The following is a 57,671-nucleotide window of genomic DNA, read 5'->3' on the forward strand; positions in this document are numbered from 1 at the left end:
GCATGAAGAAAGGAATAATTAGCATGAAAATTTACTAGCAAGTTTATATGTAAGTTTAATAAGAGTTATTATACAGTTTAGCACTTCTAATGCAAGTGGCAAAAAAAATAGAGAGAAAACAAGAAGGGAGAGTTATTAATTCCGTAGCTAAACGAAAAGGAATGGTTGCTTACAAGGATTAAGCAAAAAATTGAGGCGATATTTATAACCGATTATCGGTATCTAATATATAAGGAATGCTTTTAGTATTTGTAGCAATTCCTGAAAGGATTAAATGGAGGATTTATGAAAGGACAAAAAGGCAAGAAGCAGAAGACATATATATCTATTCGATTAAATATAATGTTCCTTTGCATATTTGTACTATTCTCAGCTATTATTATGCAGCTAGGAAAGGTACAAATCGTTGAGGGAGAGGCTTATAAGAACCAAGTGGAAAGTAGTCAAAATGCAATAACTAGTATTCCAGTTCCACGTGGACAAATTTTAGATCGAGAAGGGAAAACAGTTGTTAATAATAAATCTCTTCGCACAATTACGTATACAAGGGTGAAGGGAATTACGAGTGAAGATATTTTAAAAACAGCAAAAGACTTGGCGAAAGTACTTGAAATGCCTGAACAAGATATAAATAAATTAACAGATATCGATAAAAAAGATTTTTGGATGCAGTTGAATTTGAAACGTGCGGAGACAAAGATTACTAAGAAAGATATAGAAAAGTTTAAAGAAAAGGGTATAGAGGGAAAAGAGTTAGATAAAAAAATAGAAGACTTAAGACGAGGTCGTGTTACAGAGGTAGAATTAGCAGAATTAACAGCACAAGATTTAAAGGTGTTAGCTATTAAAAGTAAAATGAGTTCAGGTTATCAACTAACACCACAAATTATTAAAAAAGATGTAACAGATGAAGAGTATGCGCGGATAAGTGAAAACCTTGCGAATTTTCCAGGAGTAGATGCAACTGTTGATTGGGAACGTAATTATGTAAATGGTAATTTATTTCGTTCTGTATTAGGAAATATTACGAGTAGTGAAGAAGGATTACCGAAAGAAAATTTAGATTCTTATTTAGTACGTGGATATAACCGTAATGATCGTGTTGGAAAAAGTTATATTGAACAACGATATGAAGATGTATTACACGGCACAAAAGAAGAAGTGAAAAATATTACTGATAAATCAGGAAACATTGTTAGCACAGAAATAATCTCTAAAGGAAAAAGTGGTAATAGTTTAACATTAACGATTGATATGGAATTACAAAAGAAAGTGGAAGAAAGTATAGAGAAAAACTTGAGAGCTTTTAAGAGTTCAGAGCCACTGCTCGATCGAGCTTTTGTTGTCATGACGAATCCAAATAACGGACAAATTTTATCAATGGCAGGCAAAAAGATTGTAGAAAAAGAAGGAAGAATAGAGGTTGAGGATTTGGCATTAGGTAACATGACAACTTCGTATGAGCTAGGGTCAGCTGTAAAAGGTGCTACTTTATTAACTGGATATGAGACAGGGGCAATACATCCAGGAGATCAATTTTATGACGCGCCGATGAAATTTAAAGGTACACAAGCTAAGAAATCGTGGAATGTATCCGGATTTGGTAATATTAATGATTTACGGGCTTTACAAGTATCTTCGAATGTATACATGTTCCAAACAGCTTTAAAAATTGCGGGAGTCAATTACGTACCAAATGGCTCATTGGATATTAAACAAGGAGCATTTGATACGATGCGCTATTATTTCAAGCAATTTGGTTTAGGTGTCCCAACAGGTATTGATTTACCGAATGAAATAATTGGACAAACGAGAAAAGTAGATAGTCAACCTGGGTTTTTACTAGATTTTTCTATCGGTCAGTATGATACGTATACGCCGTTGCAATTAGCGCAATATATTTCAACGATTGCGAATGGTGGTTATAGAATGCAACCTCAAATTGTACAAGAAATACGAGAACAATCAATAAAAGAAGAGGTTGGCAAAGTTATACGTTCCATAGAGCCTGTCGTATTAAATCGAATTGATATGAAGAAAGAACATATTGATCGAATAAAAGAAGGGTTTAGATGGGTATTCCAAGAAGGTGATGGAACTGGCGTGAAATATTTCAAAAACGCGCCATATAAACCAGCAGGAAAGACAGGAACAGCCCAAACTGTATATGGTGGAGATGACCCGATTGGTAGAAATGCAAAAGGAGAACGTATGGAATGTTACAACTTAACGTTAGTTGGATATGCTCCATATGATAATCCAGAAGTAGCATTTTCCGTAGTAGTTCCATGGCTTCATGATGATAAAAATGGAATTAATTCTATAATTGGAAAGGAAGTATTAGATGTATACTTTGATTTGAAACAGCAACGTATACATGGTGAAGCTACTAGTACAGGTAGTTCTAAGCAAAATTAGAGTACTTTTCTCAGGGAAGAGACCCTGTTCATATAAAGCCATTTATAAGTAAAAAAATGAAATATGAAATAAGAGATAGAGGCGTCGTAGCTACTATCTCTTATTTTGTTAATAACTCTCATACTAGCTATAATTTTTTTAGTTTGTGGAACAAATTTGGTTCGGTGATTGTCTATTATGTGTACGTATAAAAAGGTGCTAAAAATTTGGAAGGAATGATGATTTTGAAAAATAAGAGGATGCTAAAAATAGGAATATGCGTTGGTATATTAGGTTTAAGTATTACAAGCCTAGAAGCTTTTACAGGAGGGGCACTGCAAGTTGAAGCGAAAGAAAAGACTGGACAAGTGAAACATAAAAATCAGGCGACGCATAAAGAGTTCTCACAACTTGAGAAAAAATTTGATGCTCGAGTAGGTGTATATGCGATTGATACTGGTACAAATCAAACAATCTCTTATCGATCTAACGAAAGATTTGCCTTCGCATCAACCTACAAGGCTTTAGCAGCAGGAGTATTACTACAGCAAAACTCAATTGATACATTAAATGAAGTAATCACATTTACGAAAGAAGACTTAGTGGATTATTCACCTGTTACAGAGAAACATGTAGATACTGGAATGAAACTAGGAGAAATTGCTGAGGCTGCTGTTCGTTCAAGCGATAATACTGCAGGGAACATTTTATTTAATAAAATAGGAGGACCGAAAGGATATGAAAAAGCGCTTAGGCATATGGGGGATCGGATTACTATGTCTGATCGCTTTGAAACAGAATTAAACGAAGCTATTCCAGGAGACATTCGTGACACTAGTACAGCGAAAGCTATTGCTACGAATCTTAAAGCTTTTACGGTCGGAAATGCACTTCCAGCTGAAAAACGTAAAATTCTTACAGAGTGGATGAAAGGAAATGCTACAGGGGACAAACTTATTCGTGCAGGCGTACCAACTGAATGGGTAGTTGGAGATAAATCAGGTGCTGGTAGTTACGGGACAAGAAATGATATTGCTATCGTTTGGCCTCCAAATAGAGCACCAATTATCATCGCAATTTTATCTAGTAAAGATGAGAAAGAGGCAACCTATGATAATCAACTCATTGCAGAGGCAACTAAAGTTATAGTTAAGGCTCTTAAATAGTATTTTAGTTTTCGCATTTTTAACATGAAAGTATTAAAAGTATAAAGTTAGAAAACGACTCTTTTCTTGTGATAAGAGTCGTTTTTGTATTCTTATTATTAAAAAGGTAAAAGTAAAAATATAACGAATATATATGACATATCTCATACGAAATTTCATGTACTGCATTATTTTATTAATTTAAATAAATTTCAAGAAAGTATAATATAATTCAGTTAGCATATAGAAGTGTTTGATGAGAATGTAAAGGAGAAAATATGAAAAAGAAAATTAATAGAATTGTAATGATTATTTGTATATTAGTAGGTTTTACAATCTTTTTATATTTACAGAACAATTTAATAAGTATAACTGAGGTTAAAATAACCTCTAGTAAAATACCATCCTCTTTTAAAGGGTATAAAATTCTACAAATTTCAGACTTACACAATAAAAAATTTGGCGATAATCAAGATGTGTTAATTCAAAAAATAAAAAGTATAGACCCAGATATTATTGCGATTACGGGTGATTTAATTGACAGTAAATCATACGATGCAGAAGTGAGTATGCAATTAATACAAAAAATGGTAAAGAAGTATCCTGTATATTTTGTGACAGGAAACCATGAACAATGGTCTGGAAAGTATAACAGTTTAGAAAAAGAGTTGAAGAAATATGGTGTCAATGTTTTAAGGAATGAACATGTAGGCATTCGAAAGGGTGAGCAAGAAATAAACTTGCTAGGTATTGATGATCCAGAGTTTGTTACTGGAAACCGTGATGAAGGAAATATTATAATAGATGAAATTAAAAAAGCAAAAATTGAAATGCAGCCAGATAGATATAATGTATTATTATCCCATAGGCCTGAATTTATAAAGGAATATACGAATGAGAGGTTGGATTTGGTTTTATCGGGACATGCTCATGGAGGGCAAGTTAGATTGCCATTTATCGGTGGATTAGTTGCTCCAAATCAAGGTGTTTTACCTAAATATACAGCAGGTTTATATGTAGAACAAAATACATCAATGGTAGTGAGTAGAGGATTAGGAAATAGTATCATTCCGCAAAGAATTTTGAATAGGCCAGAGATTGTAGTCGTGCAGTTAAATTAAGCTGTACGATTTTTTTATGCAAAAGTGAGTAAAGAGATTTTATGTATTTTGCAGGAGTTAACATTACAATTTTGTTAAAAATTTTCTACGTTACATAAAGTAACAAAATTTGACCCTGATTGTTTGTTATAGTGTAAATAATCAAAAAACTTAAAATTTGTCGAGTGAAAATTGTGATAAGTAATTCATGTAAAAAACTTAAAGGGGTGTACACATGCATAAAGAATATGAAATTGAAGAATACACGGCGATTGAGGAACAAATACATTATTATTGTAAATGTTTATTAGTAAGTCATCCTGATCAAATAATAAAGTATTTAGAAAAAAGGTTAGAAAAATATGCAGAAACATTACAATATGCACATTTATATCCTGACACAGTTATTTTACCGTTACAGCAATTAGTTATTGAATATTCTTTAGATGTTGCTAGAATTCGGAAGTATATGAATTTAAAAACGTAAAGTGAAATTTATAGTTTAAATGAAACAGAGTCGACTTTAGGAAATGAAATTCTAATGTCGACTCTGTTTCATTGTTTAATATCGTTGATTGAACATACATACTAATCAATGAAGTTTGACATATAATTAAGCAAGGGTAAAATAAAAGTGAGTACTCACTCATTTTATTGGAAAAGGAGGATGGAACGTGCAACAACCTTCAATTATTTTACGGACTGTATCAAAAAGTTTTGGAAAAAAAGAAGTGTTACACAATCTTTCATTGCAAGTTGAAAAAGCAGAAATTTTTGGTTTTGTTGGACCTTCTGGATCGGGGAAAACAACGCTCATTAAAATGATTGCAGGTATTAATGAGGCAACGAAAGGTGAAGTGCTTGTTAATAATACTAATATGCCTAATTTAAATGAAATGAAAAGAATTGGTTATATGGCTCAGGCGGATGCATTATACGAAGAATTGTCAGCATATGAAAATGCAGATTTTATAGCAACGATGTATGGACTAAAGGGAAAACGTAAAAAGACAAGAATTGCAGAGGTTTTTGAACTTGTACAATTGTCTCAGTATATGAAAAAGCAAGTACAACAATTTTCAGGTGGAATGAAAAAACGCTTATCATTAGCAATAGCGCTCCTTCACGAACCAGAAATATTAATTTTAGATGAGCCTACAGTGGGGATAGATCCGCTTCTTAGAAAAACGATTTGGGAAAAATTTTATGATCTTAAAAAGAAAGGCACAACGATTATTGTAACGACGCACATTATGGATGAAGCTGAATTTTGTGAGCGTCTAGGGTTAATTAGAGAAGGGAAACTAGTTGCGGTTGGAACAACTGAAGAATTGAAAAAACGCGTGTCATCTGGACGGATTGAAGATGTCTTTTTGCTAGAAGAGGTGGTGCCATCATGAGAGTTACTGGTGTAATTATACGTATTATTCGTCAATTTTTTCGAGATAAGCGTTCGTTAGCAATGATGTTTGGAGCACCGATGTTATTACTTTGGCTTTTGTCACTAGTGTTTACACAGAAAGACTATATACCGCAAATTGCTGTTGTTGATATGCCCGCTCAAATAGTAAAAATGATGAAAAATCAAGAAGCGTCAATTTATGAATACAGTAAGGAAAAGGCGATTTCTGAGTTGGAAAAACAAAAAGTAGATGCAGTATTTCGTATAGAGAATGGAAAAATGAAACTTCTGTTGGAAGGTAGTGATTCGTCAAAAAATCGTGCTGTACTTCAAGTATTGCAAAAAAGCACAGAGAAGAATGATGTATCGATTATGAAACCTGAAGTAAATTATTTACATGGCTCTAAAGACTTTACGATGTTTGATGGGCTTGGTCCTGTATTAATTGGTTTCTTTACATTTTTCTTTGTATTTATATTATCAGGTGTATCTTTCGTAAGAGAACGTTTAAGTGGTACGCTAGAAAGGTTATTATCCACCCCAGTAAGAAGATGGGAAATAGTCGCAGGTTATATTATTGGTTTTGGAATCTTTGCCTTTATACAATCCATTATTATCGTAAGCTTTTCCGTTTATATTTTAGATTTATACGTAGCTGGCTCCATATGGCTAACGCTACTTATTACATGTATGCTCTCTTTAACTGCACTAACATTAGGTACGTTTTTATCGGCATACGCAAATAATGAATTTCAAATGATTCAATTTATACCGCTTGTTATAGTGCCACAAATCTTCTTTTCTGGATTGTTTCCAATGGAATCTATGAATAAGTGGCTCCAAATGTTAGGGAAAGCATTTCCACTCACATACGGCGCTGACGCAATGAGACAAGTGATGATTCGGAATCAAGGGTTTACAGAGATTGCATTAGATCTTACTGTGTTATTACTTTTTTCACTATTATTTGCAGTAGGAAATGTATTTGCTTTAAAGAAACATCGCAAAATATAATAATGACAAAAAGGAGCTTTATAAATGCAGAAGGATTGGCTGGAGGAATTAATAGCTGCAACTAATACGGATAAACGAAATGAACGTCAAATGCGAATATTAGAGGCGGCTGTTGATATGTTTGGAGAAAAAGGATACGCTTCAACTTCAACAAGTGAAATTGCAAAGCGTGCTGGTGTAGCGGAAGGAACCATCTTCCGCTACTATAAGACGAAAAAAGATTTATTACTAGCGGTCGTAATGCCAACTTTAACTAAGTTCGCTGCACCATTTTTCGTACAAACCTTTGCAAAAGAAATATTTAAATCAGAGTATGAATCGTATGAAGGACTTTTAAGGGTTGTAATTCATAATAGATTTAAATTTGCTCAAAAACACTTTCCTATGATAAAAATATTAATTCAAGAAGTACCATTTCAACCAGAACTAAAAAATGAAATACAGCAATTAGTAGAAACAGAACTGTTTTCACATTTCAAAAAGTTGATTGTGAAATTTCAAGAAGAAGGAGAGATTATTGAGATACCACCATCTTCCGTACTACGTCTTACTTTATCAGCTGTATTAGGTTTATTATTAACACGATTTTTATTATTGCCTGAAGAAAAATGGAATGATGAAGCAGAAATTGAAAATACGATTCAATTTATATTGTATGGATTAACTCCACGAATTTAATCGTCGAAGTGTGAATTACATACATTACTTTTTAAGTAAAAATAAATCGCCTTTAAAAAGGCGATTTATTTTCGTTATATATTTTTGATAAATAAGTACTTGTTTATTAAAAACATTCTAAATCAGCGTGTTTCTTTGTCTCTTCTTCTAAGACCTAATAATCCTGCTAGTCCTAATAAACCAAGCCAAGCCCAATTATTATTTCTATCACGATTATCATTTAAATCATTTGTTGTATTTACATTTCGAGTTCTTACATCATTATTAACTCTGTCTAAATTATTGTCATTTACTCGAGTTGAAATATCAGTGTTATTCACTCTATTCATATTATTTCCATCGTATTCAGCTTGCGCAGATGTACCTAAAAACATAATAGAGAGTGCTAAAACACTTAAAATAGATGATAATTTCTTTTTCATAACAATTCCCTCCTTTCTTAATCATTAATTTCTCCGGAGCATCTGTGTATTATTCATTTCACAATATCTAAACCAGTATAATAGGGCGCACATTTATTGAAAATAGAGTTGAATGATTGTTAATATATTATTGGATATATATTTCTCATAAAAATAAATGAATCAAACTTTGCTTAAAATGTTAATCTTAGTACAATTTATAGTATACGGACTAGCACTAAGGAGGTAATGAGATGCGACAATTTGCAAAACCTACAATCGTCGTAAGTAAATGTTTAGAATTTGATGCTTGTCGATATAATGGAGAGATGATTCCAGATGTAACAATACGAAATTTGCAGCCATTTGTTACATTTATACCTGTTTGTCCAGAAGTGGAGATTGGATTGGGAACTCCTCGTGAAACGATACGAATTGTAGAAGAAAATGGTGAGAACAGACTTGTGCAACCGTCGACACGAGAAGATGTAACTGAAAAAATGGAGCGGTTTTCAAATGACTTTTTACAAACGATATCGGATGTGGATGGTTTTATTTTAAAGAATCGTTCGCCAAGTTGTGGTACGCGTGATGTGAAAATTTATTCTGGTTTTGAAAAAGCGCCAGCAAAGGGAAAAGGATCAGGCTTATTTGGCGGAGCAGTAGTAAAAAAATTTTCGCATCTTCCTATTGAAGAGGAAGGTAGATTGTCGAATTTTATTATTAGAGAGCATTTCTTTACAAGGTTATTTACAATCGCATATTACAAAATGATTAAACATAATAAAAATATGAAAGACCTTGTATCGTTTCAGTCGGACAATAAATATTTATTTATGGCATACAATCAAGTGAAACAAAAGGAATTAGGGCGTATAATTGCAAATCAAAAAAATGAAAAGATTGAAGTTGTATTTGAAAACTATGAGAAGACTTTATATGAATTATTTATGCGCACCCCCCGCTATACATCGAATGTAAATGTATGCGAGCACATTTTTGGATACTTTAAAACAAAGCTAAAAAAACAAGAAAAAGATCATTTTATAGAACTGTTACAAAAGTATGCAGAAAAGAAAATACCACTTAGTAGTTTACTTACAATTTTAAAATCATGGGCCATTCGATTTGATGAAAAGTATTTATTAAGACAAACGTATTTCGAACCATACCCTGAAGCATTAGTAGAAATTTCTGATTCGGGAAAAGGTAGAGATTATTAAACAATAAATTACATAATTCGACACAAAATCTCCTATGTTGTTGTAGAACAATGTAGGAATTTTTTTGTGCATTAGTACAGAATCTGTTTTAAAATTAAGTTATGACAGAATTATAGCAATTGTCTAACTAATATTCTTGTCTTTTAAGTTGTTATGTTTGTAGTAGAAACTCGCACGCTGTCGAAACTCAATATTCGATAAGGGGTGTGTAGCGGAATGGAATTTACTCTAACTCGCGAAAAACAAATGATTAAAGAAATGGTACGTGACTTTGCTGAAAAGGAAATCGCACCGAAAGCTGTATATTATGACAAAACTGCAGAGTTTCCATATGAAACATTTCAAAAAATGGGCGAACTAGGATTATTAGGCATCCCATTCCCAGAAGAGTATGGAGGTTCAGGTGGCGATACTGTATCGTATGCGTTAGCAGTTGAAGAAATTGGTCGCGCTTGTGGTGGCACTGGTTTAAGCTATGCTGCAACAATTTCATTAGGTGCTTCTCCAATTTATTATTTCGGTACAGAAGAACAAAAACAAAAGTATTTAGTTCCAATGGCGTCAGGTAAAACATTAGGTGCCTTCGGATTAACGGAGCCGAATGCTGGATCAGATGCAGGTGGTACTCAAACGAAAGCGGTACTAGATGGCGATGAGTATGTAATCAGTGGTGAGAAGTGTTGGATTACAAACGCAGAGTATGCAAATACCATTATTGTAACCGCTGTCAACGGTGTTGAAGAGAATGGTAGAAAACGCATTTCAGCATTTATCGTACCTACTACTAGTGAAGGATTAACGATTTCTAGTCCTTACGATAAAATGGGCGTTCGCGCTTCTAATACTTGTGAAATCGTACTTGATGGTGTTCGTGTACCGAAAGAAAATATTCTTGGTGATGTAAATAAAGGTTTTAAACAATTTTTATATACACTTGATGGAGGACGTATTTCAATCGCAGCATTGGCAGTTGGTATTGCGCAATCAGCCTTTGAACGTGCATTGCAATATGCGAAAGAACGTCAACAATTTGGAAAGTCAATCTCTAATTTCCAAGCGATTCAATTTAAATTAGCTGATATGGCGACTGAAGTAGAGCTAGCACGCAATTTAGTACATAAAGCAGCTTGGTTAAAAGATAACGATAAACCTTTCGGTAAAGAAGCGGCAATGGCAAAACTATTTGCATCGGAAGCGGCAAGCCGTATTGCGAATCAAGCAGTACAGATTCATGGTGGATATGGCTATATGCGTGAATATGAAGTTGAACGACATATTCGTGATGCGAAACTATTAGAAATTGGTGAAGGAACTTCTGAAATTCAACGTCTCGTAATTGCTAGACATTTAGGATGTAGATAAAAGGGAGGAATCACTATGTTTCAAAAAATATTAATTGCGAATCGCGGGGAAATCGCTGTTCGTATTATGAAAACTTGTCAAAAACTTGGCATTCGCACTGTTGCTATTTATTCTGAAGCAGATGAAAATGCCCTTCATGTGAAAATGGCAAATGAAGCTTACTTAGTAGGTGGACCGCGTGTCCAAGAAAGCTATTTAAACCTTGAAAAAATTATTGAAATAGCTAAGAAGACAAATGCAGAAGCAATTCATCCGGGTTATGGTTTATTATCAGAGAATCCGTCTTTTCCGGTTCGCTGCAAAGAAGAAGGAATCGTATTTATCGGTCCTTCAGAAGAAATCATTACGAAGATGGGAAGTAAAATCGAATCACGTATCGCAATGCAAGCAGCAGATGTCCCAGTAGTCCCAGGTATTACTACAAATATTGAAACTGCTGAAGAAGCAATTGAAATTGCAAAACAAATTGGTTATCCATTAATGCTTAAGGCATCCGCAGGCGGCGGAGGCATTGGTATGCAGTTGATGGAAACTGAGCAAACGCTCACCAAAGCGTTTGAAAGTAATAAAACGAGAGCGCAAAACTTCTTCGGTAACGGAGAAATGTATTTAGAGCGATATATAGCAGACGCGCATCATATTGAAATTCAGCTTTTAGCAGATACACATGGTAACACAGTGTATTTATGGGAGCGTGAATGTTCGGTACAGCGCCGAAATCAAAAAGTAATCGAAGAAGCACCTTCACCATTTTTAGATGAAGGTACACGAAAGGCGATGGGAGAAGTTGCTGTACAAGCTGCCAAAGCACTTGGTTATACAAATGCAGGTACAGTTGAGTTTCTTGTAGATGATCAGAAGAACTTCTATTTCTTAGAGATGAATACGAGATTACAAGTAGAGCATCCAGTGACAGAAGAAATTACGGGATTAGACCTTGTAGAACAACAACTTCTGATTGCAAGTGGAGAGAAACTATCATTTACTCAGGATGATGTAAAACGTAGTGGTCATGCCATTGAAGCTCGTATTTATGCAGAGGATCCGAAAACATTCTTCCCGTCACCTGGGAAAATTACAGATTTAACATTACCGTCAAATGTACGGATTGATCACTTCTTAGAAAATCATGTAACGATTACACCTTTCTATGATCCAATGATTGCGAAAGTCATTGCACATGGCGAGACTCGTGAAGAAGCAATTTCAAAATTACATGATGCTCTAGAGGAATTAAAAGTAGAAGGTATTAAAACGAACACACCAATGCTACTGCAAGTTTTGGAAGACGAAGTGTTCAAAGAGGGTATTTATACAACAGGCTTTGTAACGAAACAACTCGTTAAAAAATAAGATTTAACAATATTAAGGGGGAAAAAATGATGACGAAAGTATACGCATCGATGGCAGGAAACGTTTGGAAGATTGTTGTAGGAGTAGGAGATACAGTAGAGGAAGAGCAGGATGTCGTCATTTTGGAATCTATGAAAATGGAAATTCCAATCATTTCAGAAGAAGCTGGCACAGTTATGAAAATTAATGTGCAAGAAGGCGATTTTGTAAATGAAGGAGATGTATTATTAGAAATTGAATAGGGAGATATAGGGGGAATCGAATTGAAACTACCTAATTTTGCTGTCATTAAAGAAGTCGGGCCACGTGATGGCTTACAAAATGAAAAAAAGATTGTTGGCACAAAAGATAAAGTAAAATGGATTCAACTACTTACAGAAGCAGGATTGTCGTATGTTGAAGTTTCCTCATTCGTTCACCCAAAATGGGTCCCTGCATTAGCGGATGCAAATGATGTATTTTCTGAGCTGAAAAGGGATCCAAATGTTACATATGCTGCGCTTGTTCCGAATCAAAATGGTTTGGAACGAGCTTTTTTGCAAAATGTAGATGAGGTGAATGTTTTTTTATCAGCAAGTGAATCTCATAATAAAAGTAATATTAATAAATCGATTAAAGAAGCATTAGTTGTAATTGAAGATATAACAAAACAGGCATTATTCGAAGGGAAAAAGGTAAGAGGCTATGTTTCTACTGTATTTGGATGTCCTTATGAAGGGGATATAAGTGTCGCAGCAGTTGACGAATTATGTAATCAACTATTTTCATACGGCATTTATGAAGTTTCTCTTGGGGATACAATCGGTGTAGCGAATCCATTACAAGTAGAACAAGTATTAGAACATCTATTAAAGAAGTATGATGCTTCGCAGTTTGCCATGCATTTTCATAATACGTATGGAATGGCTCTAGCGAATGTAGTTAAATCATTAGAATACGGTATTACAACGTTTGATAGTTCTTGTGGTGGACTCGGGGGCTGCCCTTATGCACCAGGAGCATCAGGTAATGTTGCCACTGATGACCTAGTACATATGCTCCATAAATTAGGAGTCCAAACGAATATAGACGAAGAAAAGTTATTGAGAGCTAGTCAATTTATTCAAAGTAAGTTGAATATCCAATTACCGAGTCATGTGTATAGAGCGCTTCAACATAAAACGATAAGTAGGTGAGAAGATGCTACAATTACAAAACATTTCAGTTGATTATGTAACACCTCACGTAGTAAAGATTTCGTTAAATCGTGCAAGACAAGCAAACTCATTATCTTTGGCATTATTAGATGAACTACAAACGATATTAACTCAAATAAGTGAAGATTCAAACGTACGTGTAGTTATTTTGACTGGTGCTGGTGAAAAAGCATTTTGTGCTGGTGCAGATTTAAAAGAGCGTGCCGGTATGAATGAAGAACAAGTTCGCCATGCTGTTAGTATGATTCGCACTACTATGGAGATGGTTGAACAATTACCACAGCCAGTTATTGCTGCTATAAATGGAATTGCACTTGGTGGTGGTACGGAATTAAGTTTAGCTTGTGATTTTAGAATTGCTGCTGAATCTGCAAGTCTTGGTCTTACTGAAACGACACTTGCAATTATACCAGGAGCAGGTGGTACACAGCGCTTACCGAGATTAATTGGTGTTGGTAGAGCGAAAGAATTAATTTATACAGGTAGACGTATTTCAGCGCAAGAAGCAAAAGAATACGGTTTAGTAGAATTTGTTGTACCAGCTAATTTACTTGAAGAGAAAGCGATTGAAATAGCAGAGAAAATTGCTAGTAATGGACCTATTGCTGTTCGATTAGCAAAAGAGGCAATTTCAAATGGTATTCAAGTTGATTTACATACCGGATTACAAATGGAAAAACAAGCGTATGAAGGTGTAATCCATACGAAAGATCGAATAGAAGGATTACAGGCATTCAAAGAAAAACGCAAACCGATGTATAAGGGGGAGTAAATATGTTAGACCAAAAACAACAATCTAATTCATTTGAAGAACGAGTTGAAACAATTAAACAAGGCGGGGCACCGAAATATCATGAGCAAAATAAAGCAAAAGGAAAATTATTTGTTCGAGATCGTTTAGCGCTTCTATTTGATAATGGCGAATATGTAGAAGATGCATTATTTGCTAACTGTGAACAAACAGGCTTACCTGCGGATGGCGTTGTAACGGCAACGGGTAAAATACATGGTCGTACTGCGTGTGTAATGGCCAATGATTCTACTGTAAAAGCTGGATCATGGGGATCACGCACAGTTGAAAAGATTTTACGTATTCAAGAAACAGCTGAAAAACTACGTGTTCCGTTATTTTATTTAGTTGACTCTGCTGGAGCGCGTATTACAGATCAAGTAGAAATGTTCCCAGGGCGCCGCGGTGCAGGAAGAATCTTCTATAATCAAGTGAAGTTATCAGGTAAAGTTCCTCAAGTATGCTTGTTATTTGGACCTTCTGCAGCTGGTGGTGCGTATATTCCAGCCTTTTGTGACGTTGTAATGATGGTAGAAGGAAATGCATCTATGTATTTAGGATCTCCTCGTATGGCTGAGATGGTTATCGGTGAGAAGGTAACTTTAGAAGAGATGGGCGGAGCTCGTATGCATTGCTCTGTATCAGGATGCGGAGATGTTTTATGTAAGACAGAAGAAGATGCGATTACACAAGCAAGACAATACATTTCATATTTTCCAAACAACTACTTAGAAAAGACTCCATTGGTTACACCTCAAGAACCGAAGCAATTCGATAAAACGTTAGAACAAATCATTCCAGAAAATCAAAATGCTCCTTTCAATATGAAAGATCTCATTAATAGAGTTATTGATGAAGGTTCATTCTATGAAGTGAAAAAATTATTTGCTCAAGAGCTAATTACAGGCTTAGCACGTATTGATGGTAAGCCAGTTGGTATTATTGCAAATCAGCCGCGTATGAAGGGCGGCGTATTATTCCACGATTCAGCTGATAAAGCTGCTAAGTTTATTAATTTATGCGATGCATATCATATTCCATTATTATTCCTTGCGGATGTACCAGGATTTATGATTGGTACAAAAGTAGAGCGTGCCGGTATTATTCGCCACGGTGCAAAAATGATTTCTGCAATGAGTGAAGCAACTGTACCGAAGATTTCTATCGTTGTTCGTAAAGCATATGGCGCTGGTTTATATGCGATGGCAGGTCCAGCATTTGAACCAGATTGCTGTCTGGCATTACCGACAGCCTCTATTGCGGTAATGGGTCCAGAAGCTGCGGTTAATGCTGTATATGCAAATAAAATTGCAGCTTTACCAGAAGAAGAGCGTGCTAGCTTCATTGCTGAAAAACGTGAAGAGTATAAGAAAGATATTGATATTTATCATTTAGCATCAGAGATGGTGATTGATGGTATTGTTCATCCAAACAATTTACGTGAAGAGTTAAAAGGACGTTTCGAAATGTATATGAGTAAATATCAAGTATTCACAGATCGTAAACATCCTGTATATCCAGTTTAAAAGCCCTATTTAGGGCTTTCTTGCTCAAAAAGTTAAGGAGGGGAAAACATTGAAACAAGCAGTTTGGTTTCCAACAGAAGAGTACAAGGAAAAAACACGTTTATATGGTTGGATGAAATCATTGGGATATGAAGATTATGAAACTTTTTATAATAAATCTATTGAGGAAACAGCTTGGTTTTGGGGAGAGGCAGAAAAAGCAGTAGGCTATCAATGGATGAAACCTTATACAGAAGTGTTAGATTTAGAAAATGGTACACCGTTTGCACAGTGGTATAATGGCGGAACATGTAACGTTGTAGAATCAGCTTTATCCCGCTGGCTTGCGGATGAAGAGACGAGAATACAGCCAGCACTTCAGTACGAAGGGGAAAATGGAACTTCAAAATCATTTACATATGAAGAGCTTGACAACTGGGTAAGCCGTGTTGCAAATGGTTTGAAACACGCGGGTATTGAGAAAGGTGACCGTGTAACAATTTATATGCCGATGATTCCAGAAACAGTTGTTGCGATGCTAGCTGTAATGAAAATCGGAGCAATTATTTCACCAATATTCTCAGGCTTTGCGTCTGATGCAGTTATGACACGTGTGCAAGCGGCAGGTTCAAAAATGATTATTACCGCAGATGGATTTTCACGTCGCGGTAAAATTGTTTCTTTAAAAGATGAAGTAGATAAAGCTTGTGAACATTGCCCAACTGTTGAAAAAGTTGTTATCGTTCGTCATGCAGGAAATGATTTTACACCACATAACTATGACTTTTCGTGGAGTACGCTAGAAAAAGAAAAACCATTCATACATGCAGAGGAAATGCAAAGTGATGATCCATTGATGCTCATTTATACATCAGGAACGACTGGTAAGCCGAAAGGAACAGTACACACGCATGCAGGATTTCCTTTGAAAGCAGCTTTTGATGCAGGATTTGGAATGAATATTAAACAAGGTGATCGTGTATTATGGGTAACTGATATGGGCTGGATGATGGGGCCGTTTCTATTATTCGGTTCACTCATTAATGGAGCAACGATGGTTATGTACGAAGGTGTTCCAGACTTCCCAGAAGCAGACCGGTTATGGGAGACAGTTGATAAATATGAGATTACTCATTTAGGTATTTCGCCAACGTTAATCCGAGCATTAATGGCAAAAGGTGATGAGTATGTCAATAAACATTCTTTAAAGAGTTTGGAAGTATTCGCATCAACAGGAGAACCTTGGAATCCTGATCCATGGATGTGGTTATTTGAAACAGTTGGAAAAGGAAATGTCCCAATCTGTAACTACTCAGGTGGAACTGAAATCTCTGGTGGGATTTTCGGTAATGTTCTTATTAAGCCAATAGCACCGATTAGTTTTAACGCATCTTTACCAGGAATGGCAGCTGTCGTACTGGATGATCAAGGTAAACCAATTCGAGATGAAGTCGGAGAATTATGCTTAGAGAAACCTTGGGTAGGTATGACGAAAAGCTTCTGGGAAGATGATGAACGTTACGTGAACACATATTGGTCACGTTTTGAAAATAAATGGGTCCACGGTGACTGGGTCATTTACGATGGTGAACAATATATCATCACAGGGCGTTCAGACGATACGTTAAATATTGCAGGTAAACGTATTGGACCTGCTGAATATGAATCTATTCTTGTGAAACATAACGAGGTAATTGAAGCTGCTGCAATTGGTGTACCTGACGAAGTAAAAGGTGAAGTTTGTCATTGTTTTGTAGTATTAAGAGATCATGTAACATTCACAGGAGAATTAAAGAAAGAATTAATGAGTTTAGTAAACTCTCATATTGGAAAAGCGTTGTGTCCTAAAGACATCCACGTTGTAGAAGATTTACCGAAAACACGTAATTCTAAAGTAATGCGCCGTGTTATTAAAGCAGCTTACTTAGGAAAAGAATTAGGTGATTTATCATCGCTTGTAAATCCTGAAGTAGTTCCGTTTATTCAGGGGTTACAGTCTAGTAAATTATAAAATTAGAAAGGATCTCTATATAAATAGAGCTCCTTTTTTATGTTTATAAAAAGAGAAGAAGTGAAGTTGATGAAGAAGAAAAATTCTACTATTAGTGTTAAGTATGTTTTTTAGTTTTAATCAAAATACGATATTATGGAATGTCTATTCAATGGAGAAATACTAATTTACAACAACAAGGTGATGACAAAGCGTGACTGCTTATATGTCTGTTTAAACCTTTACGTGTTAATATATAAAAAGCTGACTATAAGCAGTCAGCTTTTTATATATTACATTCTAGTATTTATCTCGCTATTTGCCGAGCAGTAATGCCCCCACCTAAAAATTCAGCGAAAGCAAGGAAGTAGGTGAGGGATCAACTTTCCGGAAAAGCCCGATTGGTTCCAAAAGACATATTCTTTCCTTTACGTTGACATTAAAAATATTACCAATTTTTTCTTTTACAATGGCAACAAATAAAGAAACATTTACAACGACACTTATTTCGTTTAGAACTCCAATCATCATCACGATGACACTTTTCTTTAGATTTCCACCAATCATCATTACAATGTTTTTCCTGAGAACTCCAATCGTCATCACAATGACACTTTTCTTTAGATTTCCACCAATCATCATTACAATGCTTTTTCTGAGAACTCCAATTATCATCACAATGATGCTTTTCTTTAGATTTCCACCAATCATCACAACAATGCTTTTTCTGAGAACTCCAGCAATCATTTTTCCAGGACATTTATTTCTACCTCCTTTCAATAGTGTTCATATTATTCTATGTTTTAATAAAAAAATGGCTTGTTTATTAACCTACTATTTTATCTTTATATGATAGAGTGTCTTCTACTCGATATAGAATTCATACAAACTATGCTAATTTTTAAGAGAAAGTGGAGAGAACTACTACTAGTTATGGTATTTTTCAATAAACACTTGTTGAAGAAAATGTTCTGATTACAAATAATATCTTATTTTCGAGTACGCTTTTTAAATGTATATTTCACAATGAAAAATGGGAAATCCACAAATAAAGTCTATGTATATGTGAGTTAATGGGAAAATCTAGTGTGTTTTTAAGGGGCGTCTTATTTAAATGAAAAAAGGTTTGTTTTAAAAAGTGGTGTCTAAACATTAAATGGAGTAGGACTAAATTCACGGCCGCTCATTAAAAAGCTTTTAATTAGGAGAAGTCTGTTTTTATAATGAATAATGAAAAGAAAGTTTGGTACAATTGTTTGTTTTTTTCTTTTTATGTGTTTGCCTCGTACCCTTTTAAGCTAGTGGACATACTTTACTAATAGAAAGGATTAGGGGGTGAGGTATTGGGTTCTCGATTTAATAATTGTAAAAAGAAGTGTACATGTAAACAAGATGATTGTTGGGAAGTATTCGAAGAGTGTAAAAAAGAACAGCATGAGAAATGTGATAATTCTTGTGTACAAGGAATTAGAGATGAACTTAAGAAATTAATTAATCGAACAGTTCAAATTAATACAGAGGGACGTACTTATGTAGGTACTGTTTCGTCTGTAAGTTGTGATGTAGTTAGGCTTGCGGCTATTCCTGGATCGGTTGGAGTAATTATTTCCATTTGCAAAATTGAAGCAATTTTCCCACCGGTTACAACGGTTACTGCTGACTTTGATTTTAATGGTATTGATGTAGCAAACAAAGCATAATTATGCTGCTTTTTTGTAAAGCCATTCACATGAATGGCTTTATTTTAATTTTATATAAAAGGAGAATATATTCTTTATATAGAAATAAGTTTGAGGTTATAAAGCATGATGTACGAAAGGAGCAAGGAAGTGATTAAACTAGAAAGCTTTAAGAAATCTGATTTTAAACAATTAATAAATTGGATTAATTCCGAAGAATTTCTAATACAATGGTCAGGAAATGCATTCACATTTCCTTTAGACGAACAGCAATTAGAGAAGTATATAGAAAGTGCAAATACACTCGCTTTCAAAGTGGTAGATGAAGAGACTTCAGACGTTATTGGACATATTTCGCTTGGGCAAATAGATAATATTAATAAGTCCGCTAGAATTGGAAAAGTATTAGTTGGTAATACGAAGATGAGAGGACGTTCTATAGGAAAACATATGATGAAAGCAGTACTTCATATTGCTTTTGACGAATTAAAACTACATAGAGTAACTCTTGGTGTGTATGATTTTAATACATCGGCCATTTCATGTTACGAAAAAATAGGGTTTGTAAAAGAAGGCTTATTAAGAGAGTCAAAAAGAGTAGGAGAAACGTATTGGAATTTATGGGAAATGAGTATGTTAGAATATGAATGGAAGAAGTAGCAACGATAGTAATTTATAATTATATTATGTTGACAGAAGGGGCTTGGTGGGTATAGTGGATAATAAAACAAAAATAATTTCAATTGCAGCTGTTTCGGGGGGAGGTAAAACTACAATTACAGAAAGATTAAAGCATAAGTTTAAAAACTCAAAAGCTCTATATTTTGATAGTTACACATTTGATAAATCTCCTGCTGATATTTGTAAATGGATTGATGATGGGGCGAATTACGACGAGTGGGTATTAACACCATTAATTCATGATATTGAGCAACTTATACAAAATAATACCTTAGACTATATTATTGTAGATTATCCTTTTGCATACTTAAATAGTGAGATGCGAAAATTCATTGATGTAACTATATTTATTGATACGCCTTTAGATATTGCGATGGCTAGAAGGATTTTGCGAGATTTTAAGGAAGGTACAATAGATGAAATACATAATGATTTGGAACATTACATGACATATGCGAGAAAAGCTTATTTAGAGGCAATTCATACTGTTAAGCCGAATTCAGATATCATATTGGATGGTTCTTTATCTGTAAGTGAAATAATTAATCACGCTGTAGAGGAACTTGGCCGAAGAGAAGTGATTGTCAATGGTTAAATGTATAGAGGAATATATACAAGTTGCTGATTTTAAAATGTATACGAAAATATTCCAAGGAAAGAAGCAGCAGCCTGTTATTATATTGGAATCAGGTTATGGTGATTATTCGAAGGCATGGAATCAAACTGCTGAAGAACTGACGGAATATGGTACGATACTTACATACGATCGGGCTGGATTAGGCAAAAGCGGGAAGAGTTCCAAGAAACGTATTAGTTCTGAAATGGTAAAAGATTTGAGAACATGCTTAAATCTTTTACAACTGAAGCCACCTTATATTTTTGTAGGACATTCTTTTGGTGGTATAAATGCACGTTTATTTACTGATTTTTATCCTGAAGATATGTTGGGAATAGTTTTGGTTGATTCGACACCAGAAAATTATAAAGAAGCATTTTTGCCAATCATGTCTCCAGAATTTCAAGAAGCTTACTATAAACAATTTGTACATGAAAGTTCTTATGAAGAGTTTATGTTTAGTCTGGGTGAAGCAGATAAATATTGTCAGTTGACGAGAGATATTCCACTCGTCGTGTTAGCTGCTGGTAAAAAAGCTTTTTATTCGCAAGATGCACAAATAAAATGGTTACAATTGCAAGAAGAATTATTACGATTATCAAACAAAAATAAACTAATAATTGCAGAACAAAGTGGTCATTATATTCAAAAAGATGAACCACATTATATAACAGATGCTGTTAGGTGGATAATTGAAGTAAGGGAGAGATAAATGTGTACACTTTATTTCAATATAATTGGCAAGTAAGAGATAATTGGTTTAAGTGGTGTGAACAACTTTCAGAGGAAGATTTACTTTGCAAACTGGGGGTATGTTAGAAACATTATTTCATATTGTAGATGTAGAGTATAGTTGGATTAGTGCTCTTCAAGGAGAAGAAGATAGAAAACCGCAATTTAAAGATTATCAATCGATTCAAAAAGTGAAAGCGTTATTTGATTTATATAAACGAGAACTTGAAGTTTTTTTGCAGTCATGATCATCTAGCATAGAATGCTAGCACACTTAAAATAAGCCGTATAAAAAGTTAATCATTGTGTGCTTTGATTATATAACGTCGGCGAAATAAATAGTGTGAGGGACAGCTATCTTAACAAGTGTTTCATGTAACGTTCATATACTTTAATTTTTTATAATTAATCAAATTTGAATTTTGTTTGTTGTTAAGAAAAGGTGAGAAGAAAATAAAAAAAGAGGGCTAATGCCCTCTTTTTCTTTTAATTTGGTAATTAATCACAGATTGGTATCCCGAGCACTCTTAGAGCTAATGCTACTTGAAGGGAAATCTCTAATCTAGCAATTTCAATACCAGCTACTGAAAGAACTAAAAAAGGTTGTCCGTTTACAAATACAACGCAACTATCCATAGTTAAACCTCCTTTCTAGTAATTTACTATAGTATATGAGTAGAACTTTAAAATGTAATAGTTCAATTGTTGGATTTAATAGAATTAATAGATTAACCCATTTATACAAACAAAAGAACATAACGAAAGGAAACAGAGATGGATGTATGCCTCGAAAAACATAGGTTTTAAGAGATGTAATGGGATATGAAATTCATCATATTGGTCAGCTATCTATATGGGCGAGGGAGTTAAACTTGCAATCTGTTTCAGCAAATTTGATTGGACGAGGATGATAGAATTAAAAACCGACTTGCATCTCAAACGCAAGTCGGTTTTTATATATAAGAAGATTTCTTAATTGAAATCCTCGGATTTTTTCTGACGTATATGTAAAAACATTAAGGTGGTAATGATTAAAAAAATCATTATAGTTTGTATAATTAAATTTTTAAACTGAAGTAATATTGTCCAGGATGTAAGGGTGTCTTTAAAAGCTTGGAGTGCAGAGTACGAGGAAGGATCAAAACCATACTGTAGCAACTTTTTTGTTTCAATAAATGAAATGTTTTCTTCATCTGCATCTAATATTACTGAAATTAGTCTAGTATCTCCATGTTTTGCTGTACTAACAAAACTATAATTACCGTTAGTTGAAAAACTAGTTTGTAAGCCATCAACACCTTGAAGTTTAATGTTTTCATTAAGGGAATATATCATTTTATTCGTATTGAAAACTTGGGAATCTTTGAAGGTAAATTGGTAAGAGGTTAGTTTCGTAATATTCAATACATCTGGAAAATCTTTTACTAATCGTGCTGCTAGTTTAGCTGCATCTATCGCTGTTGTAGTTGATTGTTTATTTGTATCATTATTAATTCCAGTAGAGTTTAGAAATGGAGATGGTTGTAATAACTTTAGTTCTTTTGCTTTTTTATTCATTAATATTGTAAAGTTATCTTCATTTCCAGCAATGTGTTCTGCTAGAGCGAGTGCAGAACGATTATTCCCTGCCAGTAGCAATGCATGAAGTAAATCACGAACCGTTGTTTTATCATTCGATGTTACTTGTATAGGGCTTGTTTCTACTCGGAAAACTTCGTTACTTATTTGTACGAAGTCATCTAACTGTATTTTTCTATCATTTAGTTGCTCCAATACGATATATTCTGTCATTAATTTAGATAAAGCAGCTGATTGTATCGGAGTTTCTTCATTTTTTTTATAAACAATTTCACCTGAATTAGCATTTATTAAAATAGCTGATTTAGCTTGAATAATGGGACCATTTACATAAAGATAAAAATATAAAACGATAAGTGCAGTAATAAAAAAAGATAATAATAAAATAGCGAATTTCTTTAAGAATTGCATAAGCGATCCTCCTATTATGACATCAATACTAGTATTGTAAAAAGGAATGCTTAATTAGGAAGAAAGAAAAGGTAAAGAATTTCTAAAGAATTATAAAGGATTATTAAATTTTGGGTGTTAATGGAAAAAGTTCAATTTCTTATATGATAAGAAATTGAACTTTTTATTTATAATATTAACATTTGTATGGGAGTAGTTTTACAGTGAATGTTGTTTTTTCATCATCACTATATACTTCAATTGTTCCTTTATGCAATTCGACTATACTTTTTGCAATAGCTAATCCAAGTCCAGATCCACCAGTGTTTGTAGAGCGAGATTTCTCAACGCGATAAAAACGTTCAAAAATATGAGGTAAATCCGTACTAGGAATAGGTTGTCCGTAATTTGTTATATCAATTGTAATCATATTATTGCTTTCATAAGCAGTAAGGTCAATATAGCGACCTTCGCTTCCATAAGCGATAGCGTTTATAATAAGATTTTCAAACACACGCACTAATTTTTCACCATCAGCTAATACCATGAGCTTTTGAGATGGGAAAGAAGGTCGACATTCTATATTTGCTTCTTGAAATTGTATACGGAATTGAACAGTTAATTGCCCAAGTAACTCTACTATGTCAATAGGGACAGAATACAAGCTTAACTCTTTATTTTGAACACGTGTATATTCGAACAAGTCATTCATTAATGCATTAAGACGAGTTACTTTATCGTAAATGACTTGAATATAGTATCGCAATTCTACTTCATCTCTATAATTATCATGATGGATTAAATTTACGTATCCAACTATAGAAGTAAGGGGAGTGCGTAAGTCATGTGATACATTTGTAATAAGTTCACTTTTTGCTTGTTCCGCTTGTCTTTCTTCATCAATGGAGACTTTTAATTGTTCAACAATTTCATTGACCCCGATTGCTAATTCTTCTAGATAATTATGATTTACAATAGAAACTTTATGATTGAAGTTTCCATTTGCAATATAACGAATTTCTTCTATCATTTTTTTAATACAAGTTTCATAATAAAGTTTTTTCTCGTGACGATAAAAAATGTAAAGATAGGATGAAAAAATAGAAAATAAAAACAAATAAGATACAATCATCATCCATAACGATTCTTTAATCCCTTTATACTTTTCATAACCAAAAATTCGAATGAATTCTTTACCAAGTTCAGTTAGAGTAAGTGAACTCTCAATTACACTCGTAACGAGGCGATAAATAATTAACTCAGTAATAGGCGTGAGTGTGATAGCTAATAAGAGCCAAAAAATAAGTTTCCATTTAGGGATATCTTTTAATATATCAAATGCTTCATTTCTCAATTTTATAGCCAACTCCCCAAACAGTGTGAATAAATTTTTCTCCATTTATTACTGTTTCAAGTTTATCCCGTAAGTTGCTAATATGAACCATTACAGTCTTATTTGAACCGTAACCATCTTCATTCCAAACGCGTTCGAAAATTTCTTCTGAACTAAATACTCTTCCTGTATTACTTGCAAGTAAATATAAAATATCGAACTCAATAGAGGTTAATTTAATATACTCTCCATTTACTTTAACAGTATGATTATGTTTGTGTATTTCAACAGAGCGAATACGAATAATACCATCTTCATTCTTTTGCGAAGTAGCGTTTTGGAAAGAGGATCTTCGTAATAAAGCTTTCACTCTTGCTACTAATTCTAATGGATTGAATGGCTTGATCATATAATCATCGGCACCTGTCATAAGACCTAATATTTTATCCATATCTTCTGCTTTTGCACTAAGCATTAGAATTGGTACAGTATTATTTTCACGCACTTCCTGACAAACTTCTAATCCGTTTCGCTTTGGCATCATAATATCCAAAATCATAAGGTCAACTTCATATGTAGAAACCTTTTGCAATGCTTCATCGCCATCATAAGCTTTATAAATGTTATAGCCTTCATTTCGCAAATAAACAGCAAGTAATTCAACAATTTCTTTATCATCATCAATAATTAATATGTTTTTATTCATTGTGTAGTTCCTTTCCTTACAAATCATCAACATTACTATAATATCAAACATTTATGTACTTGTAGCGATGATTCTGTATAAAATTTCATGTAACGTATTAAAAAGGAGTAAAAAGATTAATAACGAATATAAAATAACGAGAATATTTAGATCCTACATTATAATGAAAGTTAGTTATAAGGGGGATTTTCTATGTTATGTAATGATATATATTCATTTACTCCAACTGGAAAAGTAGAAAATGATATTAAAGCTTTTCTACTAAAATATAATAAAGAGTTTACATATAAACATTCAATTCGTGTGGCAAATGAGGCAAAAAAGATTGCAGAAAAGTTTCACGTAGATAAAGAAAAAGCAGCAATTGCAGGATATTTACATGATATTAGTGGCATTTTTCCGAACGAGGAGCGGATTGCAGTTGCTGAAGAATTTGGTGTAGAAATAGTGGAAGCAGAAAGAAAGTTTCCTATGATCATTCATCAAGAACTATCGAGAGTAATCGCAAAAGAAATATTTAAAGTAGAAGATGAAGAGATTTTAAATGCAATTTGTTGCCACACAACGTTGCGTAAACATGCAACGAAGATGGATTTAGTATTATTTGTTGCAGATAAAATAGAATGGGATCAAAAAAGGACACCGCCATATTTAATAGAAATAAAAAAAGGATTGGAAAAATCTTTGGAAAAAGCAGCTTTTGTATATATTTCATATTTGTGGGAAAGGAAAGATACATTGAAAGTTATACATCCGTGGCTAGAAGAAGCATACTGGGATTTAAAAGGAATTGTACAGTAAAAAGGACAAGGAAATGCAATTAAAAGAATATATGAATCAAACATTTCCAGGAGTTACATTAGTACCCTACTTATATTCTTAGTGGGAAAAACATTTACATTTTGATTTTGGAAAAGATAAATATCAAATTGTAGAAGGAACCGACAATTTAAATACGGAATACTTTTCTCAACTATATACATATAATAAATTCTTATTTGAAGACATATTTTCAAAAGAAGATGTAGTGTTTGTAGTGACAAATGTTTATAGATTTAAAAAGGAAAATATAAAAACTCCACAGAAAATAAATGTATACAATAAATATATTAGGAAAAGAGATTTAAGATTTCATATAAGATAAGAAACGTTACCGTTTTTATTTGAAGATGAAGAAGCAGCTTTATACCGCATTAACGGGCAGCCCGATTGAATCAGTTAGGATGAACAAAACCCCCACTGATTAAAGTTTCACTTTATATTGTACATATCAATTTTCTTTAAAATGTCTTGCGGAACATATTAAATATGAATCGCTTATACAAGCTGCTAATCATGAGGATTTCTCTGATTTATATCCTCGATTTGGACGAAAAAAAGAAATTTCTTATCCAAATGTATTTCTCATAAATGCAACGAAAGATATTGTCATGTTTATGTATGATGATAGAGGAAGTGAAGTAATTGCGAAGAATAAAGAAATAATACGAGATTTATATAAGAAATATAAAGAATGGATTCTAGATTATGAATGAGAAAGTATAGATAACTCATTTAAATGACAATAGAGGAAGTGAAGCGTGTAATGAAACGTATTGCAATTGTCTCTGCATGGGAACCAGAACTGACGTATTTGCATCAACATTATCCAAGTGAACGTGTTGAAAAAAGAGCAGCTTGGGAATTTCATTTTCATACTATTAATGAGCTGGAAATTATATCAGTTGTTACTGGTGTCGGTAAAGTAAGCTGCGCTAGTTGTGTACAATTGTTAATTAGTGAGTTTCAGCCAGATGAGTTGTTTATGACAGGAATATGCGGAAGTTTATCAAACAAGGTGAAAAACGGTCATATTGTAGTCGCACTAAACGCAATACAACATGATGTTACTGCTGCGGGTTCAGGAGAAGATGTTTTTAATTTATATAACGGTAGAACAGCACCTATTGAAACAACAAAATCACTTGTAAGAAGAATAAAAAAAATACGATCGTATGATCCGATACATTTCGGTACATTTTTATCAGGAGATCAACGTATTCGTAGTTCGGAAATGAGATATTTACTCCATACCGTATATGGAGCATTGGCAGTTGATCAAGAAGTAGCAGCTTTCGCCTATGTATGCCAAATAAATAAAAAACCATTTCTCTGTTTAAAAGCTGCTTCAGATCAAGCAAATGATAAAACGAAAGAAGAACAAAAAATCTTTAAAATGCTAGCATGTGAAAGAGCATGTGAGCATTTAATTGCTTTTTTACGTGTTTATGAGGTTAATGTAGTAAATAATAGATAGTTTGTTATAAAACAAATCAATAGTGAGTTATATGTAGGGAAATGTCCGCTCATTTCAAATTAAGAGCTGAAATTTATAATAGATGGAATATATTATATGGGTACACGTTGAGTTTAATATAAGCAGTTGGAGGGCAATTTTATATGATTCAATATAAAAGGTGTAGTGAAGTAAATATTGATTTAGTATATGAAGCTTTTAAAGATGGATTTTCAGATTACATTATTAAGATGGAGGTTTCAAATGAGGATTTTATACAACGTTTTTTGGGACCAGAAGGTAATTTGCTAGAACATTCTTTTCTTGCTTTAGAAGAAGGCAAATCTGTTGGCGTAATACTAGGTGGCATAAAGGATTATGAAAGTATAAAGACTATGCGCTGCGGAACATTAGCGGTTCATCCTAATTACCGCGGTATTGGTGTGAGTCAAAAATTATTTGAACTGCATAAAGAAGAGGCGATTCAACATGGATGTAAGCAACTTTTTCTCGAAGTCATTGTAGGAAACGACCGAGCGATTCATTTTTATAATAAGCTGGGCTATGAAAAAGTGTACGATCTTTTTTATTATAATTTAAATGATTTGACTAAAATAATGAATAAAGATTGTAAAGATATTGAAGTAAAACAATTAGAATTTCCAACTTTTAAAGATGGAATTCAGAAATGGTTAAACTTCCATATAAATTGGCAAAATGATATTGATTATATTAAAAAAACAAATAATGTATTTTATGGTGTATATGTCGATAATGACTTAAAAGGCTCTCTATGCGTAAATGAACAAGGTAAAATTAGTTTTATTTTCGTAGACAAAGGTTATAGAAATATTGGTGTTGGGATGAAATTATTACAAGTAGCAAGAGAAGAATTAAATTTATCAAGTTTATCAATTGGGTTTCCTAACAATAATTTATTGGAGGGTTTTTTAAAGAAATGTGGATTTGAAAAGAATTCTTTAGCGCAATATGAAATGTATTTATTACTCTAAGAGCGGAAAGATTTATTCTTTTCGTTTTTTATTTAGCCGTTATGTTGGTAAATGCTCCGCAATTATAATTTGTAATGAGAGGGATTTTGTTTATCCTTAAGTTATTTTTTAAATTGTCAATTTTATGCTAATAATTTTCTTTGTATAATATTCTAATTTTATGTAGAATAGATACGATGGGAGGGGATGAAATGAATAATGGATTAAAGTTTAAGATTTTTGAATTGCATTGTCTCGTTCAAAAGACTTATTCTGATATTAAAATAGCATGTGATATTGCTATTTATCAAGAAAACACTTCTAAATATTTAATTTCATTAGGATTTTTAAATAAATCATATATGACTTATATAGAAGCAAAAAGATTCTATCGCGAAAATGAAGAGCTTGTAAGTGTAGAATTTGATAATTTCTTTGATATGTATGATAAATTAGAAAATGAATTAAAACAAGTTATTTCAACTGAAGATAAAAATCCTTCATTGCTACATAGCAGACTTGATCAGTTTCAGCAGAAAGTTGAAAATATAAATGACCTAATAAAAGTATTGCAAAATGCTCGTTAATGAATGCTTTTTTCTTTTTTGTATAGAAATTATGTATTAAAAATATTTTAGGGATATTACATATTGAAGAGGTGGCTTTTGTAGATTACAAAAGTCATCTTTTTATGTTAGGAATAGATTGTATACATTTTAGCAGTTTCATATAAATAATAGAAATTTATACGAGGTAAATATCATGGGAAATAAAAAAGAAATAGCTATAGTTGCATTAACAACAGGATTCGTTTTAACAAGTGTAACACCATATGGAGTAGGTCATGCAGAGGAACCTGGTCAAATGCAAGTTGAAATTCAAGAGGATTCGTTCCGTACAGGTGATCTTACACAACCATCAAAAAAGGCGCCAGAGAATGTAGTGAAAGATGCACTTAAGGAAAATACGGAGCATGCTTTGTCTCCAAAACAAGTTAGTGCAGAAACAGGAGTAGATTACAAGGTTCTTCAAAAACGTGGTTCTTATGATGGAACTACACTTGTGCGCATGCAACAAATATATGAAGGAAAAGAAGTGTATGGCCACCAGTTGACTGCTCACGTAGATAAAAAAGGTATTATTAAAAGCATTTCAGGAGCTAGCGCACAAAATTTAACACAAGAAGATTTAAAGAAACCTATTAATTTATCAAAAGAAGAAGCGAAACAATATATTTATAAAAAGTACGGAAACGACATTAAATTTATTTCTGAACCAGAAGTTAAGGCGGTTATTTTTGTTGATGAAAATCATGGGCAGGCTAGCAATGCATATCAAGTTACATTTGCTGCTACAACACCAAATTATGTATCTGGAACTTATTTAGTGAATGCTCATAATGGCGATATGTTAAAAGATGTGGTACAAGAATCAAGTTTGAAAATAAGTGAAGAGTATGTTGAATCCGTTAAGGAAAATAAAACTAGCAATTTCACATCATTAACTGGAACAGGAAAAGATGATTTAGGCGTAACTCGTACATTTGGTATTTCTAAACAGACCAGTGGGAATTATGCGCTTGCTGATTACACAAGAGGGCAAGGAATTGAGACATATGATGTAAATTATAGAGATATTACAAATGAAGAAAGTTATTATCCTGGCATACTAGCAACTAGCGCTTCAACAACATTTAATGATCCAAAGGCGGTAAGCGCTCATTTCTTAGCAACAAAGGTATATGATTTTTATAAAGAAAAATATAATCGTAATAGTTTTGATAATAAAGGAAAAAAAGTAGTTTCAGTTGTACATGCATGGGATTCTGGAGGAACAAATGATCCTGAAAATTGGGAGAATGCATTTAGTACTAATATTAATAACATCAGTATGCTTTTATATGGAGATCCTATGGTAAAAGCGTTCGATATAGCCGGTCATGAATTTACACACGCAGTTACATCAAGTGAATCTAACCTTGAATTCTCAGGAGAATCTGGGGCAATTAACGAGGCATTATCGGATATTATGGGAACGGCTATAGAGAAATACATAAATAATGGGGAATTTAACTGGACAATAGGAGAGCAAACTGGATCGACTTTTCGTAATATGAAAAATCCAACTGCAATTAATTTTTCAGAAGGACTACCGTATCCCGATGATTATAGTAAATATAATGATTTAAATGGAGAGGATTATGGAGGCGTACATTTTAATTCAAGTATTATTAATAAAGTTGCGTATTTAATTGCACAAGGTGGTACTCATAACGGTGTAAATGTAAATGGTATTGGTGAAGATAAAATGTTTGATATTTTCTATTATGCAAATACTGATGAATTAAACATGACTTCTGATTTCTCTGAATTGAAATTGGCATGCCTTAAAGTCGCAGCTAATAAATATGGAACGAACTCAATTGAAGTTCAAGCAGTCCAAAATGCTTTTGATGCGGCAAAAATTACAGGAACGGTGAAAGAAAACGAAAAAACAGCAGAAAACCAAGCTCCAGAGTTAACTGTACCGTTTACGATTACACTACGTGTAGGTGATACGTTTGATCCAATGAGAAATGTAAAAGCTGTTGATAAAGAAGATGGTGATTTAACAAATAAAGTAAAGCATAAAGGCGATGTAGATACTTCAAAACCAGGTACATACATTGTGGAATACCTGGTTGTTGATTCTCAAGGGGGGAATGCAACGGCTACACAGACTGTAATTGTAGAGGGAAATGGCGAAACATCAGATTTAGAACCTAAATTAACAGTGCCTGTTGGAGCGACAATTCATGTAGGAGATTCATTTGTTCCAATGGCAGAAGTATTAGCTATCGATAAAGAAGACGGTGATCTTACTTCTAAAATCAAAGTTGATGGTGAAGTAGATACAAATAAAGCCGGTACTTACGTATTAAAATACACAGTTACAGATTCAAAAGGCCATGAAGTAACGGCGAAGCAAACTGTAACGGTCAAAGTTAGAGAAGAAGTTAAAAATGATAAACCAATACTAAAAGTACCTGCTACAACTTCAATTACTGAGGGTGATCAATTTGATCCGTTGATAGGAGTATCAGCTACTGACACAGAAGACGGTGACCTTACTTCTAAAGTAGCGTATGAAGGAACTATAGATACAAATAAAGCTGGTATTTATGAAATAATATATAGTGTAAGAGATTCCGTGGGTAATGAGGTAAATACGATACAAAAAGTATTAGTGAAAGATAAAGAAACTAGCAAACCTAATGGTCTTGCTAATAAGGCAAATAAGAGTAATATCTCTAACAACAGTAATAGCGATAAAAAAGAATATACATATAAGGAGCTTCCAAAGACGGGTGTAAGTACAACTAACAGTGCAGCAATCGGCATATTGATGATTATTACAGGCACAGTACTCACTTTTGTTCGCAAATTTAGAAAGATACAAAAATAATAGTAGGGATTATTCGTTTGAAGAAAAGAGTTCAGTATTCAAAAGAAATAAAGTAGAAAGTAAATAAAACGAAATATGGATTTTTTACTTATTAAGATTTTAATAGTTAAGCGGTACATTTGGCTTTTATAAAAATTTGCAGTTGGATACTATTCTGTCTACAGAACTATATTACATATAAAACACGTTACTATTCTTTTATTTTAATGAGAATAGTAACGTGTTTTTTGATTTGAAAATAGCATAAATCCTATAGCTCATGAATATAGGAGTACTTCTAATTTGCCATTGATAAGTTACTGAAAACATTTTGTTTTAATGGAAGGTTCACTCTAAATGACAACATGAGATTTTCGATATTTACCAGGTGTTTCATTGGTGAATTTTTTGAAAATTTTAGTAAAATAACTTTGATCGCTAAAATTAAGCGAAGCGCATATGTCTGATAAGGGATAGGTGGTGAAAGTTAATAATTTCTTTGCTTCTTCGACTCGTTCACGTTGAATGTACTCAATTAATGAAATACCAACCTCTTTTTTAAATAATATAGATAAATAATCTGAATTCACATTTGCAAATTTAGCAAGTTGTTTAACAGATATTGGATTGTAAATATTTTTAAAAATATAGTTTTTGCAAATAGCAATAGTCTGTGAATGTTGCTGTGTTTTTTGTGCCTTTACACGGTCTGCAAAGGTGCAAAAAGCATTTTTTAATAAATCCCAAACAGATTCTTTGTCTTTTAAATCTTCTGTTCTTTGAATATGTAAATCATAAATTTTGTAAGCAATCCCAGATGGAAGTCCCCCTTTTATCGCATATCTAGTAGCGAGCGTGATGGATGAAATACAAATGTTTTTATGACGTCTTAATTGATGGAATGAAGATAAAGATGAAAGAGTCTCTTGTTGGAATTCGTAATAATATTTGAGTACGGTTTCTTTATCCCCGTCTTCTATAGAACTAAGTAGTTGCTGCTCTATATATAAATTATGATAAATGGATTCGTCTTTTTGCATTGAAATATATACATCTTCGTTTAAGATGCTGCTATGACTTATATGAAGTGAGTCACTGTTCTTTGAAAAGGTGCTTACATCTGAATTTTTTTTATAGAGAATGTTATAGAACAATATCGCTATATTTACAAAGAAATTTTGATCTTTGACTGACAATGAAAAATAATGGTCTCTTGTTCTTTTATAATTTGGAATAAAATTAAGGTTACTATCCGCTTTACTTGTAGAAAAATTTACATGTGTCAAGGGCCCAATAATAACAGTACCGTTCACCATATAATCGCTCTTTATGTGAATTAAAATAAAGTGCCCTAGATATTCGTGAGTTCTGAAGATGGGGGAATTATATGTATCATTTCTCTGAAAAAGCATATGTAACTGTTCTATTTTTGATGTATATAACGAATGTGAATCATTTTTGGATTTAAATTCTAAAAGAATATTTTTGTTACAATCTAAAAAACAAACTGGAATTTCGAAAGATTGAAAAAACATATTGCAAATGTACTCTATCTCAACTAGACTGAGTTTTTTAGTCATATTCTTCCTCCTTACAGTTATGCGTAATAGTTAAATAAACATATATTCCTTTTTCATAAGTAGATACGGAAAACCTTTATCAATAAAAAATATAAATAAAAGTTATAAACTTCTAAGAATAATACCATAATTTAACATGAATAGCACATATTATTTGAATATACAGGTAATAGTTTTGGACAGTAACGTAAAATATGAATCGTCACACTTATTTGTTGGTTATTACTTATATGTATTAAAAAATGATTAAGATTGGATTTTAAATAGGGATAGGAAGTGAGATATGAATAGATTGACAGTAAGTGACTAGTCGAAATTAGCAGTGAAAGCTATTATGTAACAAATATAATGATTCTTGAAATAGGGATATACGTGTAATTTAGGGGAGAAAATTACATATATCATGCGGAGAGACAACGTAATAATAGAAGATAAGAAAAGTGAATAAGTGATTGTAAACAATGGATTGTTGGACGACTATGTTTTATGTTATTCGTTTAAATCTGATACTTGGCACACTATTGCTTTTAAGAAGGTAATAGTAATAAAGAAATTTTTAAAATGATAGAAGTAGTAAAGGGGATAAGAGAAATGAAAAAAATATTTAGTGTGCTTTTAGTGTTATTCTTAACATTTTCTACATGGTCTAGTGTATTAGTAAAGGCAGATTCATCATCTAAAGGTACTTTAACGATTCATAAGTATGAACAAGAAAAAGATGGAGCGCAGGGACTAGAAGGTGACGGTTCTGCAAATCAAGAGGTGCCAAAAGATGTGAAACCATTAAAAGGTGTAACGTTTGAAGTGAAAAGGGTTGCTTCTTTTGAAAAAATTTCAAACGATGGGAAAATCGTAAAAGAAGACGTGAAACCTGTAATGGGAGCCACTCCAAATCAAGTAGTAACAGATGATAACGGACAAGTTGTATTAAAAGATCTTCCGCTAGGACGTTATGAGGTGAAAGAAGTGGCAGGACCTCCACATGTTAATCTAAACCCCAATACGTATACAGTGGATATCCCATTAACGAATAAAGAGGGTAAGGTGCTAAACTATGATGTTCACATGTATCCCAAAAATGAGATTAAACGTGGTGCAGTGGATTTAATAAAAACTGGTGTAAATGAAAAAGCATTAGCAGGTGCAGTATTCTCTTTATTTAAAAAAGACGGTACAGAAGTGAAAAAAGAGTTAGCAACAGATGCTAATGGTCATATTCGCGTGCAAGGATTGGAGTATGGAGAATACTATTTCCAAGAAACAAAAGCTCCGAAGGGCTACGTAATAGATCCAACTAAACGTGAGTTTTTTGTTAAAAACTCCGGAACAATTAATGAAGATGGAACTATTACTTCTGGTACAGTAGTTAAATTAGAAGTGAAAAACTATGAAGAACCAACAATTGATAAAAAGATTAACGGAAAATTGGAAGCGTTACCAATCAATCCGTTAACTAATTATCATTATGATATTAAAACATTAATTCCAGAAGACATTAAGGAATACAAAAAATATGTGGTAACAGATACTTTGGATAATCGTTTAGTGATTCAAGGAAAGCCAATCGTGAAAATTGATGGGGCAGAAGTAAATGCAAGCATTGTAGAGGTAGCTATAGAAGGTCAAAAAGTAACAGCTACAGTAAAAGATTTCACAAAATTAGATGGTAAAAAAGAATTTCATTTGCAAATTAAATCTCAAGTAAAAGAAGGAGTACCATCTGGTTCGGAAATTTTAAATACAGCAAAAATTGATTTTACAAATAAAAATGATGTAATTGGAGAAAAGGAATCTAAACCCGTAGTTGTTATTCCAACAACTGGAATAATTGAGTTAACAAAAATTGATGGTGCTAATAAGAATAAATTAAAAGGTGCGGAGTTTGTACTTAAAGATAAAAATGGAAAAATAGTTGTTGTAGCAGGAAAAGAAGTAACAGGTGTATCAGATGAAAATGGTGTTATTAAATGGTCTAACATTCCATATGGAGACTATCAAATTTTTGAAACGAAAGCACCAACATATACAAAAGAAGATGGTACAAAAGCTTCTTATCAATTATTAAAAGATCCCATCGATGTAAAGATTAGCGAAAATAATCAAACGGTTAAATTAACGATTGAAAATAATAAAAGTGGATGGGTTCTTCCGGTAACGGGTGGCATAGGAACGACTCTTTTTACTGTAATAGGTCTTACGTTAATGGTTACAGCGGCATTTGTTTTCTTTAGAAAAAAGTCTGCTAATAATTAAGATTTTAGGAACATGTAACTATGGGAAAAGGGGAGAAGCAAAATGCTTCCCTCTTTTCGATATTTAAGCATATACAGAGGTGGAAATATGAAACGAAATCTTGTTTTGGGAGGTATTTTTTTATTTGGATTAGGTGTTTTTTTATATCCTACTATTAGTAATTGGTTGGCGACTCGTGCACATTATTCTGAGATTAGCTCTTACGATAAGAAGATCAAAGCGCTACAAAAGAAAGAAGTTGAACGTAGGGAAAAAGAAGCAGCTGAATATAATAAACAAGTTCACACTTCCACGAAAACATTTACTGATCCATTTTCTGAAAAAAAAAGTAATCATCAAGCATATGCTGATGCGTTAAATTTAGGAGATGTAATGGGGTATATTGAAATATCGAAAATTAATATAAAACTGCCAATCTATCAAGGGACATCTGAGGAAGTATTGAGCCGCGGGATAGGTCATTTAGATTTTTCTTCGCTCCCGATAGGTGGAGAAAATACGCACACTATTTTAACAGGGCATCGTGGTTTACCATCAGCAAAATTATTTACAGATTTAGATAAGTTGAGCAAAGGAGATCTTTTTTATATTCATTCTTTAGACAAAGTTCTTGCTTATAAAGTAGATCAAATTAAAGTAGTGTTACCACATGAAACGGACGATCTACAAATTGTAGAAAATAAAGATTATACAACTTTAATTACGTGTACGCCTTATGGAGTAAACACCAATAGATTGCTAGTTCGAGGTGAGCGCGTGGAGTTAAACGAGAAAGAAAAACAAAAAGTGAGTACAGAGATATTTATATTTAATAAGTGGACTGTAATAGTTACAATCCTATTGTTATGTGTGCTTCTCGTCGTAATTTATAAGAAAAAGTTAACTCGATAGAATGTATTTATCCTGCATTAATGGGAAGTGGGACCGGAAATTCAAAGATAAGTAAAGACGGTATATAGGGGATGAAGTAAATCATCATTAATAAAAATTCATTTTATTCGATTATAAAAAAATACGGTAAAGGTGGGAACAAAGGAATTGAGGCTACGATTAAAGCTGGTAAGTATTCATTTTATTGTTTTGTTAATGTTAAGTGTAAGTTTTGTCGTATATGTACCAAAAGAAGCATATGGATCCACGACTACCTTAGAAGGTCTAGGAGATATATCGCGTTATAATGCTGTTGTCTTTGGTAACCATAAAGCAATAGGTGGCGACATTGAAGGAGCAATTGCAGTCCAAGGTGATATGGATGCATCGGGGTATACGATTGTAGGTGCTGCAGCGGGAACATCTAATATAGTAGGTGAAAAATGGGTTGATGAGGGATATCCGTCCTTGTTATTGTCTGGAAAATTTAAGAAATCAAGGGAAGAATCTTTTATCATTCAAAACGGAATAGTCGTAATGACAAAAGAGAGTGATCCAGATCGCATCATACAATCCTCTTATGATCGTATCGTTTATAAAGAAAAACTAGAAATTGACGCGAAATTTAATGAATTTCGCAATATAGTGAACCAAGTCAGTAAAAATGCAGGTCAATATAAAACGAATACCCCAATTCCAAATATGAGTCATGGAATCGGAAAAGATATAAACAATCCTAATATTTATGTTTCATCAGAATTGACAGGGAAAATCAATTTAGATATAAGAGATGTATTTTTACCAAATGCTAAGGACAAAGATTTTGTTGTTATGTATTCGAATGCAACAGAGGTTACATTTAAAAATGGGTCTATTCTATATGACACGAACAATATTGGAAGGGCTACAGATATAGTTCCTACATCACAACCATATTCTCCTAATTCCCCGTTTACTGAGCTATACGGGAAAGTGATTTGGGTTTTTCCAAATGCGAAAAAAATTACAACAGAGGGATATGGTGTCGTTGGGAGTGTGTTTGCTCCCAATGCTGTATTAGAAACAAAAGGCGGCTCGATTAATGGACAAGCATTTGTCGGCGCGGTACAACAAACTGGTGGATTTGAATTTCACAATTTCAAATTTAACTGGCAACATTGGAACAAGCCTAGTACAGGAAAAGTAAAAATAAAAAAGGTTGATAGTAATAATGATAATAAAAAATTGGTGGGAGCAAAGTTTAAAATTGAAGATTTAAATGGGAAAATAGTTGGAGAACTAGTAACAAATGAAGAAGGAGAAGCGATATCAAAAGACTTACCAATAGGAAACTATACTTTAGTGGAAAAAGAAGCACCTAAAGGTTACGAATTATCAAAAGATAAAATAGCTGTAAAAGTAGAGAAAGATGCAGAAGTAGAAATTAAAATAGGAAATAAGAAATTGCCAGATCCAATGGGAAAAATGAAGCTTGTGAAAGTAGACATAAGTGATAAAAATAAAAAGCTAGCAGGAGCAAAGTTTAAAATTGAAGATTTAAATGGGAAAATAGTTGGAGAACTAGTAACAAATGAAGAAGGAGAAGCGATATCAAAAGACTTACCAATAGGAAACTATACCTTAGTGGAAGTAGAAGCACCTAAAGGTTACGAATTATTAAAAGATAAAATAACTGTAAAAATAGAAAAAGATGCAGAAGTAGAAATTAAAATAGGAAATAAGAAATTGCCAGATCCAATGGGAAAAATGAAGCTTGTGAAAGTAGACATAAGTGATAAAAATAAAAAACTAGCAGGGGCAAAGTTTCATATAGAAGATGCAAAAGGAAAAGTAGTTGGAGAGTTAATAACAGATGAAAAAGGAGAAATGATATCAAAGGACTTACCAATAGGAAACTATACCCTAGTGGAAATAGAGGCACCTAAAGGTTATGAATTATTAAAAGATAAAATAGCTGTAAAAATAGAAAAAGATACAGTAGTAGAAATTAAAATAGAAAATAAGAAATTGCCAGATCCGACTGGGCAATTTGAAATTGAAAAAGTTGATGATAAGGATAGTGAATTAAAGCTAAAAGGCGCTGTATTTCAAGTGTTAGATAAAGAAGGGAAAGAACTTAGTAGATTAATAACGGATGAAAAAGGAAAGGTAATTTCCAACCAATTAGCAATTGGTAAGTATACGATTAAAGAAATAAAAGCACCGAACGGATACATGTTACTTAGAGATCCAATAGAAATAGAAATTACAGAAGCAGTAAAGACACAAAAAATAACAGTGAAAAATGCGAAGAATAATTGGGTAATTCCTAATACTGGTGGGAGCGGAACAACAATTTTTTACGTAATTGGTATTATGCTAATGTTTGGTGTGCTATATTTCTGTAAGAAAAATCGTATATTATGAACTGATTTTATAGAGTTAGACAGATTGTTGCGTTAGAGAGTTTTTAGGGCATGAGTTCGGTATTGTACTGGACTCATGTTACTACATTTGTTGAAGGAGGAAGGATAATAGTAAACATAGAATATATTAATGAATTAAAATGTTTAAGAGGTGAACATGGTGGCAATAAAACAAGACGAAATTAAAGTAGTTGTCGGAGCTGGAGTGTTTAATAATAATCCAGGCTGGATTCAAACGCAAGAAGATGAACTTAACTTACTAGATAAAGCTACGTGGGAAGAAAGATTTGAATACAACTCTATTTCAGCTATTTTAGCTGAGCATGTATGGGAACACCTTACTTTTGAAGAAGGTGTAAGAGCAGCTGAAATCTGTTATGAATTTTTAAAACCATCTGGTCATATTCGGTGCGGAGTCCCTGATGCATTCTTTCAGGATGAGGTATATCAAAATATAGTTCAAATAGGGGGACCCGGTCCGAAAGATCATCCAGCAGCAAGTCATAAAATCGTTCATAATTATAAAACATTAACGAAAATGTTTGAAACTGCTGGATTCGAGGTAGTTTTACTTGAATATTGTGATGAAAATGGTCAGTTTTATTACAACGAATGGGATGCAAACGACGGTGTTATTTTCCGTTCGAAAAGGTATGATTCTAGAAATAAAGGCGATAAACTTGGTTTTCCATCGCTAATTGTTGATGCGATTAAGCGCTAATCATTCAACCAAAAAAGGAGTTAATCCTATGATTTCATAAGTCGCAAATGCGGCTTTTTTATTTGTACGTAAATCTATATTTAATTTTCAATACTATATAACTCGATTTAGAAAATATTTAAGTTTTTCTCAGCGTCATTCACTTTAAATTAACACTTCGTTGACATAAATATTTATTTTATATTTATATTCGTGTAAAATAAAATGAGAACATATATTCTATATAAGGAGGCAATCAAAATGATAGCTGAAATTGGGAAACTAAATGATGGATATATTGTGAAATTTGAACGCCAATTTCCATATACGGCAGAAGAAGTTTGGTCTGTATTAACAGAAAACAGTAAGCTGAAAAAATGGATGTCCAATTTACAGATTGAAAGCCTTAAAACGGGTGGAATAATAAAGTTCGACATGATGAACGGTTCATTCATAAACATTGATATTTTAGAGTGTCAAGTAAACTCAGTACTTGAATTTACTTGGGATAAAGATCGTGTCCGATTTGAAATACATAAAGAGGAAAATGGTACTCTTTTATTCCTTAAAGAGTACATTCATGAATTAACAGATCATACACCGAGAGATATAGCTGGTTGGCATATTTGTTTAAATCTTTTTTCTTCTGTTTTAGAAGGAGAAGAGAAAGAATTTTCTAAAGATGAATGGCAACAATGGTTTGAAATATACAAGGATAAGATTCATGAAGTGAGAGGATAATTGTATAATAGGTAATATTCATTATGTAATTATTATATTTTAAAAATGCTTTTGTGAATAAATAAGAATAGAGGTTAATATGAAAGTAAATCAATTAATTGCTAATAACATAAATAAATTAGATGCAACTATACCGTTTAATAAATCGTTTGGAATTGCTGGGTTATCTGGATCGGGTAAAACAACTTTTTGCCAAACAATTGGTGAAGAGTCAAAAAAACGATTAGTTTCTTTATTACCAAAGGCTGAATATCAATATTTATTTCCTAACATTATGGAAACAAATTTTAGTGCTATTAAGATGGAAGAAATGCCATTAGTACTTTTTCTAGGAAAATCATCGATTTCGTCTAATCCGCGTTCAACGATTGGTACTCATACTGGTGTTTTTACAGAGGTTCGGGAAAAACTTGCTGAAGTATTTAATCTTTCTCCAGAGGTCTTTTCATTTAATAATCAATTAGGCTGGTGTACTGGTTGTAAAGGCCGTGGTACTACAAAAAATGTTGAGTGTAAAAAATGTAAGGGAAAACGTTATAGTGAAGAAATTGAACAATATGAAATTGATTTGTTGGAAAAGCCACATTCAATCTCAAATATTAATGATTTAAGTGTTGAATCTATTCTTTCACTAGCAAAAGAATTAAATATTAGTGAGGAAAAACAGCATATACTGCAAAATATTATTAATATGAACATTGGTTATTTAACATTAAATCGAATTATGGGTACGTTGTCAGGTGGGGAGTTAACACGACTTTATCTGGCTGAATTCATGGCAGTAAGTGAAAATGCTGTAATTATTATTGATGAGATTTCAGTTGGACTTGATCATGAAACATTATTACAAATTTCGGAAGAGATTAAACGATTAGGGTGTAAAAATCAAATTTGGCTTATTGATCATTCAGATACGGTACTAGATACAACTGATGAGCAATTGTTCTTTGGACCTGGTAGCGGAAAATATGGCGGGAAAATTGTGAAAGAATCACCAAGACCAAAGTCAATACTGTGGGAGCGAAATAAAGAAATACCAACAGAATATTATACATTCTATGATTTATATTGCCGTAATATCCAAATGGCGGAGTTTCAAATTCCTAAAAACAGGCTTGTAACGGTTACAGGAGAATCGGGATGTGGGAAATCTACACTTGTCAACGAATGTCTAGCTACAGATTTTTTAAAACGATATCCAAAAGATAAATTAGTTATGGTAGGACAAGACCGAAATCAATCAATTACAAGTCGATCAACTGTAGCAACTTTCCTAGATATTAAAAAGAAACTCACAAAGTATAGTGAAGACATTGATGATATTTTTGAGCGCTCGATTGAGGATATTATTGATGAACTTCCAAATGAAGATATCGCTTATAAACGTTTGAGCTTACTAATTAAATTAGGGCTTGGCTATTTAACATTAGAGAGAAAAACACAAACATTATCGACAGGTGAGTTTCAATGTGTTCATTTAGTTTCGGAATTATTTGCAAACACTAGAAATCCACATACATTATTCATTTTTGATGAGCCTTCAAAAGGTTTATCACAAAATATTTTAAATCAATTTATCGATAGTATTAGAGGTATTCTGCAAGATGAATCAGTTTCTATCATTATGATTGAGCATAATCGTTACATGTTAGAAAGCTCTGATTATATAGTTGATTTTGGAAAAAGGCAGAATGAATCTGTAGAGCATTTGGATGTTGTTAATCATGAGGATTACTATCATCAAAAAAGTAATGTGAATAGCACAGAGAAAATAAATATCTCTTCAATGCTTAAGCAGAAAAAAGGAGTTCACTATTTAGAAGAAAATCATATTAACTATTTTAAAAATGCCGAAAATGTTTATAAGGGCGGTATTTTAAAAAGTTTATCATCAATGGCTAGGTTAATTTATGGTGAATATGAATCTGATACAATCGCACCTGTTATTGCTATTGATCTTGAAAGACATTTATATAGTCAATATAGTTTCTTATATGAGATTGGTGGATTAATTAATCATATTGTAGCTGCTCATCCAATTAATAAAGATACGAGAAGTTTTGATTTCTATTCACAGGACAATCATTGTCCATCTTGTTCTGGACGTCTTCAAATTGAAGTTTTTGATAAAGATATTGCCATTCAAGATAAAAGTGTTCCATTTTGGGATGGGCTATTCGATCAAGAAATCATGAAGGTATTAAAATTTTATCAGCATGAAAAAATAGAATTTCTATTCGAAGAAATAAAAAATGAGCTTGGTCACGATTTGTCAAAGAGCTATAATGATATGTCAGAAGAAGAAAAGCATACGTTTTGGTACGGATATTTTGAAAAATCATTTTATGATAAAAAAGGAAAGACACGCAGAACATGGGTAGGGTTTAATACAATTATTGGTGGATATATTGTTATTTCAAAAGCACCTATTAAAGAAGAAATTAAGAGTTCAAAAAAAATGATGAAATGTCCAATTTGTGAGAGGACGGTTTTAAATCATCATAAACCACTTAAATTTGGTAACGTAGATATTCGTGAAATAATCAATCAGCCTATTAATAAAGTATTGAAAATAGTTGGTGATTTACCGGCACTTGTTAAATTGAAGTCTATTGTTGGTGGCGATATGGTATTGACGGAAGATGTTTCTTTATTGCCAAGAAAAGCACAAGTTGCATTGAAAATGTTTGAATTAGAACAAGCAAGCTTTTCAAACTATGAAATGGTGTTACAAAATGTCTTACCATTCTGGAGCGAAATAAAAGGAAATATCGAATCCATTAGTGTTAATAATCAGGTAACTGTTTGTGATTTCCCTAATGTTTATGAAACGAGAGAAACCATTATAGATAAGTATTTCACAAATGGTAAATATAAAAAACTTACGTATGTATACGAAGCGTTTGGATACAAAAAATTAGTTACCCAAATTAATAAAATTAAAAAAAGTAATCCATGTCCATTTTGTAAAGGTAAGAAAGTGATAACCGAAGATAATCTACATGATGGTGTCTTTAAACTAACAATTCCATGTGTAACTTGTAATGCAAGTGGTATTAATGACGAAGGGTTAAAAGAAGTTGTCGAGGGCGTGGATGTACAAACGTGGTTAACTGGAAAAGTAAGTGATGTTGTGAATGAAAGCTTATTAACAGAAGTTGTTGGACAAATACCCATTTTCAATCGCATACGTGAGTTGGATAAACGAGATATGATGGCGGTTTATGAATGTCTTGAGAGTAATCAGTAAATTTTATTAATATATGTTTTATTAACATAAATTAATAAAACATATATTCTTTATAATGTATATATTAGCGCAGTATGATTAATACAAGGTAATGAAAGAAGATCCAATTTCTTAATATCAAAATTAAGAAATTGGATCTTTTAGTATTTTTATGTCTCCATACAATATTTTTCAATAAGAAAAGAAGTAATATGGAAGGAGAGATACAAAACAAATAGTGATAAACGATTAATATATTATGTAATTATTATATTATAAAAACGAAAATTAAGGTTTAAAATGGTTCGTAAGTGATATGTTTTTGTTTATTAATCTATTTTTCATTGTCTGATTTTTTAAATTTAACAGAAATATATACTTGAATGAAGTATATATTTCTGTTAAATTTATCCTATGGATAGAACAAGTTTAATTAAAGGTCATTTAGAAATGTGTGTATTATCTATTTTGTCGAAAAAGAAAAGTTATGGTTATGAGATTATGAAAGAACTTGAAATAAACAATTTAAAATTGAAAGGAGTAGGAAGTATTTATCCTATTTTAACTAAGTTGAAAAATCAAGAGTGGGTTAACACTTATCAAGAGGTAACAGACAGTGGTAAAGTGAGGATTTATTATGAAATTAATGAAAATGGGAAAATACGTCTTGAGAAGAAAATTAATGAGTGGTTAGAATTGCAATTGGACATTCAAACATTATTAAAAAGTGGTTTGAAAGGAGACCTTCTGAAATGAGGAATAAATTGATAGGTAAAGAAAAGCAATTTTTAAGAGACGTACTTAAGGAATTAAAGCAATACGATATTAGTTTAGAAGAAAGGGAAAATATTAAGAGACAAATATTAGAACATATTCAAGAGTGTCATGAACATGGTGAAGACAGTATAGATGATTTAGGTACCCCTCAATTATTTGTTAAAGATTTTATAGAAATAAATGAAATTGATTTACAAGTTAAAATGAAACAACTTCAAAATGAAAAAGGAAAATTCAACACATTTATCTTACGTGGCATATTCATCGCAATTATTACTTACCTCATCTCGCAAACTACATTTTCAATATTTTTAACTGAATCATTTAATTCAACTAATAGCAAAAATACATTTAATTATAATATTTTATATCGCATATCAGAGAATCAATGGTGGAACGTTTTATTAATAATGATTAGCTTTATGCTCTCTGTAGTAGTGTTTATTAGCTTAGTAAGTTATAAAAAAAGAAAGCTATCTAAAGTATAATGAAGAAAACTATCTATAAACTATTTCAAATCTATATTCTTTGTAATGTAATAGTATTATGTATCATTTATCCAAAAGCATATGCTCAGCAAGATATTAAAGCTACTTTAGATAAGTATATTGAAAAATTTATAAAGGAACAGAATATTCCAGGGGCTGCTGTTGCAATTGTACATAATAAAGATGTATTCTTCACTAAAACGTGGGGGATTACTGGGGAATCTGAAAAAAAAATAACTAGTAAAACACCATTTGCAATCGGTTCAATAAGCAAATCTTTAACAGCTTTAGCTATAGTAAAATTAATAGAAGACAAAAAGATAAAATTAGAGGATTCAGTTCAACAACATCTTCCTTGGTTTAAACTAAAAGATTCTCAAATATCCTCATCTATAACAATCCAACACCTTTTAACTCATACAAGCGGAATAAACACATATGAAGGCTTATTAATATCAGATAAGCAATCCAAAAGTTCTACAGCATTAAAAGAAAATGTAATGAGACTTTCAAATGTAAAATTAACTGCTCTACCAGGAGAAAAATATCAATATAGTAATGCGAATTATATTGTTTTAGGTGCACTTATTGAGGAAATTACAAATGATACATATTCCTCATATATGGAAAAACATGTTTTTCAGCTATTAAATATGAATGGTGCGGCAGCAAGTAAAGAAACTGCATATGAAAAAGGCTATTTAACAGGTTATCAGTCATGGTTTGGCATACCAAGAAAAAGTGTAGTATCCTATGATAATGCCGGGGCACCGTATGGTTATATTACCGCAAATTTGGAAGATATGATTCAATTTATTATGTTTTTGAATCGACAAGAAGATACTCAATTTTTAAAGAAAGAAAACATCGACCTTTATCTTACACCACTTTATAACATAAATTCAGAAAAAAGCTATGGTTTTGGATTAAGAACAACAAGTATAAATGAAAGCGAAACGATGATTTGGCATTCAGGATCAACGCCCGATGCTCGTACAGAAATATTTACTTTAAATAAAAGTGGCTGGGGTGGTGTGATTTTAACAAATAAAAATCATGTATTAGAAGAACCAGCACTTTCAGTATTAAAAAAGGGGATTATTAATATTTTGAATGAAGAAGAACCGGTTGATCCCCATAAAAGCATACCATTTACACAAATTGTTATGTCTACAGTTATACTCGCGCTTTTCATTTCATCAATTATGTTAATTAAAAAATATAAACATAAGGAAACTGTAAAAAAATTAACTTGGTTATTCGTAGGGGCTCTATTCCTACTATTATCTATTATTTTCATCCCACTTCTTACTTATTGTACAAGCTCACCATGGCGTACGATAAAAATATTTGCGGCAGATGTAGGTTTACTTACAAGTATTATAGTAATTTTATTAGCTGTGAACGGATTATTATCAATCTTTATAGGCATAAGACAGAAGAGTATATAAGGGTAAATAATTAAAGAAATATAATTCAAACGTTATAAACAGTTGACCCTCACACAATGTCATTGTTTAAGATAAAGTTGAGCTTCAAAGTAGATGTAACTTATAGGAGGAAATCATGTTTAAAATAGGGGATTTTTCAAAACTATCTTCCATTAGTATACGAATGTTGAGACACTACGATAAAGTGGAATTACTACAACCAGTAAAAGTCGATGAGCAGAGTGGATATCGATTTTATTCAGCAGACCAATTAAAAAAAGTAAATCAAATTCAAACGTTAAAAGCTATGGGGTTTAATATTGCTACTATTAAAGAAATAATAGAATGCGATAATATAGATACCATAAAAGAGAAATTTTTTAATCGTAGTGCTCAAGTTAAAGAAGACATGAATAACCTCCAAAAACAGTTCCGTCTCCTCGAAGGCTCAATGAAAATGATGAGAGAGGATGTTGTTGAGATGAATTATCATGTTTCAATAAAAGAAATTCCAGAAAGAACTGTAGCTAGTGTTAGAAAGATTATCCCATCGTATAATTGCGAAGGTGATTTATGGAGTATATTGATGCAAGAAATTCAAATAGGAAATATTAGTATTGACCATCCAAGTTATAGTATTGCGGTTTTCCATGATAGTGAATACAAAGAAAATGATGTAGATATAGAAATACAGCTAAGTATTCTTGGTAAGCACGAAAATACAAAAGACGTTGCATTTAAAAAGATTGAATCAACTCATGTAGCTTCCATAACAGTTAATGGAAGTTATGAACAGATGACAGCTGTAAATGAAGCTGCGGCAAAATGGATTGAGACAGAAGGTTACGAATTAGCAGGTCCAATGTTTAATATTTATCATGTGAGCCCAGCGATGGAATCGGATCCTAATAAGTGGGTTACAGAAGTTTGTTATCCAATAAACAAATAAGTAATAAAAAAAGGCATGTTTTATGCCTTTTTTATTTTATTAATATCTCAATATATATAAATCTTCCTCTTTACAGTTTTCGTATCGGACTATATAAGGCAATAAAGACTTCAATTATTTTAGTAAAAGCAGCTAAAGCAAATATAAATACAGGATTGTAGGCTGAAATAATTCCACCTACTAATGCCCCCAATGGCATAGATAATCGTGTAAGTACACGAGAAAAACCTAAAACACGTCCTTGCAAATTGGATGGAACAGTTTCCTGCCGAATTGATGTAACAATCGTATTCCATGTGATATTACATGTCATCGCGATTCCGAAAGCAATTCCGGGAGCAAGCCAATATGTACTCCACAAAGCAAATGTTAACCCAAGCGCTCCTAAAAATAGGAGTAAAGGAATAAGTACACCACGTCGAAATTTCTTTTCTAAAGGAACGGCAATTAAGCTTCCTAAAAGCCCACCTATTCCTATTAAAGTATAATTATAGCCACTTTGTGCGGAGGTAAGATTTAATGTCGATAATAAATAATACATAAGTACACCTAAAACAGCACTTGCTCCAAAGTTACCTACCATAGCTTGAAGTGACAAAGCTATATTTAACCGATCATTTTTGAGCCATTTAAATCCATCAAACAAATCATTTAGTACATTTTGCAATGTTTTTTTATCAGTATTCTTTTTATTTAAGTTTTTCATAGAAGGTAATATAATCACAGCAATTAATGTAGCAATAAATGAAAGAACATTAATCCAAAGTACTTGAAAGCCGCCAATAAAAGATATGAAAAGCCCAGCTATGATTGGACCAAACAAACTAGCCAATTGATTAACCATTTGATATAAAGAATTAGCCTTCGTTAATGATGCACCTGCGATGTGTGGAATGACTGTAACTGTTGTTACATCAAAAAGCATGGACATAACTGCTAAGATAAAAGTAATTACGTATAAATGCCAGACTTCTAATATATGTAATGCATGTAAAATTGGTACGAGACTTACTAAAATAATATTGGTGATATCTGCCATCCAAAGTAACTTTTTTCGATCATATCGATCAACTAGTACACCAACTAAAGGGCCAAATAAAACGATTGGTAATACGTTAACAGCAAATAAAGAACTCATAATTACAGCTGAACCAGTTAATTGATAGGCAATCCAAGGCAGTGCAAAAGTATATAGTGAATCCCCGATTCGTGAAATGAGTAAACCAAAAATAAAAATCTTGTATTCTTTTGAAAAAGTTGTCTTGACAGTTAATCTTTGTTCTTGTACAAATTTCACAATTGTATGACCTCCCTTTTTTATAGAGGAACTTGAAAATAATCCGCCCAATACGTATTAAATATAGAATTCTGTAAGAAGTTGTTGAATCCTACCTTTATAAGGTTAATTTTATATAAAAGTGTAGGGAATAGAAATTAGGGCGGCTTTTATTGGATGAGGCGGAATGATTCGAGAACAAAAAGGATTGCTAGATAAAGAGTTAATCTTACGACCTTTTTCACAACTTTTGTTTTAGCAGAACTAATAAAAGAGAATCCTATATTACTTCAGCAATGTTTAAATTAGCAACAAAAGCCACTGTAATAAGGGGCTTTTGTTGCTAATAATTTAATGATATGTGTACCCTCCATCTGGAAATAATACATTACCCGTAGTAAAACTATTTTGCATTAAATATAGAACAGTATGTGCAATTCCATTATTATGGCCAGGCCTTTTTACAAGAGAAAGAGATTTATAAGATTCATAAGCATTATCAAGAAATAACACCTAAAGTAGAATATAGCTTAACTGAGCATGGAAAAACAGTCAGTACTGTTTTGGATAGTATGTGTAGTTGGGGAAGAGGACATTTAGAACATATAGATAAAGGTGAACTATAAAATTGTTATGTAAACTTAGCGTCGTACGAAGTGGAATGGTGTTTTAATAATTTGTATTTTATAATATATAATTAAATAGTGTTGTAGGTTATTATACATATTTAATTCGTTTTTACAAAGGGGAGTTATAAGGTGAATGAATTAGAGTACAAAAGCTTTTATGATAAAGTAGGAAGATTAAATGGATGGGATTTTAGTAAAATAAAATGTGAAACTGTAGGAGAAATATGGGACTTTTATGGAGAAGTGAAAGAAAGATGTAAATCATCAGACATTCTACTTGATGTTGGTACAGGCGGAGGAGAAAATGTACTTAACATAGCATCATCAGCTAAATTGTTGATTGGAATTGATAATTCTAACGGCATGATTGAAACGGCACATTCTAACTTGAAAAAATCAGGTGTACAAAATGTTGAGTTTCTTCAAATTGGTTCTGAAGCTTTAACATTTCCGCATGCCCATTTTGATATTGCTTCAAGTTGTCATGCTCCGTTTCTAGCATCTGAGTTAGCAAAAGTAATGAAAAAGGGTGCCTTTTTCTTAACACAACAAGTAAGTGAGAATGATAAATTAAACCTGAAAGAAGCATTTGGCAGAGGACAATGCTTAGGTGAAAGAGATGGAACTTTAAAAGAAAAGTATATGGGTGAACTTATAAATGCAGGATTTGAACTCGTGCAAGTACGTGAATATGATGTTACTGATTATTACAGTACGCCTGAAGATCTTATTTTCTTATTAAAACATACACCTATTATTCCTAGATTTGGAGAAGAGGAAGAGGATTTTACTATTTTACAAAAGTTCATTGAAACAAATAGTTCTGAAAAAGGGATTCGTACGAATTCAAAAAGGTTTATGATTATCGCTGTTAAATTATAATATATTTTAGTGTAAAAGCTGCTTTTCGTTTAAGGAAAGGCAGCTTTTTTATATGGAAATAATGCAGGGGAAACTTAAAAAAATAAAAATAAGTAAAGTGTTAATCAAAAAAATGAAATATGGAGCATAATTGTTTTGAAACATTACTGTACTAGCAATGAAAGAAGCTAACATATTCATACTAAAGTTGTAGTTTCTATATAAAAAATCCATTCTTCCGTTTGATTTTATCTATTTATAAGTGTAATACAATACGAATAGATAATAAGAAATGAGGAGGAATGTAAAGTGATTACACATATATCAGATATAAAACTACAAACGGTTTCCATAGAAGGGGTAAAACAAGTTTATAAGGACATATTATCTCTTCCAATAAAAAAAGAAACAGCATCCTTCATTCAATTTGAAGTAACCCCTTATACAACAATTAGTTTTCAAGAAGTGTATGAACCAATTGCACCTGCACATTTTGCTTTTGAAATCCCATATTCAAAATTTCATGAAACAGCAAGATGGCTTGAGGAGTCTGGATTACTCATTGCGAAATGGAAAGATGGTCATATAATTGATGAAGAGGATGGTCGATTCAATTTATACTTTAAAGACGGAGATGGAAATCTACTCGAAATTATCGCGCATAGTTATGTTAAAGAAGATGTATTAGTACCGCAGTCACCTTTAAATATTTTATATGTAAGGGAAATTGGTCTTCCTGTTAAAAGTGTACCTATTTTTAGGGAATGGCTGAAATCAAATCTAAATATGAAAACGACGGAAGACGGGGATATTTTTAACTTTGTAGTTGGTGGCACTGCTTATGTCGTCGCAACTTGGTGGCAGCGACCTTGGATTCCAATCGCGATGAAAGCTCTATCACCGAAAGTACACGTTTCTTTCGGAACACCAGACGTCGTATTTTTACAGCGAATCCAAAATAACTTTAAGAAAAATAGTGTATCATTTGAATGTAAATGTAATGAAGTATCATTTATTGAGCAAGGATATACATTTTCAATTGTGCATACATCAGAGTTTCATTCTGATATTCCTAAACAATTAAACTTACCGCTTTCTATTTAAGGATGGAAAGCGGTAAGTTTTTTGTATATTCGTGAAGAAGGTTTTAGCTAGGATTATAGTGAATTTAAAGAGGGGTATAAGGTGTTATTTTAATTTATGTTAAGGGGAGAAATGAAGTGGTTTTAGGTAATCCAATTGCAAAAGGGAATACAGCAGAAATTTATTTAACTGATGATAAGGTTGTAAAATTATTTAAAGATTACCTCCCAGATACAGAGTCTATGAATGAAGCAAAAAAACAAAAATATGCTTATTCATGCGGGCTGCCAGTTCCAAACGTATTTGAAGTGACAAAGATACACGATAGACAGGCAATTATTATGGAATACGTAAAAGGGGACAGTGTTGGTGATCTCCTACTTAATAATTTAAATGAGGCAGAGCGTTATATCGGACTTTGTGTTAATGAGCAAAAAAAGATCCATGCTATACGTGTGAATACAGATGAAATGGAGTTAATGAGGAAAAGGTTAGAGCGTCAAATTAAATCTGTACATAAATTGGATGAAAGCAAAAAGAAGAATATATTACAAAAATTAGATTCTATTACATTTGATTTTAGGCTATGTCATGGAGATTTCCATCCATTTAATTTGATTTTGAGTAAGGAAGAGAAAGTGAAAGTTATAGACTGGGTAGATGCAAGTTCAGGTGATATTCGTGCAGATGTATTTCGAACATACTTGTTGTACTCACAATCTTCGGTAGAATTAGCTGAGATGTATTTACATATATATTGCAGTCGTACCGGCTTATCAAGAGATGAAGTTTTTCAATGGGCTCCTATTATTATTGCAGCTAGATTTTCTGAAAAAGTATCACCGCAAAATGAAGTGTATTTGAAAAGATTATTGAATCAGTATTTATAAGTCATAAAAAAGGCTGTCAGCAAATTAATAAATGCTGTTGTTTAACCAAAGTTTCCTTTTAGTTAAACAACAGCATTCTTAAATATTGATATAGGTATACTTATTTTCGATCTTCATCCTATAAAGGTTCATAATCCGTACTTGTTCCTCCGTTAATTCTTCTTTATCCCAATACATATGCATTAAGCTATATTCAAAAATCTCCTTTAATTTAATAAATAATGGAAACTTGTCTATCATCTCTTTTGGTAGTTCATTTTCCTCTTGGTAGCCTTCAAATAGTGCTTTTGTAATAGAATGTTCATAGTCAATGATATTCCCATTTCCAGAAAATGAATATTCTATCGCACTATAAATAGGAACGGCTAAATCGAATATGTAAAAATATTTTTGGAATGAATCCAAGAGAATACCAACGAACAACATGCCTATTCAATCATTTGTTAAACTCAATATAAATAAAGAAGGGGAGTTCAAAATGAATATTTCTAGAAAATTAGAGGTTGAACAGTTACGTAATAAGAATAGTGAGCTATTTGATAAAGATGTACTTAACATATTGAATGGTCAAATGATGTATGAAGAATTTAAAACGGAGGAGCTAATGGGTGAGTCTGATTATGCCCCATTTAACGAGGCCATGTGTGTAAATAGCGCTACTGCACAAGTTTTTGATGAAGAGTTTATTAAAATAAGAGCAGAAGGTCATAACAGCTCAGTCGAAAATTATGCAAAAAAGGTTATAGATCCGTTAGAAAATCTATTTGCGAAAAAGTATAAATGTATTGTTTTATGGTTCGGTGAAGATATGTTTTGCCAAATGAATCTACTTACTTTACTTTCATACCTTGAGCAGTCGTGCTATGAAGGGAAAGTATACTTAAATAGTTTCAGGGAGGATGAATTTAAAGTAAATCAAATTGAACTTGAATTGGGGGATTATTCTACTATATACAATGAAGTATTAGTAAACCATAAAAAGACTTATCATAAAGTACCACCTGTAATGTATCAAGCTATAGATTTATATTTAGAAATGCTAAAAGAAGATAATATCGTAATGAAATTCATCTCTAAAAATAAAGGTTTATCAAATCAAGAATTATTAACAAAGTTGTTTTATCTTTTTCCAACAATCGGATATGGTGATACTCAGTACATAGAACTGATTAATAAAATGAAGAAGAAAACTACACCTAAAATATAGGTGTAGTTTTCTTCTTATAATTGCTCAAGTAATTCTAATTCTTTTTCTACAAATAGCATTAGTTCTTTAATGGTTTCACCAGAGAAATCAAAACGAATACCGGCTGCATCATATACTTCTTTTATAGGTTGCGAGCTTCCTAGTGATAATGCCTTTTTATAATTTTCTAGTGTTTGCTTAGGATCCTCTTTATATTGTTTATACATTTGTAATGCCCCAAGTTGGGCAATCGCGTATTCAATATAATAAAATGGTACTTCAAAAATATGGAGTACAGGTAACCAACTCGTTGCTATCCAGTTTTCGTAGCCATCAATATGTATGACGCTAGATTGATAATGTTTTTGAAGTTGTAAGTATTTTTCATTTCTTTCTTCAGAAGTATGAATTGGATTTTCATACAGCCAGTGTTGAAATTGATCAACAATAAGCATGACAGGTAAATATGAAATAACACCTTTAAAGAAGTTAATTTTTGCTTGTTTTAAATCTTTTTTGTCTGTATAGAAGGTATCCCAATAATTAAGCGAGAATAACTCCATTGTCATACTGGCTAGTTCAGCTGTTTCAGCTGGAATTTCTATATACTGTCGTAATTCTAATGGTTTTATGAGTTCGTTATGAATACTATGACCCATTTCATGTATAAAAGTGATAATATCATCTTGTGTATAATTTAAGTTCATAAAAATAAAAGATAATTGTGAAGCTGGTAAGTACTCACAAAAGCCACCAGCTGCTTTTCCTTTGCGGCTTGTTAAATCAAGACAATCGTGTTTATACATTTGATTTAAAAGTGCTGAAAATTCAACATCTAGTTTATTAAAGATATGAGTGCTCTTTTCAATTAAATCATTTTCATTTGCAATAGGTTTAAGCACTTTTTGATCTGGAGTTACAGCTGATACATCCCACGGGCGAAGCGTATCAACTTGCAGTTTTTCTTTTTTCTCTAGCATTATTTTATCTTTAAGAGGCACAACATACTTACGTATGGATTCGGCTAGTTCATAGCAATCTTTCGCTGAATAATCAAAACGCTCGTATTTTTTGAACATATAATCGCGATAATTCTCTAGTTGAATATTTTTTGCTTTTTGATGGCGAATTTCAATTAATTGATTTAATATGTTTTGGAGTTCTTTTTCAACAGATAAAAATTGTTCAGAAATAATAGTTTTTGCCTTTTTACGGATGTCACGATTCGAATCTTGTAAATAGGATTGTAATTCTGTTATCGTTTTTTCTTCTCCGTCCCAAATTCCACTTAATCCTCCAGTGATTTCAAAGTACTCTGTGACTAATTTGTCTTCCTGTATTTCTAATTCGATATTTTCCTCACAAAATAACTTTTGAGCATTTTTTATTTTTGCATCTAACAAACCATATACGTTAGAATCTAATTCCATTCGAAAAGGTGACTCTAAATATTTATTATCCAATAAATTTTGGTACCGCTTTAAAAGAGGCTTTACAAATTGTTGATCATGTTCAAAAGTTCCCTTTATTTCTTCATCATCCGTATTACATTGAAAGGCGATATAATGTGATCTTAATTGTTCTTCGATTTCCAAAATCACTTTTGACTGCTCTTTTAACCAATTTTCAAGGTCTAGTTTTGAAGAAATCATTTTGTTTAATAAAGACGAAAGAGTTTTTTCTAATTGTAGTACATTACTAATATCAATCGTATTTACACGTTGCATTATATATCCCTCACTTTTTATGTATTCATGGAGATATTCTATTTATTAATTGTAATTCCCTTTTTAAGAGGAGAAAATGTGAAATAATGTTAAATTATAGAAGGTATTTATATGTGAAAGTAAAAGTTTATCGTAAATGAAAATTTACGGAGGGAAGTGCAATGAAAAGAGGAAAGAAGTTGATTTTATTTTTATTTTCAATTGCTGTATTGTGTGCTTGTGAGCCTGAAATGGAAGAATCCAAAAGTGAAGATTCTATAGTGATGGATATTGCTACAGCGACAGTCAAGGAGGAATCTTTTTTTAGTGCTGCTATATGGGATGAAAAAGCAAGAATAGTAGATTTAGAAATTGCTGATAGCGAAAATGCTAACGAAATAAAAAAAGAAATTAATAAAAGATTGCAAATTCAAGGTATTATGTCCTATAAAGTAAATATATCTCAAAGAAACAAGGAAATTGTAAATGCAGAACATAGATGGGAGTTAGTTTTTGGACAGATATTTGATGACGTATTCAGAAAAAATGGATATGAAGGGTTTGGTATTCAGCAAATAAATTATAAAAAGAATCAACCTGTTACCATTGATATAAAAACTAAGATTAGCGATGGTGAAGTAAGGGCGAGAGAACTTGGACAGAAAATAGAAAAAGAAGTTGAAGGGGTACTTAAAACAGTAGCAGTAAAGAAATGGATTGAAAATGATTCATATGATATTGGGATTTACGATATAGATGATCGGAAAATTAACTAATTGAGGAATGAATGCTATGTGAATATAAAATTACTGAAGGAGGTGTAATATGTATAAGTATTTACATATTTTAAACGACATAGAAAATATGATTCAAAATGGAGGAATAAATGAAGGAAAGAAATTACCGTCTATACGGTCACTCGTTACGCAATATGAATGTAATAAGGCGACAGTTATACGTGCGCTTCATGAATTAGAAAAGCGTCATATTATATATTCTGTCCCTCAAAGTGGATATTACGTTGTTAAGAAATCTGGGAGTACTATAGAAAATAACGAGATAATTGATTTTGCTTCCTCAGCACCAGATCCAGATGTTTTTCCGTATTTAGATTTTCAACATTGTATTAATAAGGCTATTGATACGTATAAAAATGATTTGTTTGTATATGGAACGCCGAAAGGGTTACCATCTTTAATACCAGTTATTCAAAAACAACTAGCAAATTATCAAGTCTTTACAAAAGAAGAAAATATTTTTATAACGTCAGGTGTTCAGCAGGCACTTGCTATATTAACTTCCATACCATTTCCGAATGGAAATGAAACTGTATTAATTGAACAGCCAACATATCATCTATATATTGATTATCTAGAAATAAATAAAGTTCCTGTAATCGGTATTAGACGTACGAATGAAGGTATCGATTTGAATGAATTGGAGCAAATATTTCAAACTGGAAAAATAAAATTCTTCTATACGATACCGAGATATCATCATCCGCTTGGAACGTCTTATTCTAAAGATGAGAAAGAAAAAATCACACTATTGGCTAAGAAATACAATGTATTTATAGTGGAAGATGATTATTTAGCAGATTTAGAAACGGATTCGAAAGCTGATCCGTTATATAGCTTGAATCATGATAATCATGTCATATATTTGAAAAGTTATTCGAAGATTATTTTTCCAGGTTTACGAGTTGGTGTAGCAGTTATTCCACCGATTATTGCGAATGCTTTTTATACATATAAAAAAATTTTAGATATTGATAGCCCAATGATATCTCAAGCTGCTTTAGAAATTTATATAAAGAGTGGCATGTTTGAACGTCATAAAAGTAAAATTAATTCTTCCTACTACAATAGATCAATAAAACTAGCAGAAACATTAGAAAAAGTGCAAAATGAAAATTCATCATTATTTACATATAATAGACAAAACACACTTGGAATACACACTTGTTTAGAAATGCAGAAAAACATAGTTACAGAAACACTTATACAAAAATTAGGTGACATTCAAATAAGTGTCGATACTATTGATAAGAATTATATGAGGGATTTTCCTAAAGAAAAACTATTAAAATTAAATGTTTCGAATGTAAAAGAAGATAAGATTGAAGAAGGTATTCGTAAAGTAATTGAGGAAATCAAGCAATCAAGACAGTTGGATTTTCAGTTTAGAAAGGAATAATTTGAATTAGGAGGTTTGTTGTGAGATTGTTTTACAATTAGTTACTCCAGATGGAGAAGCCTATATGAGGAAATATGATAGGAAGCATATACCAGAGGTTATAAAGCTGAATTATAAAAGTTGAATAAAATGAAACGATTACGGAGAAAAGTAGCAGTTGTGGCCGGAGCAACTATATATGTAACTGAATAACTATATGTTTTTTAAGAGCACTCTTAGCAAAAAGTGCTCTTTTTCATTAATGTAAATATTTACTTAGCATCTTTTTAAAATGATTTTTATCATAATTTACATATTGCGTAGCTGTATTTCGTATTGAATCTCCCGCGTAAAATCTTTCGTACAATTCGTGTCTAGATCCTAATGGGCTTCCGATGATATCCCAGGCTAACTTAAATAATTTTGTACGTTGTTCGGCATCTATATTTGTTCCTTTAAAGTGCTTTTTCAATAAATCATCT

At 32.3% G+C, this 57,671-nt stretch carries 51 protein-coding genes and 6 pseudogenes (1 of these 57 running past the window's edge); 45 read left to right on the forward strand and 12 right to left on the reverse strand.

Going from position 1 to position 57,671, the window contains the following annotated elements; genetic code table 11:
- Window positions 1-285 precede the first annotated feature (285 nt).
- From HMPREF2590_RS13485 to HMPREF2590_RS13515, 7 genes are all read left to right on the forward strand, one after another.
- On the forward strand, window positions 286-2,418 hold the full coding sequence (locus HMPREF2590_RS13485) for a peptidoglycan D,D-transpeptidase FtsI family protein (protein WP_000678283.1): 2,133 nt from the start codon (window positions 286-288) through the stop codon (window positions 2,416-2,418).
- A gap of 218 nt (window positions 2,419-2,636) precedes the next feature.
- Window positions 2,637-3,563 carry a class A beta-lactamase Bla1 gene (bla, locus tag HMPREF2590_RS13490; protein WP_002098388.1) on the forward strand — a complete coding sequence of 309 codons (927 nt, stop codon included), beginning with the start codon at window positions 2,637-2,639 and terminating at the stop codon, window positions 3,561-3,563.
- A 257-nt stretch (window positions 3,564-3,820) separates the two neighbouring features.
- A complete protein-coding gene (locus HMPREF2590_RS13495; RefSeq protein WP_000727186.1) occupies window positions 3,821-4,663 on the forward strand; it encodes a metallophosphoesterase in 843 nt (280 codons plus the stop codon).
- 214 nt (window positions 4,664-4,877) lie between these two features.
- A complete protein-coding gene (locus HMPREF2590_RS13500; RefSeq protein ID WP_000548621.1) occupies window positions 4,878-5,129 on the forward strand; it encodes a hypothetical protein in 252 nt (83 codons plus the stop codon).
- A 187-nt stretch (window positions 5,130-5,316) separates the two neighbouring features.
- Window positions 5,317-6,042 carry an ABC transporter ATP-binding protein gene (locus tag HMPREF2590_RS13505; protein WP_001187071.1) on the forward strand — a complete coding sequence of 242 codons (726 nt, stop codon included), beginning with the start codon at window positions 5,317-5,319 and terminating at the stop codon, window positions 6,040-6,042.
- A complete protein-coding gene (locus tag HMPREF2590_RS13510) occupies window positions 6,039-7,058 on the forward strand; it encodes an ABC transporter permease (RefSeq protein ID WP_001266717.1) in 1,020 nt (339 codons plus the stop codon). The genes HMPREF2590_RS13505 and HMPREF2590_RS13510 overlap by 4 nt, the downstream gene beginning before the upstream one ends.
- A 24-nt stretch (window positions 7,059-7,082) precedes the next feature.
- Window positions 7,083-7,736: a TetR/AcrR family transcriptional regulator gene (locus tag HMPREF2590_RS13515; protein WP_001168192.1), complete on the forward strand. Its 654-nt coding sequence runs from the start codon at window positions 7,083-7,085 to the stop codon at window positions 7,734-7,736.
- A 122-nt stretch (window positions 7,737-7,858) separates the two neighbouring features.
- Here the strand turns inward: HMPREF2590_RS13515 and HMPREF2590_RS13520 are convergent, their stop codons facing one another.
- Entirely contained in the window at window positions 7,859-8,158 is a 300-nt protein-coding gene (locus tag HMPREF2590_RS13520) for a WGxxGxxG family protein (protein WP_000728151.1), read from the reverse strand.
- 233 nt (window positions 8,159-8,391) lie between these two features.
- Here HMPREF2590_RS13520 and HMPREF2590_RS13525 point away from each other — a divergent pair, with 233 nt between their 5' ends.
- The 8 genes from HMPREF2590_RS13525 to HMPREF2590_RS13560 all read left to right on the forward strand — a co-directional run bounded on the left by HMPREF2590_RS13525 (window position 8,392) and on the right by HMPREF2590_RS13560 (window position 17,577).
- Window positions 8,392-9,360: a YbgA family protein gene (locus HMPREF2590_RS13525; RefSeq protein ID WP_001248647.1), complete on the forward strand. Its 969-nt coding sequence runs from the start codon at window positions 8,392-8,394 to the stop codon at window positions 9,358-9,360.
- 216 nt (window positions 9,361-9,576) lie between these two features.
- Window positions 9,577-10,722, forward strand: coding sequence for an acyl-CoA dehydrogenase (locus HMPREF2590_RS13530; RefSeq protein WP_000397282.1), 1,146 nt, complete (start codon window positions 9,577-9,579; stop codon window positions 10,720-10,722).
- A gap of 15 nt (window positions 10,723-10,737) precedes the next feature.
- Window positions 10,738-12,075 carry an acetyl-CoA carboxylase biotin carboxylase subunit gene (locus tag HMPREF2590_RS13535; protein WP_000486742.1) on the forward strand — a complete coding sequence of 446 codons (1,338 nt, stop codon included), beginning with the start codon at window positions 10,738-10,740 and terminating at the stop codon, window positions 12,073-12,075.
- 26 nt (window positions 12,076-12,101) lie between these two features.
- Entirely contained in the window at window positions 12,102-12,317 is a 216-nt protein-coding gene (locus HMPREF2590_RS13540) for an acetyl-CoA carboxylase biotin carboxyl carrier protein subunit (RefSeq protein WP_001987345.1), read from the forward strand.
- A 21-nt stretch (window positions 12,318-12,338) separates the two neighbouring features.
- A complete protein-coding gene (mvaB, locus tag HMPREF2590_RS13545; RefSeq protein ID WP_000775433.1) occupies window positions 12,339-13,250 on the forward strand; it encodes a hydroxymethylglutaryl-CoA lyase in 912 nt (303 codons plus the stop codon).
- 4 nt (window positions 13,251-13,254) lie between these two features.
- Window positions 13,255-14,043 (forward strand): enoyl-CoA hydratase, encoded by a 789-nt coding sequence (locus tag HMPREF2590_RS13550; protein WP_000939798.1) that lies wholly within the window; start codon window positions 13,255-13,257, stop codon window positions 14,041-14,043.
- Window positions 14,044-14,045: 2 nt separating this feature from the next.
- On the forward strand, window positions 14,046-15,587 hold the full coding sequence (locus HMPREF2590_RS13555) for an acyl-CoA carboxylase subunit beta (RefSeq protein WP_000886744.1): 1,542 nt from the start codon (window positions 14,046-14,048) through the stop codon (window positions 15,585-15,587).
- Between the two features lie 49 nt (window positions 15,588-15,636).
- Window positions 15,637-17,577, forward strand: coding sequence for an AMP-binding protein (locus tag HMPREF2590_RS13560; RefSeq protein WP_000806482.1), 1,941 nt, complete (start codon window positions 15,637-15,639; stop codon window positions 17,575-17,577).
- A gap of 321 nt (window positions 17,578-17,898) precedes the next feature.
- Here the strand turns inward: HMPREF2590_RS13560 and HMPREF2590_RS13565 are convergent, their stop codons facing one another.
- A complete protein-coding gene (locus tag HMPREF2590_RS13565; RefSeq protein WP_171009802.1) occupies window positions 17,899-18,336 on the reverse strand; it encodes a hypothetical protein in 438 nt (145 codons plus the stop codon).
- A 563-nt stretch (window positions 18,337-18,899) separates the two neighbouring features.
- Between HMPREF2590_RS13565 and HMPREF2590_RS13570 the strand changes: the two genes are divergently transcribed.
- The 5 genes and pseudogenes from HMPREF2590_RS13570 to HMPREF2590_RS13590 all read left to right on the forward strand — a co-directional run.
- On the forward strand, window positions 18,900-19,256 hold the full coding sequence (locus tag HMPREF2590_RS13570) for a hypothetical protein (protein WP_000535577.1): 357 nt from the start codon (window positions 18,900-18,902) through the stop codon (window positions 19,254-19,256).
- Between the two features lie 105 nt (window positions 19,257-19,361).
- Window positions 19,362-19,895, forward strand: coding sequence for a GNAT family N-acetyltransferase (locus HMPREF2590_RS13575; protein ID WP_000990082.1), 534 nt, complete (start codon window positions 19,362-19,364; stop codon window positions 19,893-19,895).
- Between the two features lie 46 nt (window positions 19,896-19,941).
- Entirely contained in the window at window positions 19,942-20,511 is a 570-nt protein-coding gene (locus HMPREF2590_RS13580; protein WP_000513265.1) for a nucleoside/nucleotide kinase family protein, read from the forward strand.
- Window positions 20,504-21,244, forward strand: a complete 741-nt coding sequence (locus HMPREF2590_RS13585) for an alpha/beta fold hydrolase (RefSeq protein WP_000237652.1) — start codon at window positions 20,504-20,506, stop codon at window positions 21,242-21,244. The genes HMPREF2590_RS13580 and HMPREF2590_RS13585 overlap by 8 nt, the downstream gene beginning before the upstream one ends.
- A gap of 2 nt (window positions 21,245-21,246) precedes the next feature.
- Window positions 21,247-21,506, forward strand: a pseudogene (locus HMPREF2590_RS13590) (DinB family protein); the annotation flags it as partial.
- A gap of 256 nt (window positions 21,507-21,762) precedes the next feature.
- Here the strand turns inward: HMPREF2590_RS13590 and HMPREF2590_RS13595 are convergent.
- Complete coding sequence (locus HMPREF2590_RS13595; RefSeq protein WP_000376554.1) at window positions 21,763-21,900, reverse strand: DUF3956 domain-containing protein; 138 nt, start codon at window positions 21,898-21,900, stop codon at window positions 21,763-21,765.
- Between the two features lie 185 nt (window positions 21,901-22,085).
- Here HMPREF2590_RS13595 and HMPREF2590_RS29940 point away from each other — a divergent pair.
- Window positions 22,086-22,175, forward strand: a pseudogene (locus HMPREF2590_RS29940) (DinB family protein); the annotation flags it as partial.
- 61 nt (window positions 22,176-22,236) lie between these two features.
- On the opposite strand, the gene HMPREF2590_RS13600 reads toward HMPREF2590_RS29940, so the two are convergent.
- The 3 genes from HMPREF2590_RS13600 to HMPREF2590_RS13610 all read right to left on the reverse strand — a co-directional run bounded on the left by HMPREF2590_RS13600 (window position 22,237) and on the right by HMPREF2590_RS13610 (window position 25,271).
- Complete coding sequence (locus HMPREF2590_RS13600; RefSeq protein WP_001160042.1) at window positions 22,237-23,253, reverse strand: D-alanyl-D-alanine carboxypeptidase family protein; 1,017 nt, start codon at window positions 23,251-23,253, stop codon at window positions 22,237-22,239.
- A 175-nt stretch (window positions 23,254-23,428) separates the two neighbouring features.
- Window positions 23,429-24,586: a sensor histidine kinase gene (locus HMPREF2590_RS13605; RefSeq protein WP_001243309.1), complete on the reverse strand. Its 1,158-nt coding sequence runs from the start codon at window positions 24,584-24,586 to the stop codon at window positions 23,429-23,431.
- On the reverse strand, window positions 24,576-25,271 hold the full coding sequence (locus HMPREF2590_RS13610; protein ID WP_001038807.1) for a response regulator transcription factor: 696 nt from the start codon (window positions 25,269-25,271) through the stop codon (window positions 24,576-24,578). The genes HMPREF2590_RS13605 and HMPREF2590_RS13610 overlap by 11 nt, the downstream gene beginning before the upstream one ends.
- Before the next feature lie 192 nt (window positions 25,272-25,463).
- Here HMPREF2590_RS13610 and yqeK point away from each other — a divergent pair, with 192 nt between their 5' ends.
- The 6 genes and pseudogenes from yqeK (at window position 25,464) to HMPREF2590_RS13640 (ending at window position 31,982) form a co-directional block, all read left to right on the forward strand.
- Window positions 25,464-26,072, forward strand: coding sequence for a bis(5'-nucleosyl)-tetraphosphatase (symmetrical) YqeK (gene yqeK / locus HMPREF2590_RS13615; protein ID WP_000882447.1), 609 nt, complete (start codon window positions 25,464-25,466; stop codon window positions 26,070-26,072).
- A 13-nt stretch (window positions 26,073-26,085) separates the two neighbouring features.
- Window positions 26,086-26,806: pseudogene (locus tag HMPREF2590_RS29945) on the forward strand (DUF3885 domain-containing protein).
- 23 nt (window positions 26,807-26,829) lie between these two features.
- On the forward strand, window positions 26,830-27,567 hold the full coding sequence (gene mtnN, locus HMPREF2590_RS13625; protein WP_002098379.1) for a 5'-methylthioadenosine/S-adenosylhomocysteine nucleosidase: 738 nt from the start codon (window positions 26,830-26,832) through the stop codon (window positions 27,565-27,567).
- A 143-nt stretch (window positions 27,568-27,710) separates the two neighbouring features.
- Window positions 27,711-28,559 (forward strand): GNAT family N-acetyltransferase, encoded by an 849-nt coding sequence (locus HMPREF2590_RS13630; RefSeq protein WP_000617072.1) that lies wholly within the window; start codon window positions 27,711-27,713, stop codon window positions 28,557-28,559.
- A gap of 191 nt (window positions 28,560-28,750) precedes the next feature.
- The gene (locus HMPREF2590_RS13635) at window positions 28,751-29,125 is read left to right on the forward strand and encodes a hypothetical protein (protein WP_001059022.1); all 375 of its coding nucleotides are present in this window, start codon (window positions 28,751-28,753) and stop codon (window positions 29,123-29,125) included.
- 175 nt (window positions 29,126-29,300) lie between these two features.
- On the forward strand, window positions 29,301-31,982 hold the full coding sequence (locus tag HMPREF2590_RS13640) for a M4 family metallopeptidase (RefSeq protein ID WP_000527061.1): 2,682 nt from the start codon (window positions 29,301-29,303) through the stop codon (window positions 31,980-31,982).
- Between the two features lie 332 nt (window positions 31,983-32,314).
- Here HMPREF2590_RS13640 and HMPREF2590_RS13645 read toward each other — a convergent pair whose 3' ends face one another.
- On the reverse strand, window positions 32,315-33,541 hold the full coding sequence (locus tag HMPREF2590_RS13645) for an AraC family transcriptional regulator (RefSeq protein ID WP_000162831.1): 1,227 nt from the start codon (window positions 33,539-33,541) through the stop codon (window positions 32,315-32,317).
- A gap of 591 nt (window positions 33,542-34,132) precedes the next feature.
- Between HMPREF2590_RS13645 and HMPREF2590_RS13650 the strand changes: the two genes are divergently transcribed.
- The 10 genes from HMPREF2590_RS13650 (at window position 34,133) to HMPREF2590_RS13695 (ending at window position 47,383) form a co-directional block, all read left to right on the forward strand.
- On the forward strand, window positions 34,133-35,794 hold the full coding sequence (locus HMPREF2590_RS13650; protein WP_000719312.1) for a SpaA isopeptide-forming pilin-related protein: 1,662 nt from the start codon (window positions 34,133-34,135) through the stop codon (window positions 35,792-35,794).
- A gap of 87 nt (window positions 35,795-35,881) precedes the next feature.
- Window positions 35,882-36,685, forward strand: a complete 804-nt coding sequence (locus tag HMPREF2590_RS13655) for a class C sortase (RefSeq protein WP_074596001.1) — start codon at window positions 35,882-35,884, stop codon at window positions 36,683-36,685.
- A gap of 147 nt (window positions 36,686-36,832) precedes the next feature.
- On the forward strand, window positions 36,833-39,070 hold the full coding sequence (locus HMPREF2590_RS13660; protein WP_070861453.1) for a SpaA isopeptide-forming pilin-related protein: 2,238 nt from the start codon (window positions 36,833-36,835) through the stop codon (window positions 39,068-39,070).
- A 156-nt stretch (window positions 39,071-39,226) separates the two neighbouring features.
- The gene (locus tag HMPREF2590_RS13665) at window positions 39,227-39,790 is read left to right on the forward strand and encodes a class I SAM-dependent methyltransferase (protein WP_000225725.1); all 564 of its coding nucleotides are present in this window, start codon (window positions 39,227-39,229) and stop codon (window positions 39,788-39,790) included.
- A gap of 240 nt (window positions 39,791-40,030) precedes the next feature.
- Window positions 40,031-40,510 (forward strand): SRPBCC family protein, encoded by a 480-nt coding sequence (locus tag HMPREF2590_RS13670; RefSeq protein WP_000559837.1) that lies wholly within the window; start codon window positions 40,031-40,033, stop codon window positions 40,508-40,510.
- A gap of 79 nt (window positions 40,511-40,589) precedes the next feature.
- Complete coding sequence (locus HMPREF2590_RS13675; RefSeq protein WP_000867757.1) at window positions 40,590-43,760, forward strand: ATP-binding cassette domain-containing protein; 3,171 nt, start codon at window positions 40,590-40,592, stop codon at window positions 43,758-43,760.
- A gap of 393 nt (window positions 43,761-44,153) precedes the next feature.
- Entirely contained in the window at window positions 44,154-44,495 is a 342-nt protein-coding gene (locus HMPREF2590_RS13680) for a PadR family transcriptional regulator (protein WP_000376286.1), read from the forward strand.
- Window positions 44,492-45,004 (forward strand): hypothetical protein, encoded by a 513-nt coding sequence (locus tag HMPREF2590_RS13685; RefSeq protein WP_001244705.1) that lies wholly within the window; start codon window positions 44,492-44,494, stop codon window positions 45,002-45,004. Before HMPREF2590_RS13680 ends, HMPREF2590_RS13685 begins: the two co-directional genes overlap by 4 nt.
- Entirely contained in the window at window positions 45,004-46,455 is a 1,452-nt protein-coding gene (locus tag HMPREF2590_RS13690; protein WP_000751428.1) for a serine hydrolase domain-containing protein, read from the forward strand. The genes HMPREF2590_RS13685 and HMPREF2590_RS13690 overlap by 1 nt, the downstream gene beginning before the upstream one ends.
- A 115-nt stretch (window positions 46,456-46,570) precedes the next feature.
- Complete coding sequence (locus HMPREF2590_RS13695) at window positions 46,571-47,383, forward strand: MerR family transcriptional regulator (protein WP_000472625.1); 813 nt, start codon at window positions 46,571-46,573, stop codon at window positions 47,381-47,383.
- A gap of 70 nt (window positions 47,384-47,453) precedes the next feature.
- Here HMPREF2590_RS13695 and HMPREF2590_RS13700 read toward each other — a convergent pair whose 3' ends face one another.
- Window positions 47,454-48,680 (reverse strand): MFS transporter, encoded by a 1,227-nt coding sequence (locus tag HMPREF2590_RS13700; protein WP_000673886.1) that lies wholly within the window; start codon window positions 48,678-48,680, stop codon window positions 47,454-47,456.
- 330 nt (window positions 48,681-49,010) lie between these two features.
- A pseudogene (locus tag HMPREF2590_RS28925) lies at window positions 49,011-49,154 on the reverse strand (SDR family oxidoreductase); the annotation flags it as partial.
- On the opposite strand from HMPREF2590_RS28925, the pseudogene HMPREF2590_RS28930 reads away from it, so the two are divergent.
- From HMPREF2590_RS28930 to HMPREF2590_RS13715, 4 genes and pseudogenes are all read left to right on the forward strand, one after another.
- Window positions 49,151-49,285: pseudogene (locus tag HMPREF2590_RS28930) on the forward strand (winged helix-turn-helix transcriptional regulator); the annotation flags it as partial. The pseudogenes HMPREF2590_RS28925 and HMPREF2590_RS28930 sit on opposite strands and share 4 nt — an antisense overlap.
- Window positions 49,286-49,417: 132 nt before the next feature.
- Complete coding sequence (locus tag HMPREF2590_RS13705; RefSeq protein WP_001003880.1) at window positions 49,418-50,170, forward strand: class I SAM-dependent methyltransferase; 753 nt, start codon at window positions 49,418-49,420, stop codon at window positions 50,168-50,170.
- Window positions 50,171-50,458: 288 nt separating this feature from the next.
- A complete protein-coding gene (locus tag HMPREF2590_RS13710; protein ID WP_000627945.1) occupies window positions 50,459-51,253 on the forward strand; it encodes a VOC family protein in 795 nt (264 codons plus the stop codon).
- A 116-nt stretch (window positions 51,254-51,369) separates the two neighbouring features.
- A complete protein-coding gene (locus HMPREF2590_RS13715) occupies window positions 51,370-52,122 on the forward strand; it encodes an aminoglycoside phosphotransferase family protein (RefSeq protein WP_000242838.1) in 753 nt (250 codons plus the stop codon).
- A 78-nt stretch (window positions 52,123-52,200) separates the two neighbouring features.
- Here the strand turns inward: HMPREF2590_RS13715 and HMPREF2590_RS13720 are convergent, their stop codons facing one another.
- Complete coding sequence (locus HMPREF2590_RS13720) at window positions 52,201-52,548, reverse strand: hypothetical protein (protein ID WP_000899729.1); 348 nt, start codon at window positions 52,546-52,548, stop codon at window positions 52,201-52,203.
- Between the two features lie 52 nt (window positions 52,549-52,600).
- Here HMPREF2590_RS13720 and HMPREF2590_RS13725 point away from each other — a divergent pair, with 52 nt between their 5' ends.
- Window positions 52,601-53,329, forward strand: coding sequence for a hypothetical protein (locus HMPREF2590_RS13725; RefSeq protein WP_001027427.1), 729 nt, complete (start codon window positions 52,601-52,603; stop codon window positions 53,327-53,329).
- A 14-nt stretch (window positions 53,330-53,343) separates the two neighbouring features.
- On the opposite strand, the gene HMPREF2590_RS13730 is transcribed toward HMPREF2590_RS13725, so the two are convergent.
- A complete protein-coding gene (locus HMPREF2590_RS13730) occupies window positions 53,344-55,035 on the reverse strand; it encodes a M3 family oligoendopeptidase (RefSeq protein WP_001190014.1) in 1,692 nt (563 codons plus the stop codon).
- Window positions 55,036-55,196: 161 nt separating this feature from the next.
- On the opposite strand from HMPREF2590_RS13730, the gene HMPREF2590_RS13735 reads away from it, so the two are divergent.
- The 3 genes and pseudogenes from HMPREF2590_RS13735 to HMPREF2590_RS30755 all read left to right on the forward strand — a co-directional run.
- A complete protein-coding gene (locus HMPREF2590_RS13735) occupies window positions 55,197-55,790 on the forward strand; it encodes a DUF4030 domain-containing protein (protein WP_000820253.1) in 594 nt (197 codons plus the stop codon).
- Window positions 55,791-55,839: 49 nt separating this feature from the next.
- Window positions 55,840-57,210 carry an aminotransferase-like domain-containing protein gene (locus HMPREF2590_RS13740; RefSeq protein ID WP_000280127.1) on the forward strand — a complete coding sequence of 457 codons (1,371 nt, stop codon included), beginning with the start codon at window positions 55,840-55,842 and terminating at the stop codon, window positions 57,208-57,210.
- Window positions 57,211-57,223: 13 nt separating this feature from the next.
- A pseudogene (locus tag HMPREF2590_RS30755) lies at window positions 57,224-57,334 on the forward strand (carboxypeptidase regulatory-like domain-containing protein); the annotation flags it as partial.
- Window positions 57,335-57,448: 114 nt separating this feature from the next.
- Here the strand turns inward: HMPREF2590_RS30755 and HMPREF2590_RS13745 are convergent.
- Window positions 57,449-57,671, reverse strand: the final stretch of a protein-coding gene (locus tag HMPREF2590_RS13745; protein WP_001180388.1) for a 4-hydroxyphenylacetate 3-hydroxylase family protein. It continues 1,211 nt past the right edge of the window; the window shows 223 of its 1,434 coding nt (coding positions 1,212-1,434); its start codon lies off the right edge, out of view — the gene reads right to left on this strand; its stop codon occupies window positions 57,449-57,451.

It is taken from the genome of Bacillus sp. HMSC036E02, from assembly GCF_001836235.1.
Lineage (GTDB): Bacteria > Bacillota > Bacilli > Bacillales > Bacillaceae_G > Bacillus_A > Bacillus_A cereus.

Bases quoted from the DNA above. Each gene is read 5' to 3' on its own strand.
- HMPREF2590_RS13725 (WP_001027427.1), top strand. From the start codon at position 52,601: ATGAATATTTCTAGAAAATTAGAGGTTGAACAGTTACGTAATAAGAAT.
- HMPREF2590_RS13595 (WP_000376554.1), bottom strand. From the start codon at position 21,900: ATGGATAGTTGCGTTGTATTTGTAAACGGACAACCTTTTTTAGTTCTT.
- HMPREF2590_RS13720 (WP_000899729.1), bottom strand. From the start codon at position 52,548: ATGTTGTTCGTTGGTATTCTCTTGGATTCATTCCAAAAATATTTTTAC.
- HMPREF2590_RS13610 (WP_001038807.1), bottom strand. From the start codon at position 25,271: ATGAATAAAAACATATTAATTATTGATGATGATAAAGAAATTGTTGAA.
- HMPREF2590_RS13525 (WP_001248647.1), top strand. From the start codon at position 8,392: ATGCGACAATTTGCAAAACCTACAATCGTCGTAAGTAAATGTTTAGAA.
- mtnN (WP_002098379.1), top strand. From the start codon at position 26,830: ATGACAATAGAGGAAGTGAAGCGTGTAATGAAACGTATTGCAATTGTC.
- HMPREF2590_RS13640 (WP_000527061.1), top strand. From the start codon at position 29,301: ATGGGAAATAAAAAAGAAATAGCTATAGTTGCATTAACAACAGGATTC.
- HMPREF2590_RS13485 (WP_000678283.1), top strand. From the start codon at position 286: ATGAAAGGACAAAAAGGCAAGAAGCAGAAGACATATATATCTATTCGA.
- HMPREF2590_RS13735 (WP_000820253.1), top strand. From the start codon at position 55,197: ATGAAAAGAGGAAAGAAGTTGATTTTATTTTTATTTTCAATTGCTGTA.
- HMPREF2590_RS13675 (WP_000867757.1), top strand. From the start codon at position 40,590: ATGAAAGTAAATCAATTAATTGCTAATAACATAAATAAATTAGATGCA.
- HMPREF2590_RS13670 (WP_000559837.1), top strand. From the start codon at position 40,031: ATGATAGCTGAAATTGGGAAACTAAATGATGGATATATTGTGAAATTT.
- HMPREF2590_RS13515 (WP_001168192.1), top strand. From the start codon at position 7,083: ATGCAGAAGGATTGGCTGGAGGAATTAATAGCTGCAACTAATACGGAT.
- HMPREF2590_RS13655 (WP_074596001.1), top strand. From the start codon at position 35,882: ATGAAACGAAATCTTGTTTTGGGAGGTATTTTTTTATTTGGATTAGGT.
- HMPREF2590_RS13730 (WP_001190014.1), bottom strand. From the start codon at position 55,035: ATGCAACGTGTAAATACGATTGATATTAGTAATGTACTACAATTAGAA.
- HMPREF2590_RS13550 (WP_000939798.1), top strand. From the start codon at position 13,255: ATGCTACAATTACAAAACATTTCAGTTGATTATGTAACACCTCACGTA.
- HMPREF2590_RS13665 (WP_000225725.1), top strand. From the start codon at position 39,227: ATGGTGGCAATAAAACAAGACGAAATTAAAGTAGTTGTCGGAGCTGGA.
- HMPREF2590_RS13630 (WP_000617072.1), top strand. From the start codon at position 27,711: ATGATTCAATATAAAAGGTGTAGTGAAGTAAATATTGATTTAGTATAT.
- HMPREF2590_RS13510 (WP_001266717.1), top strand. From the start codon at position 6,039: ATGAGAGTTACTGGTGTAATTATACGTATTATTCGTCAATTTTTTCGA.
- HMPREF2590_RS13540 (WP_001987345.1), top strand. From the start codon at position 12,102: ATGATGACGAAAGTATACGCATCGATGGCAGGAAACGTTTGGAAGATT.
- HMPREF2590_RS13585 (WP_000237652.1), top strand. From the start codon at position 20,504: ATGGTTAAATGTATAGAGGAATATATACAAGTTGCTGATTTTAAAATG.
- HMPREF2590_RS13520 (WP_000728151.1), bottom strand. From the start codon at position 8,158: ATGAAAAAGAAATTATCATCTATTTTAAGTGTTTTAGCACTCTCTATT.
- HMPREF2590_RS13535 (WP_000486742.1), top strand. From the start codon at position 10,738: ATGTTTCAAAAAATATTAATTGCGAATCGCGGGGAAATCGCTGTTCGT.
- HMPREF2590_RS13690 (WP_000751428.1), top strand. From the start codon at position 45,004: ATGAAGAAAACTATCTATAAACTATTTCAAATCTATATTCTTTGTAAT.
- bla (WP_002098388.1), top strand. From the start codon at position 2,637: ATGATTTTGAAAAATAAGAGGATGCTAAAAATAGGAATATGCGTTGGT.
- HMPREF2590_RS13575 (WP_000990082.1), top strand. From the start codon at position 19,362: ATGATGTACGAAAGGAGCAAGGAAGTGATTAAACTAGAAAGCTTTAAG.
- HMPREF2590_RS13645 (WP_000162831.1), bottom strand. From the start codon at position 33,541: ATGACTAAAAAACTCAGTCTAGTTGAGATAGAGTACATTTGCAATATG.
- HMPREF2590_RS13740 (WP_000280127.1), top strand. From the start codon at position 55,840: ATGTATAAGTATTTACATATTTTAAACGACATAGAAAATATGATTCAA.
- HMPREF2590_RS13600 (WP_001160042.1), bottom strand. From the start codon at position 23,253: ATGCAATTCTTAAAGAAATTCGCTATTTTATTATTATCTTTTTTTATT.
- HMPREF2590_RS13680 (WP_000376286.1), top strand. From the start codon at position 44,154: ATGGATAGAACAAGTTTAATTAAAGGTCATTTAGAAATGTGTGTATTA.
- HMPREF2590_RS13685 (WP_001244705.1), top strand. From the start codon at position 44,492: ATGAGGAATAAATTGATAGGTAAAGAAAAGCAATTTTTAAGAGACGTA.
- HMPREF2590_RS13495 (WP_000727186.1), top strand. From the start codon at position 3,821: ATGAAAAAGAAAATTAATAGAATTGTAATGATTATTTGTATATTAGTA.
- HMPREF2590_RS13650 (WP_000719312.1), top strand. From the start codon at position 34,133: ATGAAAAAAATATTTAGTGTGCTTTTAGTGTTATTCTTAACATTTTCT.
- HMPREF2590_RS13555 (WP_000886744.1), top strand. From the start codon at position 14,046: ATGTTAGACCAAAAACAACAATCTAATTCATTTGAAGAACGAGTTGAA.
- HMPREF2590_RS13635 (WP_001059022.1), top strand. From the start codon at position 28,751: ATGAATAATGGATTAAAGTTTAAGATTTTTGAATTGCATTGTCTCGTT.
- HMPREF2590_RS13500 (WP_000548621.1), top strand. From the start codon at position 4,878: ATGCATAAAGAATATGAAATTGAAGAATACACGGCGATTGAGGAACAA.
- HMPREF2590_RS13530 (WP_000397282.1), top strand. From the start codon at position 9,577: ATGGAATTTACTCTAACTCGCGAAAAACAAATGATTAAAGAAATGGTA.
- HMPREF2590_RS13695 (WP_000472625.1), top strand. From the start codon at position 46,571: ATGTTTAAAATAGGGGATTTTTCAAAACTATCTTCCATTAGTATACGA.
- yqeK (WP_000882447.1), top strand. From the start codon at position 25,464: ATGTTATGTAATGATATATATTCATTTACTCCAACTGGAAAAGTAGAA.